Below are 57,671 nucleotides of genomic sequence, written 5' to 3'. Positions count from 1 at the left end.
TCACTGACGATGATCGGCTTTTTTCAGTATATCTCGCCGACGCTGACATTGATTCTCGGCGTGACGCTTTATAAGGAGTCGTTCTCGCAGGCTCAGCTGATTTCATTTTCCTTCATCTGGCTCGGACTCCTTGTTTTTTCCGTGTCGCCGTTCATGAAGCGTCGGTTATCGCCTGGGCGCCGTCCTTTTGGAACTCATCAGCATGAATGACAAAAAAACAGCAGGAGTGCAATAAAGGGACATGCTCGCCATGAGCAATGTCCCTTTATTCTTGATCCTAAATCCGGCTGACGGTCAGAACTTATTCAGTGTGTAAAAGTAAAGGAACCAGACGGCATGCTGCTGCTCGTCTTTCGCAATCCGGTAATAAATCGATCGTACTTGCGGATTCTGCGCTTTGTCCCCTGACTCAAGATAAAAGTCCACCGTGTTTTGTTCGTCTTCAATCGCATGGCGCAGCCCCTCGGGATACGTGTTCGGGCACATTTCCGTCTGATGCACCGTATACGCCTGCCCGGTCAGCTGAAGATACAGAGATGAGAAAATTCGGTAATGGCGGATCTCATCGTTCCGGATTTCCGCTATCTGCCTTTTTTCCCGCTCGCTTTTCGCTTCATTCATCAAGATTTCGTAACAATGAACGGCCTGATACTCACCGCTGATTGAGCGGGCGATCCGTTCAATCTGCGTTCCGTCCGCACCTTGTTCCGCCGTCTGCCTGAATTCCCCTTGATCGAAATTCATCATATTCTGAGCCTCCCAAGACTTTCTGGCTTTAGCAGTCTATTCTGGCTCGCCGAGAATCGTGTCTCGTCAGGCAGATGATGCAGAGAGATATCGGAGCATGCAGGCTCAGGATAAATCCGGTGCCTTGCGGTTTCTGGTCGCCTGTTCATAGCTGTAGGCCAGCTCGATCAGTTTCGGTTCATCGAAAGCCATCCCCGTAAAGGTGATTCCGACCGGTTCGCCTGCATCGGTATAACCGGCCGGAACGGTTATGGACGGATAACCTGCTTTAGCTGCGATATCGCTGCCTGTCGCATTAGCGAAAATCAAGGCATCGAGATGATAATTCTTCATGACCGCATCAATGCCCTCTTTTCGCGACAGCCGAATGTCGTCCGCTCGATCGATCAGATAGCGCTGTTCGCCAAGATCGCCGCTCATGCGCTCGGACTTTTCCAGCACGGTTTGTCCGTATTTTAAGGCGGCTTCGGCGTGCGCCTCGTTATAGGCAATGACGTCTTGGAGGCTGTGGACCGGGACATCGGCAGGCAGCTGTTCAAGGTAGCGGTTAAGATCCCATTTGAATTCCTGGTACATGACACAGGACTGCCTGTTCTCCAGTGCATCGGAAGAAGGAATGGCCACGGGATCGATCACGGCGGCACCCCTGGTTTTCATTGTCTCAAGTGCCCGGTTGATTATTTTCACCTTTTCGTCACTCAGCGATGCCGTATAGTGCCGGTCAATGCCGATGCGCGCGCCTTTAAGGCCGCCGCGCTTCAGAAAAACCGAGTAATCCTGCGGGATGTCGCCCCGGCTCCAGACCGTTTCTTCATCCTCTTCATCGACGCCGGTCATCGCATTCAGCAGCAGAACCGCGTCGCGGACCGTCCTGGCCATCGGCCCCGCTGTATCCTGGCTGTGAGCGATCGGAATGATCCCGCCGCGGCTGACGACGCCGATCGTCGGCTTGATCCCGACAAGCGAATTGGAAGAAGCCGGGCTGAGAATGGAACCCGAAGTCTCCGTCCCGACTGCCGCCGCCGCGAAGTTTGCGGCAATCGCCGCGCCCGGACCGGAGCTTGAACCGCCGACATCGAACGAAGCGCCGTAAGGATTCAGGACTTGTCCGCCGAGCGAGCTGTAACCGTTCGGCATGTTTTCCGCCATAAAATTAGCAAACTCCGTTAGATTGGCCTTTCCAAGAATAATCGCCCCTGCTTCCCGCAGCCGTTTCACGACAAAAGCATCTTCTTCGGCGATATAGTCGGCCAGGGCGACCGAACCGGCAGTTGTGTGCATCTTGCCCGCCGTACTCAGATTATCTTTTACAATTACAGGGATGCCGAAAAGGGGGCCGACGTTCGGCGTGACCGTTCGTTTCACATCGCACGCCTCGGCGTCGTGCAGCGCATCCGGATTCAATTCAAGCATCGCATTCAGCTTCGGCCCTTTCCTGTCAAAATGTTCAATCCGGTCCAGATAGATCTGGACCAGATCTGTGGAAGTTATTTGCCCGAGTTTCAGTGCTCTCTGCATGGCACTGATCGTGGCTTCTTCGATCGCAAACGGTCTCCGTTTAACCACCTCTCTGCGGACGAACATGCCTGCGGTCAGTACGGCCGCCGTCGCGCCCGTCAAAGCAGCGGCGAGTGCAAATTGTTTCTTTTTGGACATCGTGTTTCACTCCATTAATCAAAAAGTCTCAACTCTTATACTGATAAATTTACAATCAGTCCATAAAATTTACTACAATTTTACAATTATCCCTGGAAACATGCAAATATCATTTTTGATCCGGGGATTTTTTGAAAACTGATCATATACACGATCAGAAAAAAGAACTCAAGGAAATCCCCCTCGAGCTTCTGAAAAGTATATTTTGGCAACGGTACGTCATAGGTATCGGTTCTGAATTTAAGTGAAAACCTTGATTTTACAAAGGCTTTATAATCTGATTTCAGCCGACCCGGATCTGCGCGATCCCGGCACTGCCTATCTTCCGTCCTGATCGGGCAGATCACCGTCAAAGACAGGTCTGTCAAAAAGATTGAAAGAAAAATACTCCGGCGATTTCAATTATTCAACAGTGTACCGCATCATCCTTTTCCACTTTGAACGCCGGACGGTTTCCTTGAACCCCGCCGTTTCAAATGACGAGGGAATGCCGGTCCAGAGGAAGGCGGCGGGCACCTCCCGACTGTAGGGCACGGCGGGATAGGCTTCGATGCACGTCGCACCGTTCAGTTTGCAAAAACTTACGGCGGCCCGGATCAGTTCGACGGCCAATCCTTTTCGCCGGTTCGCCTTTGCTAGAAAAAGGCAGCTGACGGACCACACCGGCTCCTGATCGATTCTTTTAAAAACGCGGGAGTATTTGAGCCTTAGATAATTTTCTCTCGGTGCAGCGGCACACCATCCGATCGGCGCGGCGCCGAGGTACATCAGCACGCCGAGAGGAGCATGCTGTTCAGCCAGCCGCCTCATCGCCGCTTTATTGCTTTCTCCTTTTCCTGCTTCGAAATCTGCTTTCTTTAATCTCCAGGACATACACCAGCAACCGCCGCATGCCCCGTTACGGCCGAAGAGAGCCGTAAAATCATCCCAGCGATCTTTGTCAAGCGAAAAAGCCGTCAGTCCCTTTTCCGTGTTTTCATAAACGAGCAACCTTTCTCTTCCCTTCCTTGTTAGCGGTTTTCCTAATTACTATGATAATCGCAATGACCGGCCGTTTAAAAGCGAACGGGACACAGAATGAAAAAACGGAGACCGGAAGCCGGTTCCCGGCAGGAATAGCGCCCTGCTTCGAATATATACCGTTTGAAATAAATACATAAAGAACAGGGGTCCCTTTTCCGGAAATGGGACCGATCATTTATAATTTTGAAGAAATAAACATTCCCGTTACAGATTCCGATCTTTCATGTAGAATGAAGATGGATACGTTTTTCAGGGCACTGGAATCGGCGAAGGACGGCTCCCTGCATGTATAAAAAGATAGCGGCGGGCGCAGTCTGAACCTTGAAAAGGTCCGCAGGCGGCCTGTGCAGGCTGTTCTTCATCATGCTCGGACGATTATCCAGAAGGGATGATGAAAATATGGAAATCAAAGAAGGTAAAAACAGATTTTATGTAACGGATGCGGTTGGACATGAGATCGGCGAAGTCACTTACTCTGCTGTCAGGGATTCGGTGCTGAGTATTGATCATACTGTTGTTGATCCGCAATATCGCGGCCGGCAAATTGCCCAGCAGCTCATTAAAGCGGTTGTCGACAAGGCCGTCGGCGATCACAAACAAATCATTCCGGCCTGTTCATATGCCAAAGCCCAGTTCGCCAGGGTCAAGGATTATCAGCAGATTGAATTTAAAGGCTGAGGATCTGTCCGTCATCCGGAAACAACAGGCAGGGCGGATTTACATCCGGAGTGTTCGCCGGCCGAACTGGAGCATTTAGAGGCCCGAATTGAATGCCTGCATTTTATCCTGCCGAAATCAGGATACGGACCGGATGGCGGCGCACTCTGCCTTTTTTAATCTGTGAGAATAGGCCCTCCCCTCGCGTATTCTAGTGTGTTGACGAACCGGGCGGAGGAGATGTTTTATCCAATAAAAAAACCGGCTGCTTCGTCGGTTTTTTAACTGCGTTTTCACATGAAAAACGGTGTCTTAACGCCAGCCAAAGAGCCGCGACACCAACCCCTTTTTATTTCTTCCCCCGGCATTTTCCCGCACTTCTCTCAGGCGGCTGACTAATTCTTTATCTCTCAGTTCAATTCTGCGTTCCATACTTCTGTCGTATTTCTCAACGACCTTGCTGGCCGTTTTTTCCGCCGTTGTCGCGGCAACCTGTTCCACCATCAGGCGCAGCTGGTCGGCCGTGATCTGCATCCTGACGTCCCGGCTCACCTGAACACTTGTACTTGTCGGCTGCTTCCGGACACTGTCCGTGCCGGCAGATTCCTCTGCTGTGCGGAGACTGAGTTCTCCGCACACCTCCCCCGCTGCATCCTCAATCTTCCGTCCGTCTCTCATTTTTTTCAATAATCGATCAATAGCTTCAATGTCTTTGTCAAAATAGATGCGCTGCTCTCTGTCGTTTCGCGTCATCACGTAGCCGTGCTTCTCCAGGGCTGTTGTCAATCGTCTGAGTTTGCTCCGGGTCACATCCAGTTTTTCCGAGACGCTCTGCGTAAAAAAGCCGATTTCTCCGTTTTCCGGCGCCATGCGATCACGCTCCGTTCAGATAGTGTACTATTAATATTAGACACTAAGTGTCCCAAATCCTACCTGACTGAGCTTGAAGAATATTAAATTGTACCGACAGATCCTGCTTCTTTTAAATGAAACCTTGTCCCGAAAGTGCCGATTGAAAAATTTTTATCGGCAGCCTGACGTCCGCTAAGGAAGACAACGCGTGTCTCCGCCGGATTTTTAACCGCGTATGCCGGCTTTTTTATTCTGCCTTCACCCTCCCCTTTTTTCCGTTTCTTCTTTTTCTTTAAGCAGCTTTTTAATTACCGCCACTTCCCTTTCGAGACGATGCAGGTGTCCCTGCATGTCGTCAATTTCCTGACCGGATTTATAATTGATCGCAAAATCAATGATCGATTCATGTTTGTCTCTCGCCGCAGACCGGTTCTGGCTCATCATGATGAACGGTGCCTGAAAAGCGGCGATGAACGACAGACACAGGTTGAGCAGGATGAACGGCGGCTTATCAAATCGCAGGCCGCTTGTCAGAAGCACGGTATTCCAGACAATCCATACCGTCAAAAAGGAGGCGAACATAATGATAAAGCTCCAGCTTCCGCCGAACCGGGCGATAAAATCGGCAATGCGGTCGCTGCGCTTCGTCTTTTTCACATATTCTGAATTCAGCTGTTTGACGATTTCCGATTCATAGCGGTCTACAAGGCGGTCGATCCGTTTTAAATTTTCATTATCCAGATCGATGTCAAACCCTTGAATCATTTTCTCCTGATCGTCATTCTTCATTTTATCGTTATCCTTAGGTTTCCAAATCATGACGCCGCCTCCTGAACGTTCTCAAAGTCAAATATTTAGTGAACGATTCTATTTTAACGTAATCGGACGCAGAAAACCCGACAGATCATTGAAAAAAATCGTCGCGGCGAATTCTGCGTCATTATTATTTGATAACCAAGCGGCTTTCTTTAGGGAAGGATCTCCTGAAGGAGGCGGACACCGTGCAGAAAAATTCCGCAATCCCCGGATCTGGAAAAATCATTTCAATGGGAATCATTCTTTACATATCCTTTGATTGGATTTTACATTGGCTAAAACAAAATTGAAAATTTCTTATATAAAATAAAAGTGTCGAAAAAAATATTTTCAATACAGGGGCGGCGGATAGTGTTGACAAAATTACTGACTGAGCTGGGCCGGACACTGCTTCAAAGGATTGACCGGTTTGATGACTCATTGTGAACGGGCGCCATTTTAATAATCGGAGGGACTTCCATGAGAATTGCTATTTTTACAGACACCTTTACACCCCAGGTTAATGGCGTAGCGAAAACCCTGGAACGTCTGACCCGGTACCTGAACAAAAAAGGAATCAGGTATACTTTATTCGCCCCGCAGAATGTAAGAGAAGAACACAAACGTACCAATATTCAAAAAGTTAAAAGCATTCCTTTCGCGGTTTATCCGGAATGCCGCTTTGCCGTACCGAATCCCTATTTTGTACGGAGAAAGCTGCTTCAATTTCAACCCGATCTGATCCACGTGGCCACACCTTTCAATATGGGACTGTTGGGAAGATATTATGCCAGGAAATTGGATATCCCTTTGGTCGGATCGTATCATACGGATTTCGACGCTTATCTGGCCTATTATAAAATGGAACTGATCTCCCCTATCCTCTGGAATTACCTGCGATGGTTTCACAATTCCCTGCAGAAGACATTCGTCCCGTCACCGGCTACATTTGTACAACTGAAAGATAAAGGATTTCACAGTCTGGCGATCTGGGGCCGGGGCGTCGACTGCGGGCTGTTTCATCCCGACAATGCGGAAAACGCAATCCGGCGGGAATACGGCATCGCGGCCGAACACATTCTCTCCTTCGCCGGCCGTCTCGCGCCGGAGAAAGACATCGCGACATTGCAGAAAGTGATGAAAAACATAAATGGAAAAATGAAAAACCATGTGCATTGGCTGATCGCCGGCGCCGGACCGCTTTATTCGGAATTCAAGGCAAAATTCAGCGAACATGTCACATTTACCGGTTATTTACCCGCACAAAAACTGGCACAGGTGTTTGCCGCTTCGGATCTCATGGTGTTTCCTTCTGCAACGGAAACCTTCGGCAATGTCGTCCTCGAATCGCTGGCATGCGGAACGCCGGTGATCGGCGCAAATGCAGGAGGCGTCAAAAACATTCTTGTCAATCATAAAACGGGGATACTCTGTACGCCGCAGCGCGTGAATGAATTTACTTCGGCTGTTTCTTTGCTGCTTGGGGATCATTTGAAACGGCGGGAAATGAGCCAAGCCGCCCGCCGCTATGCACTGACGCAAAGCTGGGATCAGATATTTGAAAAATTGCTTGACGATTACGCGGATGTAGTGGGCCATTCGGCCGGAAGTTTCATGAGCGACGGCTTGACCTCATAAACAGCGATGGAAAAATTGTTAATGATCAACAGACCGGTGCGGCCAATTTCTGATGTTTTGGGGCTTTTTATGGTAAAATACTGTCATGCAGGCATTTATCATGAGAAAAGCAAAGAAACGGACGGATTATTTACGGCAAAACAAGGCGTGCAGCGGTTTCTGCGCAGGCAGCAAATCCATACAATATGTTGTCCGGCATGCTTGGTCCCGTACGGAATATCCGTCGGCCGAAGCTGCTCCGTCCGTCTTCTTCGAAGATTTCCCAGAGGATTTCCCGATGGATTTGAAGAAATTTCATTATATAATATAATGGTTGTGCCGGTTATAATTTGATCATTGAGGTGCAAGTATGTTATCTAAATCATTAGATGAACTCTATGAGATTGAATGCCGTATTTTCAAACGAATTAATAATAGTTATGAAAAAAGAATGCTGAACTGGTATTTCCGCTGGATCACCAATGTAGGGGGAGCAGTCGCTGAAATTTTAGCGGTGCTCATCCTTCTCCTTCGCGCTCACGGCCGCCTGCATCAGACAGCGGTTGCCAGTGCGATCTCGCTGACCATCAGCCACGTCATTGTTCAGCTGCTTAAGCGATATATTCCGAGACAGCGGCCCTATCTGACCCTGGAAGGGACTAAATTTCCGGAAAACCCGATTGCTGACCAATCTTTCCCGTCCGGTCATTCGACGGCCGTCTTTTCAGTGATTGTTCCGTTCATTTTATATCGGCCATCCCTCGCTATTCTGCTGATTCCGATCGGATTGAGTGTCGCGGTGTCCCGAATTTTTCTCGGGCTTCATTATCCAAGCGATGTACTCGCGGGGATCTGTCTGGGTTCATTGACCGGGTTGATTGTCTACGTTCAGCTGCTGTCTCCGTTCTGATGCCGGACTGTTCCCGTCGAAAGAGGCCGTCCCCTTTATCAAAACGGGGGGGAACGGTTATCTCAGAGGCGAACGGCGCAGTGAGAGAAAATTTCAGCCGCCTATAAGGCTCGGCCCGGGCCGAGCCGTCAATTTTTCAGAGCTCTGCTATGAATCGTTGAAAAGCTGTGGTCCGGCGGTTTGGCGGGGCTGCTTTATTTATCCCGCATGTTCGGTTCGATCAGTGCTGACGCAAAATACGGATTGTCCCCAACGCTTCGGGACAATCCGAATCAAGCTGGAACCGTGCCGCATTTTAGCAGTTGCGCCGAATGAGGCTGAGGTCGCACCGAAATTTTGCAGTCGCACCGAATGAGGCATGACTTGCACCAAATCGGGCCAAAGTCGCACCGAAATTTTGCAGTCGCACCGAATGAGGCATGACTCGCACCAAATCGGGTCAAAGTCGCACCGAAATTTTGCAGTCGCACCGAATGAGGCATGACTCGCGCCGAATCGGGCCAAAGTCGCACCGAATCAAGCTGAGGTCGCACCGAAATTTTGCAGTTGCGCCGAATGAGGCATGACTCGCGCCGAATCGGGCCAAAGTCGCGCCGAATCGGGCCAAAGTCGCACCGAATCAGGCTGAGGTCGCACCAAATCGGGTCAAAGTCGCACCGAATCAAGCTGAGGTCGCACCGAAATTTTGCAGTCGCACCGAATGAGGCATGACTCGCACCAAATCGGGTCAAAGTCGCACCGTATTTTTGCCGCAGGAGATTGTGCAGAATCAAAGCAGCTCCCCTTTGCGACCGATATCTATCTCAGCGGGCACCGCCGTACAATTTTTCCGCGATACGTCCGTCGATCGTAAGCCCTGTGATTGAACGGCGGCGTATCGCCGAATTGCATCAAGCTGCGCCGCATTTTGCCGGTTTCCTGCATGCCGTTCCGGTCGGGCAATACGCGCCATCAGCTAAAATGACTGCTCGCGGAGCCGTTGGATCTCTTTCCTGGTATCCTCGGGCAATACGTGCAATCGGATAAAATGACAGCGCAGTGATTTGCCGTGTATATTATTTTTTTGTACTGTCCGTGTCGTTATCGGTGAATGATCGTTTAAAGAACAGGTTATTCAGGAAAAAATTGCTTTGCTCTATCGGCACCTTATACATTTTTCCCCATCTCTTAGCTACTTCTTCAGGGCTGCTGTCCATCAGGCTCTTTTTCTCATGTTCGCTCAGCCGGTCGATGATTTCTCTGAATTCATTTTTCCTATCCATTCTTTATCATCATCCTTATTGAGAATTCGCAAGGCAATGGGAAGTGAATGCCGTAACATCAGGCCTTCAGTAAAACAGAATTCTCTGTTTCATCTGATCCGGACTTTTCGGCCAGGCCTGTCATGCTTCTGTTCTAATGTAACTATATCACGTAACCGCCTTCAATTGTAGCTTGCCGCCGCTTAATCGCCCAGCGATAAAATGACGGTTCGCCGTTCTTCAATTTTGAACCCGGGCCCTTAAATGAGTTCATTCCCTGATCTGAACCTGCCCGCCCCTTTCAGATTTCAAACCGCCCAGTGAAAATGCACATTCTTTGCAGATTCCGTCTTCGTCCGCTAGACTTAGAATCAATCAGAATCCGAAAGAAGGGTGAACGATGTTCATCTATAATTTTTCTTTTCCGAAGTTAACAGGCAGTGGCAGTCTTTCTCTTGCCGATTATCATAATCAGGTGCTGCTGATTGTCAATACCGCCAGCAAATGCGGATTCACGCCTCAATATGAAGGATTGGAGAAGCTCTATGAAAGTTATCGGGATCGGGGTTTCTCAGTGCTCGGCTTTCCAAGCGACAGTTTTCTGAACCAGGAATTTGCCGACGCCGAAAAAACGGCTGAATTCTGCAAGTTGAATTACGGCGTCACTTTCCCGCTCTTCAGGAAATCGAAGATGAAGGGAAACGACATCAACCCGCTCTTCCGATACTTGCTGAACGAGACAGGCGCCAAAAAGATTACCTGGAATTTCAACAAATTCCTGATCAATCGCGACGGGAAAGCAATCCGTTACTACGGATCGCGGACAAAACCCGAGGAAATCGAAAGCGACATTCAGGCACTGCTAAAGGATGAAACAAACGCGTGACGTTCCGCGGCGGATCACTCGATTATTTTTTTGAAAATTGATCCGTGATCCGTCTATTCATATAAAAAATTGATCCGTTCGGCCAATAAACCTGTGATCCGGGCCAATCATCTGTCTCGCCGTATCCGGTTTAACACTCTATGCTTGTTAGCCGATGATGTGAACAGTCATAAGCTGTGCCGTCAGCCGGTCTTTGCTGTTCATATTAAGATATGGGATGTCTGTTCTTTTTTCCTGCGGAGAAGAACATGTTTATCTTACCTTTAATTTTTTGGAATCGGTGTGCGCTGCTTGAACATTTCATGTGAATACTTAATTTTTTTCCCACAGATCGGGGCTCATCTGTTTATCCAGCTGAATCAGCCGGTTCCAATAATCCTTCTGCAGTTCGTCCAGCTTCTTGAAATAATCTCTTCTCACCCGTTCGTAATATCTCCCGATCGCATCCGCCTGGGCGATCAGGTCTTCGGGCACCGGCAGCCGTCCGAGATTCTTTGCGGTCAGAACCGGCAGGACGGTTCCGGACAGGCTGTCCGCCAGATAGTGTTCGCCCAGCGGACTTTCGAGATAGGCCTTGATGAAATAGGGATGAATCGTTTTCGGCCGGAGTGCCATCAGGTTGATTGAAAGATAAACGGGCTCGTCACTTTCAAAGACGGCAATTTTTTGTTTAGTGCCCTTGGCGACGAGGATGACATCGCCCTTTTGCAGCTTATGGCGGCTCAGGTTTCCGTCTACGGAAAATCCGGCGATTGACGGCAAATGGATGCGCCCTTCCGAATCAATGTCGTTCAGCCGCAGGATTTTTATGCCATCCTCCGCCTCCGCATTCTTCGCTGAAAGATTGTAGCCTTTAATCAACGTGCATAGATCCTGTACGGGTACGGTTTTAATCAATCGAAGCTTCTCAGGGTTCCAGCGGATGGCCCCGAAATGTTTCGATTGGAAAATGGGTTCTGTGATGTATTTTTCGACATTCCAGGAATCGCCGTTTTCTTTCATTTCCTCATGCGTGACGATCCGGCTGAAGCCATCTTCGTTTTTTGGCGACCGCAGCACCGACAGGATTTTCTGAATGCCGTTCTCGGACAGTTTCTTGTCGCGCAGCCGGCCCTCACTGAACCGGCCGGCGTCGATCATCAGAACCCGGTCGTTCTTCTTTTGCCGGTCGAACAGCAGCAGATGGGTTCTGGCTGACGACGCCGCGTAAAGTCCGGCCGGGAGCCGGATGACTGCCGTCAGCTGTGAGAGGAGATAACGGCGCACTTTCTGCTCTGAAGCAACCGACCGGATCAGCGGTCCGCTTCCGGACACGATCGCCGTTTTCCCCCGGCTTCGTTCTACGGCACTGAGCATGAAATAAAAATCGAGCCGGCCCATTTTTCTGTCCAGCGGCGAAAAGCGGCCGTGTGCCGCTTCTTTCGGATCCCGGGCCGTTTTCAGGCCGATCGGCGGATCGATGACGACGCAGTCGAATTTTTTCAGCGCCGTCCCTTCAAAGAAAGCCGGCTCGAGCAAAGCGTCGCCCAATGCCATCCGGTGACGGACACGGCGCAGCGTCAGGAACAGATCGGCCAGTGCAACCGATTCCGGATTGATGTCCTGACCGTAAAAAACGGCATCGGTATTCTTTCCGGCCAGGCCGAGCAGCGATCCGCCGAACCCGCACGTCCCGTCATAGACGGCCGCGGCATGTTCCAGATCCAGCGCGGCAGCGATTAGCCGATTGATTTCGGGAGGTGTGATCGAGAGATGCTTCATCCTGCCGGCCTGTCTGTAAAAAGCGCCGGTCAGTTCGTCGGCGGTCAGCGCGGCAAGATCCAGTTTCCGGATCAGCGGAGCCAGCTTTTCGAACGGATCGGCCTGCCCTTTTCTTTCAAAAAAAGCGGCCCATTTGTCCGTATCCGGAGTCATCTTCCCAAAACCTTTTTGGGGAGAAATATCGTGTATATCGATTCCGTGCTGCTGAACGGCGATGGCACAGACTCCCAGGTAAAGGGTCACTGTAAACAGTCCTTTTTCCGGTGCAAATAGGCCGCTTAAAACGTCGATGCCCCTCTCAAGCGTCTCATCGAGTTTCATTTAAGCGATCACCTCTTGAATAGTTTCTTTTAACTATTCATGTTATACCTCTTCGCCGGCCGATTGTAAATAGTTTTATATAACTATTTAATCAGCCCTGCTTAATCTATACGTATATATGTTCCTTTTGATTTCAAATGTACGGCCGGCCCCAATGCATTCAGAATGAGCGGGGCAATCTGCCCATAATATCTCCATGTCCCGGTGCAGGAGATCCCGCGTTACCGTTCAAGTGCCCGGTCCACCGCAGCCCCGTAACCTTCTCCAAACATGTTTAAATGACAGAGCAGATAGTAAAGCTGATACCAGGGAACGCGTTTCTTCCCATCCGGGATCGAGCGGATAGGCGGCGTTATAGGCGCGGTAAAAGCTGTCGCCGAAACCGCCGAACAGCCTGGTCATCGCGAGGTCCATTTCCCGGTTGCCGTAAAAGACACTGGGATCGATCAGCACCGGCTCACCGTTTTCGGCGTACATGACGTTGCCTCCCCAAAGATCGCCGTGCAGCAGACCGGGTACGACATCGAGCTCCCGGTAAGTCCGGGCGAAGCGCTCCGCCAGTTTTTCATAGTTTTCCTGTCTGCGCGAATTCCAGCGGCCGCGTTTTTTGGCTATCTCAATTTGCGGGGCGAGCCGCCATTTCAGGTAAAACGTCGTCCAATCCTGTTCGCGATGATTATATTGCGGCAGCTGGCCGGCATAATTATTGAAATCGAATCTGAACGAAGAAGACGTTTGTCTGTGCACATGAGCCAGATCTTCTCCCAGTTTTCGTTCATTATGAAAATGCCCGGCCGGAATCCATTCAAGAAGCAGAAAATCATCGGCAGCGATTTCCCCGAAATCGATCACATGAGGCGTACGGGCGGATCGGGCGATTAATTTCAGTCCTGCTGCCTCGGGAACGAAAAAATTGTCCGGCACGTGCGTATGAACTTTTAAAAAATAGTGCCGCTTTCCGGATTCAATGGCGTAGGCGTCATTGATATCTCCTCCGGAAAGCGGCACAATCCTGTCGATCGGCGAAAGAGGCAGCGATTGGAGCCATGTTTCAGAGAGCATGCCGAACCTTCCTTTCCGTGGATCAATCAGCCGCACAGGCTTTATCTACTATTATAATCTTTCTGCGGGCCGATGCCCGATCCAAGTCCGGCGGATCTGCTGCTGTCTTCATTGGTTTTTTGTTGATTGATCACCCTTCTCTACCCTGTGCCGGACTTTCCTTTTGCTTGTTTGTGCAGATCTGCAATTGGCAAAAACCGGAAAATACAAAAGTTCCGGGACGGCTGAATAACCGTCCCGGAATTTTAATGGGCGTCCGTCTTAAATGGGAACAACTCCGTCGTTTTGTATGAACTGGACGGTGTCCATTCCACGGCCTGAATGCTGTTCAAATATGGATATTAGAGCGATTCAAAAAACAGCACGTATTAAAAAATAAATGATTTCTGATTTCTGAAAAATATCCATCTGCGCTTGTTTTCACTGAGTCCCTTACAAACTGGCTTTGGGATAAGGGCCGTATACATTCTCTTTGTCCTGGCTGTCCGTGCAATCATAAACAAGCAGGACAATCCATCCAAGAATCGGAATCACTCCGATAAGTATCCACCATCCCGTCCGGCCGATATCGTGAAGCCGCCGTATGGATACCGCGAGAGAAGGCAGAAAAACGGCTAACGAGTACAAATAGTAGATTAACCTGCGGCTGCCAAGCAAATAATCGAGCAGCGTCGCAATCAATAACACAATGGCATTGATCAGTGCAAACACCCAGAATTCCGTCCGGGTCGCCCTGCCGCTAAAACCGACATAATTCTTGATCACATCAAGATACCAGTGCATAGAAGAATGGCCTCCTTTAAAAAATTATGGCGCGATACACTATTCAGTCTATTATTCTCACAAAATTAATCAATCAATATTTAACAATTTTGTTAAAAAATAAATCGACATAATAACCTAAATTTCGCCGGTCACCGCCCCATAAAGGAATGGACGGAATTCTTCACAAGAGCAGGGCCTTCCGTAAAAAAAATGACGGCTGCTCTGCCGCTCCGCCGTCATTCATACCCTGTCTTTCAAATCAGAAAAGCCTGTTTTTCAGTTCAGCAATGTGCTCGATGGAAACGGCCACTTCATCGCCGGATTTTAACCATTCCTGTTTGGCTTCAGGGTAGCCGAGAATGACTCCGTCAGGCGTTCCGGTAAAAATGATGTCGCCTGGTTTCAGCGTTATCGTCTGCGAGATGTAGCTGATCAAGGCCGCACAGTCAAAGATCATATCCCGGGTATTCGCCTGCTGGCGAAGGTCCCCGTTCACTCTGCATTCGATCGTCAGATTTTGCGGATCAAGTTCATCACCTGTTGCAATATACGGACCCACAGGTGCAAAACCGTCCGGACTCTTTCCCAATAACCATTGCCCTGTCTTGAATTGCAGATCGCGGGCCGACAGATCATTGCCCGCAGTATAGCCGAAGACATAGGACAGCGCCTGTTCTTTGGACACTTTTTCCGCTGTTTTTCCGATAACGATGACGAGCTCCGCTTCATAATCGATCTTTTTTGCCATATCGGGAATTGGAATCATACCAACATGCGCCGCCAGTGTATTATTGAATTTACTGAAAAGGATCGGAGATGTCGGAATATCCATGTTCGCTTCTTTAGCATGATTCAGATAATTCAAACCGACGCAGATAATTTTTTCAGGATGAGCGACGGCGGGCGCGAATTCAATGCTTTCTTCCGGGATAAAAAAATCGTTTGTCTCTTTCCGATTGATACGGCTTACGAAATCACGAAGTTTTTCTATTCCGTTTTCACCCTGTGAGAAGAGTTGATCAAGACTGACAGGCACATCACTTCCGAGATGGTCCGCGGCTTTTCTCACATTCAGAATTCCCGGTTCTGTTTTTACCCCTAACAGGATCTGATTTTGTTCGACAAATTGGAGAAGTTTCATGATGGCAGCACTTCTTTCAGAATGATTTTTTAAAACGATCCGCATTGTACTTTTTCCGGTGACAGCGATGCGGCAGCGGCGGCCTTCTAAGGCAGAATGACAGGGTTGAGCGTTCCTATAAAATTCGATCCAATTCATCAAGCTGCTGGATTTGATAAGTCGGAACAAAGGCCGTGAGATTGGATTTCATTTCCGGGTTGAACCAACAGGTGTCCAGTCCGGCAAGCTGCCCGCCTTTAATGTCCGAGCTGATCGAATCCCCGATCATCAGCCCCTGATCGGCCGAGAAACCGGGGATGCGCGCAAAAACGTAATCGAAGTACTGCCTCATCGGCTTTTGAAAGCCTGCGGCCTCTGAAGAAAAAATCTTCTTAAACAGCGGCAGTAAACCTGAATCGCGCAGACGTTTATTCTGAGTTTTGGAAACGCCGTTTGTGACAATATATAGATCGTAACGATTCCGCAGATGTGAAATCAGCTCCAGGGCTCCGGGTATACGCTGATGCCCTTCCTCCAGACAGCGGCGGTAATTCTTTTCCATCAAGGTCCCGTCAACCTTTTGGCCGTATGTACTCAGCAAACGCGAAAAGCGTGTGTTGACCACCTCGTCCCGGTCTATTTTCCCCTCTTCATAGGCCTTCCAGAGATTCCGATTTAGTTTTTGATAGTCGGCTTGGACTTGTGATGTAAATGGAATCTTTTGTTCTCTGAAAAACTTTTTCAGCGCCTGGTTTTCTGCTGCACGGAAATCCAGCAGGGTATCGTCGACATCGAAAAATAAAGTCCGGTATTTTTTCAAAAGTTATCTCCCCGTTTGATTGTTCTGCCTATGACACTGATCAGTGCCTCATCTTTATAGCAAAAGACCCCGCCGTTTTGTAAAAGGCAGGGTCCTCCGTCTGCTTGACTGATTCACGCCATCAGTTTGCAGATGTCATTTGTGAAAGCGACCGGGTCCTGAACCGGAAGCCCTTCGACAAGCAGCGCCTGATTATACAGCAGATTGGTGTACAGATTGAATTTTTCCTTGTCATCAAGCGTATATGCCGCTTTGAGCGCTTTGAAAACGTCGTGGTGCGTGTTGATTTCAAGAATCTTGTCCGCTTTGATATTTTCGTTGTTCGGCATCGCATTGAGCACTTTTTCCATCTCGATAGAGACCTCGCCTTCCGTGGCGAAGCAGACCGGATGAGTTTTCAGACGCTTCGATGCACGGACCTCTTTGACCTGGCTGGCCAGAACATCTTTCATTTTATCAAACAGCGCCTTGTCTTCCTTCTCCTCTGTCTGATCCTGCTTTTTGTCCGTGTCGTCTTCAATGCCGAGATCGCTGCTGGATACCGATTTGAACGATTTTTCTTTATATGCATTCAGCATTTTAATCGAGAATTCATCGACATCGTCGGTAAAGTAGAGAATCTCATAGCCCTTATCGGCAACGAGTTCCGTCTGCGGCAGTTTTCCGATTTTTTCATTCGATTCGCCGACGGCGTAGTAAATATACTTTTGTTCTTCGGGCATGCGCGATACGTATTCATCGAGCGTGACCATTTTCTTTTCCTTCGACGAATAGAACAGCAGCAGATCCTGGAGTTCGTCTTTATGGCTGCCGTAATCCATATAGACGCCGTATTTCAACTGGCGGCCGAATGATTTGTAGAAGGTCTCGTATTTTTCCCGATCTTCTTTCAGCAGCTTTTCCAGCTCTTTCTGAATTTTATGCTTAATATTTTTGGCAATCAGCTGAAGCTGTTTGTCCTGCTGAAGGATTTCTCTTGAAATGTTCAGCGACAGATCTTCCGAATCCACCAGCCCTTTGACGAAGCTGAAATAATCGGGCAGGAGATCGGCACACTTCTCCATGATCAGTACGCCGTTGGAATACAGCTCGAGCCCTTTCTCGTATTCTTTTGAGTAGTAGTCGAACGGAATATTTTCCGGAATATAGAGAATCGCATGATAACGGACGATGCCGTCAGCCTGGATGTTGATATACTTAAGCGGTTTGTCATAGCCGTAATGCTTTTCATTGTAGAAGTTCTCGTAATCTTCATCTTTTAACTCATTCTTGTTTTTGCGCCAGATCGGCACCATGCTGTTGATCGTCTGTACTTCTTTGACCTCTTCGGATTCCTTGTCGTTATCTTTTTTCGGCTTGCTTTCCGTGACTTCCATTTTGATCGGGTAACGGATAAAATCGGAATATTTCTTGATAATGGACTTCAGACGGTATTCTTCAAGAAACTCGTCATAGTTTTCATCTTCACTGTTTTCTTTCAGCTTTAAAATGATATCCGTTCCCACCGTCTCTTTTTCACAAGGTTCGATCGAATAGCCGTCCGCCCCCTTGGATTCCCATTTGTACGCCTGATCGCTGCCGAGCGCTTTGCTGACGACGGTGACGACATCGGCGACCATAAAGGCCGAATAGAATCCGACACCGAACTGGCCGATGATATCGTGTCCGTCCTTCGCCTTGTTATCGTTTTTAAAATTTAACGAACCGCTCTGCGCAATCGTTCCCAGGTTGTTCTCCAATTCTTCCTCTGTCATGCCGATCCCTGTATCGGAAATCGTCAGTATCCGCTTGTCCTTGTCCGGCGTGATCCGGATGTAATAATTGTCCTTCTCAAAGTTCAGCGAGTCATCGGTCAAAGCCTTGTAATAGATTTTGTCGATCGCATCGCTGGCGTTCGAAATGATTTCTCTTAAAAAGATTTCCTTCTGCGAGTAGATTGAATGGATCATCATATCAAGCAGTTTTTTTGATTCTGCTTTAAATTCCTTCGTTGCCAAGAAAATTTCCCCTTTCAGCCCTATCTTTTCTTTATGTAGCCCTTTCACAAATTCCAGACTAAGATTAGCACTCAGGTTGTACGAGTGCTAACAATATTTTTATAGCTCATTACGGCGGATTTGTCAAATCCATGAAGGCATCGCTTATTCATAACATGCTGCGTGCAGCCTCTCTTTGAAACGGTTACAGTTAAGAGGCACTGCTTTATTGAGCGGATTCTAAGTGCGGTTCGCTTCGCCGGTCTGTTTGTTCATGACCCGTGCACACCATGAAAAAGGCCCGGGTAAAAGCGTCATTTTTACTCGGGCCGATTTAATGTGTCTCTTGCGTTTAGTTGTCCGACAGATTTTCTACAAATCGGCGCATCCGCGTCATTGCTTCCTGAAGCTGTGCCATAGATGTGGCATAGGAACATCGAACATAGCCTTCACCGCCCGAACCGAAGGCATTCCCCGGAACAACGACGACTTTTTCAGCCTGCAGCAGTTTTTTCGCAAACTGTTCGGAGCTGAATCCGGTTGATTCGATGGAAGGAAAAGTATAAAAGGCCCCTTCCGGATTGTGGCAGGCAAGACCCATTTCGTTCAGGGAACGAACGATGAAATTACGGCGCTGCCTGTAGCTTTTCCTCATCTCGGCAACGTCTTTTCTGCCGTTTTTCAGCCCTTCGATGCCGGCATACTGCGCCATCGTCGAAGCACACATGATCGCGTACTGATGGATTTTCAGCATGCCTTCCATGATCTCCGCCGGCGCGCAGACAAAGCCGAGCCGCCATCCGGTCATCGCCAGGTCTTTGGAGAAACCGCTGACCAAGATCGTCTGTTCGCGCATGCCCTCGATGGCCGCAAAACTGGTATAAAGTTCGTCGTAAACCAGTTCGGCATAAATTTCGTCGGAAAGAATCAGTAAATCGTGTTTTTTAGCGACATCGGCAATCTGTTCCATTTCCGCTTTGCTCAGCATCGCTCCGGTCGGATTGTTCGGAGAGCAGATCATAATCGCTTTCGTTCGCTCCGTGACGGCTTTCTCCAGCTGCCAGGCGCGGACTTTAAAGTCATTCTCCTTCAGAGCCGGTACAATAACCGGGACGCCTCCGGCAAGCGTCACGAGCGGAGCATAGGAGACAAAGCACGGCTCGACAACCAGCACTTCGTCGCCGGGATCGAGAATCGCCCTGAGCGCTATGTCAATCGCTTCGCTTGCGCCGACGGTAACGGTAATCTCAGACTCCGGATTATAAGCCACACAGAAGTCTCTTTCCATATACTTCGCGATTTCTTCTCTCAATTCCGGCAGACCGGCGTTGGCCGTGTAAGACGTGTAACCGTCTTCAAGCGAAAGAATGGCTGCTTCTCTGACATTCCAGGGCGTTACAAAATCAGGCTCGCCAACGCCGAGTGAAATGACGCCGCTCATCCCTGCCGTGGCATCAAAAAATTTGCGGATACCGGAAGGCTTCAGCTCTCTTACATGCTGCGCAAGGTAAGTGGTCTTCAGTTCCATTACGGCGACACCACAATTCTTTTATCGTTATCGCTCTGATCATAGATTGTTCCGTCATGTTTGTATTTCTTCAGGACAAAATGTGTCGTGGTCGAAATGACACCGTCGATGGTCGAAAGCTTCTGAGTGACGAAATGAGCGACCTCATTAACCGATTGTCCTTCGACAACGACAGAAAGATCATAAGTTCCCGACATGAGATAGACCGATTTGACCTCTCTGTAGCGATAGATCCTTTCCGCAACATTGCTGAATCCGACATCCCGCTTGGGCGTCACCTTGACATCGATCATGGCGGTGACTCCCTGGTGCCCGTCGATTTTTGTCCAGTCTACAAGCGATACATAACGGACAATGACGTTTTCTTCCTCCAGTTTTTTTACGATGGCGCTGGTTTGATCTATACTCAGATTTGTCATTTTAGCCAGATCTTCATTGGTCAGACGAGCATCTTTTTCCAGAATTTCCGCAATCTCGACCTCGGTCGCAGTCAGTTTCATCGAATCTCCCCTCTCTCGCTTCACATCTTCAATTAACAGAAACGTTACAGCTATTATATAACTTCGGGCCTGCAGTGAAAACTGTCATCGGCGAAAATTAACCATTCGGATCACGTCCCAGGGGAATGGGAAAAATACGGTTTTCTCGTCTCGTTTTCTGCGGGGCGAATTCTTATCGGGCGTGACACCGATCATTGGAAATATTTTTTCAATAAAGTATACTAATTAAAGTAAAGTTTTTTTATTGATGAATGCGGCATTGCCGACATGCCGGCAGACATGTGCATGCGGAGGGATCACATGATGAAACTTGTCGTCGTCAGACATGGCGAAAGCGAATATAATGAATCCAATCTTTTCTCCGGCTGGGAAGACATCGCTTTGACGGAGAAAGGCATTGATGAAGCCAGGACGGCCGGACGGATCATTAAAAAAATGAATATTTCCTTTGATGTGGCCTATACGTCGGTTCTCAGGCGTTCAATTAAGACGCTTCAGTATATTCTGGACGAGATCGGCCGGGAATGGCTTCCTGTTCATAAAACATGGCGTCTTAATGAGCGCAGCTACGGAGCGCTGCAGCGGCTGAACAAAGCGGAGACGGCGGTCAAATACGGCAAAGAACGGGTGGACGGCTGGCGTAAAAGTTTCGCCATTCTTCCTCCTCTGCTCGATGCCGGCGATCCGCGCCATCCGTGTCACGACCCGCGATACCGCCATGTCGATCCGCATCTTCTTCCCGCGGGCGAGAGCCTGAAAACGACCCTTGAACGCGTGCTTCCCTGCTGGGCGGACCAGATTGCCCCGCATCTGATTGACGGTGAAAACGTCCTGATTGTCAGTCACAGAAACACTTTACGTGCACTCTTCAAGTATCTTGATCATCTGTCCGATGAAGCGATCGTTCATGTGGACGTTCCGACCGGGGTTCCGATTATCTATGAATTCGACCGTGAACTGACTGTTCTTTCCAAGCGGGAAGCGACTTTGGAACCGTCGGTCGATGATTGATCGAATCACTGCAACTCGTTTTTAGCAGAATTATTTTTTATGACCGAACGATGCCGATTTGAAAAAGCCGGATTCAAGTCCCGGCTTTTTTCCCTGTTCCTGCGGCGCGCTTTCTTATCGGCCCGCCGGAAGATTTCGCTGATTTTAATAGCCTTTTTTCGCTAGAATGAGTCCGCTGAGACCGCCGATCAACGCGAAAATGATCAAATAAGAAAAGCCGACGGTGAAGGAAATGCCGAGGATAAACGTTCCGACGGCCGAAATGATATTTTCCAGTCCGTTCAGCACGCCTGCGCCCGCTCCGACGCTTTTGCTTGGAAACATGCGCTGCAGCGCGCTCCAAACCGTCGGCAGAATGACACCGTTCATCGCGCTTGATATTGAAATCAGCGTCATTGCCAGCACAATGTTGCTGACGTGTGTCCCGATCAGAAGGCCCAGCCCGGCGATCAATGTTCCGATTCCCGCAAAAACGGCACGTTTCATGATCTTATCGCTTAAAAATGACGTAGCAATAATACAAACGGTCATCAGGATATAAGGCATCATATACCAGAATCCGGTCATGCTCACCGATACATGACGCACATTGATCAGATAGGAAGGCAGCCAGAACAGAATGCCGTAAAAAATGGTTGCCATGCCGGACCAGTTGATCAGCAGGAGCCAGAAATCCGACTTGCGGAACACCTGAGACATCTTCACCGTCTCAGCCGCTTCTTCCGCTTTATCCGACTGGATATAGATCAGTTCATTCTTGGATACAAACCTGCTTTGTTCCGGACGGTCTTTGGCAACGATCAGAATCAGCGGAATCATAACGATGAATCCGAGAAGCGCAAAAACAATAAAAGGTGTTCTCCACGTTCCCGAAGCGAGAATCATCCAGGTGACGAGCGGCCCTGTAATAATCGGCCCCATCGACAGCCCGAAATTCCAGAACATGTTGGCACGGGCATGTTCATGGGCCGGGAACCACGATTTGACCCATTTTGAATTGAGCGGCCAGTGCATCCCTTCACCCAGTCCGAGAAGAACGCGGGAAAATACAAGGGACAGCGAGCTCCAGACAAATCCGCAGAACAAAGTCATCAAAGACCACCAGGTCAATGCGACAATGGCAATTTTCTGCGGTCCGTATTTGTCGCCCAGATAGCCGCCGAAAATGTTGGACAGACCGTACATGAACAGAAACAGACTGTTTCCCAGCGCCAGTGCGGCTGCCGTCACGACCCCGTTGCTGACCATGAACGGACCGGCAATCGAAATATTCGTCCGGTCAATATAGGAGATCAGCAGCAGGATCCAGAGCGCAACCGCGAACCACCAACGAAAATTTGTTGAAGAAGCGATTGTTTTCGTGCGGCTGTCATAGACGGAGCCCGCTTTTTCAATCTTTGACACTCTTCATTCCCTCTTTCCATACAAAAGTAAGCGTTTGCATCAAAATACACAAAATGTTCACAAATAGTACTTCTTCATCTTAGAATAATTAAATTTAATGATCAATTTTTATGCAATGTTTTTTTGTTGATTTTTTCTTTTGCCAATTTTATAATTTATCGTACAAATCATGATGCAATCGCTTACTAAGCAAAAAGAGAGATGAAGGGCTATGTTGGATTATCTGATTGTCGGCGGCGGCATCGTCGGTCTTTCCACCGCCTATGCGCTCGGTACAAGCAATCCTCATGCCAGGATTGCAGTCCTTGAAAAAGAAAAGACGGTCGCTTACCATCAGACCGGCCACAACAGCGGGGTCATCCATTCGGGCATTTATTACCGGCCGGGCAGCCTGAAAGCCCGGTTTGCCCGAGAAGGCGGGGCGAAGCTTCGTGCCTTTTGCGACGCCCGGGACATTCCCTATGAAAACTGCGGTAAAGTCATTGTCGCGGTCGCACCGGAAGAATTGCCGCTTTTGGACGGTTTGTATCGCCGCGGTCTGGAAAACCGGCTCGATCTCGCTTGGCTGAATCCGGAACAGCTGCACGAGATTGAACCGCACGCTCGGGGTTTAAAAGCGATTCATGTGAAATCGACGGGCATCGTCGATTACAAGCAAGTCGCGAACGGCCTGGCGGATATCATCAGTCAACGCGGGGGCGAAATCCATCTGAACCATGAAGTACTCGGGATTCACGAGAATAAAGACGGCGTCACCGTCGAGTGTGCCCGGGACAGTTTCTCTTCTCGTTTTCTCGTAAACTGTGCGGGATTGTATTGTGATCGGTTGGCGATTAAAGAAGGCGCCCGGCCGGAAATGCGCATTGTTCCGTTCCGCGGAGAATACTACGAACTAAAGCCTGAAAAACGCTATCTCGTAAAAAATCTGATCTATCCTGTTCCCAATCCGAAATTTCCGTTTCTAGGCGTTCATTTTACAAGAATGATCGACGGGCGTGTGCTGGCCGGGCCCAATGCCGTTCTGGGCTTTAGAAGAGAAGGCTACCGCAAGCGCGATTTCAAACTCGGAGAATTCCTGAATGCCGTCTCTTACCCTGCCCTCTGGAAAATCGCGGCTAAAAATATGAGCTACGGAATCGGAGAAATGGCGCGTTCATTCAGTAAAAAAAGGTTTGTTGCCGGCATGAAGTTGATGATTCCGCAGATCGGCGAAGAGGACGTTTTCCGTGCTCAGGCGGGCGTCCGTGCCCAGGCCTTAACCCGTGACGGGGTGCTGGCCGACGATTTTATGATGATCCGCCACCGCCATGCCCTGCATGTTCTGAATGCCCCTTCTCCGGCCGCTACCGCCTCTCTGTCGATCGGAGAAGCCATCTGCAGGAAAGTAACGGAATCGGCACAATTTGTCTGAATCTGCAAACTCCGGATCGGGCTGCCCTTGCAATCGACCAGAGATAACCAGCAAATAAAGCCGCCGGACTGTCGGAATTGAGCAGTCCGGCGGCTTTCTGAGCCGTATGCGTTGCGCGAAAGATAAAGGTGCCGGACCGATTCATGTGGTGCCGGCCGGAGCAAGGAAAATGATCAAAGACGTATGAGAAAATTTTTTTCAAAACGTAAAACACTCGTTCCCTGTCCGATCTGCCTTCCGGTTTTATTTTGGAAAATAACCGATCATCCTTTTAACGAAGCGGTCAAGCCATTCGCGGTCTGCTTCCGTTCCGTGAAAATTGGTGCTGAACGTCATTGCTTTTCTGAATGTCGTGACTGCGATCTGAAAATAGGGAGCATATTTAATCGAGCCGGAGATAAATGCGTCTCTGACATGAAGGCCCTTAAAAGATAAAATTCTGTCGTCAATGATACCGATGTTGGTCATGCCATTGAATGGGATGCTGTAGATTTTCGGAAAGCGCTTCTTGGCTTCCGGCAGGGGCAGCGTCCGATAGACTTCTTCCAGATCCCAGTAGACTTTAAACGGTTCCAGGCTGCCCTTCTGCCGATCCATTACTTTTTTGACACTTGCTAAGGCTTCATCGAATGATTCACCGGCATGGCTCGGAACGGCACAGATGATATTTGAGGTTAGATTGCAGATGCCCGGCCGATAATCTTTTGGAAGATAGGCGCGGCTGTTGACCGGGCAATCAAGGACAATCAAATCGGTGCTCAGAGCTTCGGACAGCGCACAGACATAAGCGGCGAACAGTGCGTCGTTGACCGTAGCTCCTCTCCTTTTCGCATAATCTTTGATTGAGTCGAATTGCTCTGCCGGGACCTGATGTGTGATCACAAAAGGATGATGCTCGTCTCCTGTCAGCGGCAGATGGTCCCTTTCAGACTGGACATAAGGCGAGAGCTGCGCTTGGCGGATTCGGTCCTTCTGCTCCCGGCTCATGCCGCTGAAAACCTGATTAATGCTGCGCAATTCCGGATCCGGCATATCCGGCATCGGATGATCCGGGCCGGCTGCCAATACGGAGTAGCATTGGCTGAGCAGATACAGATAGTCTTTCATTCCCCCGCCGTCACAAATCATATGATTCATGATGAACGCAAGCGTATCCGCATTTTTTTCCCTGACGACTGTGATACGCAGCTGCGGACCCGCCTTTTCGTCCGGTTTGATTACAAGGTGTGCCTGAACATCCTTTTCACGGTCCGTCGATTCAATCAGAGAGACCATCTCGCGGGCGGTCCAGCCGGCCTCTTCCCAGAAAGCCTTCTCACCGCTTTCAACAAACCGGCATGTCAGCAGAGGAACGGCTCTAAATGTTGCCTGAACTGCGTTTCTCAGCAGATCGACGTCAACGGTTCGATCGAATCGGATGACGGCGTGCAGATAATGATCGTTCCGTTTCTTTTCTCCTGAAATAAAATGTTTGATATCCGCACTTTCAGCCGGATAGCGATGCTTTTGACGTGTCGCCATTCCATCCATCTCCCTTATTTGGTCTGCCATATTCGCAGTCTGTTGCTTTAAGTTTACATAATGTATTTACCGTTTCTTTTTACAATTTTCGAAAAGCTCTTCGTTCGGCGTAATCCACACACTGAAGACAAACGTAGATGACTTCGCCTTTATCATTTTCGTATCTCCGCATGCCTGATTTCTTTTTATGGCAGAAATAACATCTTTTTGAAAACGGCCAATGAAATCTGCCGCCTGCCTTTTTCCCGGACCCACTCATTATGTGTCGCCGCCCTTGCCGGTAAGATTGTTTTTTATGTGTTCATTATAAGTGTTTCGAAAGCCTGCCGGCAAATGATTCATCCGCAGGACAGGCCCTGTCTGGAAAATTTGAGTCAGCCGCCTAAAATGATCGGCCGATGATTCCGTTTGCCCGCAGGCAGTGACCGCGATCCGTACTGCCATACACGGATAAGCCGGGCACGGAAAGGTGCCTCATCCTTTTAAAATTGAGAGAGATGTCCGAAGTGAGGGAAAACTGCCTTAAGACAGATAATAGCCATCGCCCTGCTGCTCTTTAGTGGGGAGATCGCTTCGGTTCGAAAAAATATTTTCCCGGATAATATCATTTTTTAGAAAATGGGTATTTCCTCAAGTCATGTATCCAGGAGATTCTTGCGAAAAGCGGTCGCTTGGCACGGCAGTCTGTCCTTTTGAATGTTCATGCGCATGGCGGTTGATATTCCGCTGGAAAAAGAGGACTGTCCTGTGCGGCCGGGCGTTGCATGGCGGAAACGCCCGGCCTTTTTCTTCGGCCCGCCGCGGATTCCCGTGAATCGTGGTTAAAATCACCGGGAGACGCCGGCGTATCAACAGTAAAAAGCAAAATATCGGCAGTAAACGGACTGGAATCAATAGGTGAGAATAATCAGAACAGAAAAATTATTCCTGATTGATGGCTCAACCGCGGCCGGGGTTTTCTCGGTTGTTATGCCTGTTTTATCGGCCGGCATGCTTGTTTTATCGGTCGTCGCAGCGAGTTTATCGATCGTTACGTCAGGGTTATCGACCGTTAGAAGCCGTTTATCGATCTGGCCCGAAACAGCCGGCCGCGCCGTGCTGCCGTGCTTGCCTCACTCGAGCTGCTGCCCGCGGACGCCTTTTAGAAATAAGCTCTTCTTTCATGACCCGGAATCCGGATGCGCTGCAGGAATCATGGGCTGCAAAAAAGCGGCAGGATGTCTTAAAAAAGACTTTCTGCCGCTCACAGGTCCGATGATTCTGAATGATCGCTTCCGGACTTTCACCGGGAATCATAGCTGCATTGCCGACACGGGCGCGGCCAGCTTCGCTTGCCCGCCCGCCGCCCATTCAATCACGCCCTGCTTCCGATGATGTTAAGTGTAATGGGGCAGGACATTTTTAAGGGACTCTCTGATCCGTTTTTTCATTAAGCGGATCAGAACGGGGTGATAGCCGAGGGGGCTGCACAGCACAAATGAGGTATCTGTTTTATTTCTGAGATCAACGGCCTTTTTAAGGGTTTTCATTAAAACGCCTGTAAACAGCAGGTAGGGGACGACAAATGTCTGCTCCCATCCTTTTTTTAATGCAAGGTCCAGCCCTTCCTCAAACGAGGGGCGGGCAGCTGCCATGTAACAGGATAAAACACGGTTTAGTCCCCTTTCATTCAGCAGGCGTCTGATCGAAGCGAAATCGTGTTTTGTTTCCGGGTCGCTCGAACCTCTGCCGACTAACACGATACCGGAGTTTTCGGGAATTATTTTCCGCTTTTCAAAGATTCTCTCGATTAAAATGTCAACAATCTTCGGGTCGACGCCCAGAGGACGGCCCACGATGAAAATAATGTCAGGATAAAGTGATCTTGCTTCATCGACTACTGCGGGAATATCGCGTTTGGCATGGCCGGCGGACAGCAGCAGCAGCGGCTGGATGAGGACGATCTGCGCTCCTTTTTCAATGCAGCGGCGGATTCCTTCCCGGATGTCCGGCTGTACACGCTCGAGGTAACAGATTTCTTGAATCGGCGCCGAAATGCCTTTCATGCATGAATAAAGAAATTGGTTTGCCTGCCTGACGCCGTCAATCAGCCGCGTTCCGTGGCCGATGTAAAGGACTGCGAGCATATCAGAATGCCTCCCGAACAATGTCGAACGGCTTTTCATCGCTTTCGAACCATTTCAGTTCTTTTCTCAGCCTTACAACCTCACCGACGATAATCATACACGGATTCTCAATGCGGTACTTTTCGGCTTCCCTGACAATGCTGCTGAGAACGGATGTGACCGTTCGCTGGCGGGCCGTTGTTCCCCATTCAATGAGCGCGACGGGCGTTGACGGAATACGGCCATGGCTGACGAGTTCGGATACAATGTGCGGCAGAGCGGCCACGCCCATATAGATAGCCAGAGTGTCGGCTCCCGTAGCCAGTTTATCCCAGTTGATTCTCTCACTGCCTTCCGATTTCGAATGTCCGGCGACCAATGCGATCGAGCTTGCATATTCACGATGCGTTGCCGGGATGCCCGCGTACGCCGGAGCGGCGATGCCCGCCGTGATGCCCGGAACAATTTCGAAAGCGATGCCTTCTTTGGCCAAAAAGGCAGCCTCTTCTCCTCCGCGTCCGAAGATAAAGGGATCTCCTCCCTTAAGACGGACGACGATCCGGCCTTTGCGTGCATGGGCCGCAAGCAGATGGTTGATGTTCTCCTGCTTCAGAGGATGTGCATGGGGCCATTTTCCGCAATAGATCAGATCGGCCGAATGTTTGGCCTCGTTCAGCAATGTCTCATTGACGAGACGATCATAGAGGATTGTATCGGCGGCGCGGATCAGACGGAGCCCTTTGACTGTAATCAGGTCGGGATCCCCGGGCCCCGCCCCTACAAGGTACACTTTTCCCATCGTACATCACCCTCATTCATACGTTTCACGCGGCCGGATTACAAAACCCGCTCCGCTTTTGCCTATTTTTTTCTTTTCCAGCAAAACGATGCTGTCAACTTTCAAACGTTTTAAAAAGGTGCGCTGCAGCTCCGAATCAACGACCCGGAAAGCTGCCTCCTCATTTTCTGCAACGGCTACAGCGACCGTTTCATTCTCGTTTGATGTGACGATAAAACGGAACAGCTCCATAATTCCACCTCATCCAACACTTTCAACGCGATGTTTCATGATATCATCCAGCACGTCCTGCAGCACATCGATTCCGACACGGCTCCTGAACGCAAAAAATGTCTCGCCTTTTTTCTTGTTCTCCTTAAAATACAATAAAAAAAATTTCAAAACTTCCGGTAAAATAAAGTCTGCAATTCTTCCTTTTAAGCGTTCATTAAAGTGGCCGCCGTCTGACAATGTTCCGCCGACGAAGATTTCGTAGGCATCAATCAATTGCTTGTCCCTGGTACGCAGTTTCAGTCCCTGAATGCCGATGTCGGCAATGTGGCGCTGCCCGCATGAATTGGTGCAGCCGACCATATTGATCCTCACAGGTACATCAATATCGACTTCTCGATCAAGGTAGGCGGCGATTTCTCTCATGCGGTCTTTTGTATTGGTGAGTGCGAGATTGCAAAATTCATTTCCCGTGCAGGCCATCGCATATCCCGTGAAATGAGACGGGCGGACCGGGTACTTTTTAAATAGGTCGTGCTCGAGCAGTTCCCCGATCCGATCCGTCGGAATATGCGGAATGATCAGATTCTGAGAATTGACCGTCCTCAGCTCGCCCGTTCCGTATCTTTTCGCGAGCCGTGCGAACGTCAGAAAATCGGAGGCATGAATCCGCCCGACGGGGACGCTGACCCCGACATAGCTCAAGCCGCGCAGTTTCTGCGGGTGAACTCCGTAGAAATAGCCGCCGTTCCAGCCGGACGTTTCATCGCGCCCTGCTGCCGGCAGCGGGCCGGTCAGCTCCAGCACCTTTTCCCGGAATTTTTCGATGCCCCAGTCCGCAACCAAGTATTTGAGCCGGGCTCTCGCACGGCTCTTCCGATAGCCGAAATCCCGGTACAGGGACGTCACGGCGGCGGCAACCGCTTTTGTCTGCTCCGGACGGATGAACAGGCCGAGCGGTTCCGCGAGATACGGTTTCGCCGCCAGACCGCCGCCCACCTTAACATGGAATCCCTTCACCCTTTCTCCATTGATGATCTTCGTCGCCGGGGTAAAAGCGAGGTCATTGATTTCGGCGTGGCCGGCATTATGAATATTGGCGTTGATTGAAATCTTGAATTTGCGCGGAAGGTTCGAAAAATCGGGATTATCCTGAAAGAAACGAAAGACTTCATCCACGATCGGACGCGTGTCGAACAATTCGTCCGGATCAATGCCGGCCAGCGGATTGCCCATGATATTTCTCGGTGCATCGCCTTCCGCTTCGCTCGTCGTCAGGCCCACCTGCTTCAGCCGCTCAAAAATTTCCGGCAGTTTCTCGAGCGGTATCCAGTGGTACTGGATCGCCTGCCGCGTTGTGATGTCGATGACATTCCGCGCATAAATTCTGCCGATGCCGGCCAGCGTCTCTGCCTGCTCGTTCGACATGATTCCGGACGGCACTTTCACCCGCATCATAAAAAGCCCTTTATCCTGCGGCTGCTGAACCGTCAATCCCGCATATTTAAAGTACATATACTGATCTTTCGGGATGGATTCAAATCCGCTTTCTGCATAGTTCGGAATGTCGGCAAAAATGGACAAGCCGTCTTTTGCCAGTTTATTAATTTCATTTTTATTAAGCCTTTCATTCTTTGCCCAGACTTTTTCATAAGCCATTTCCGCTCCATCCTCCCTTTTCTGAATCGTTGCGCTCGTTTTTTTATTTTAGAATAAAATCGTTCCCCTTTTTTCAAAAGCCGGGAAAAAGCCTGATAACGACGTCTTCGAAAGCGCCACTGAAATCCGCTGACCTGAACTTGAGTTTAAAGACCATTTTTTTGCCGGATTTCTGCGTTTAATCGGACTCGGTTTTCAATCACTCTGAATATTTTTTAATTTTGTAAAGTTCATTCTAGACTCATCTCAAAATATTGTCAATAATTCATATATGTATGATCGGATTTATGAGGGTGGCTTATCTTTTTCGGATTTCCGGATTAAGGAGCGGCTCACGAATGCCGGCCATAGAAATCTTTTCATATGATTGGAAAAACAGTCGCAGTTCGATGTTGTTGGATACCCGTTCCGCTTCGAATTTTTCGGGGCTGTTTAGCAAGCAGTAAACCGGATATTAATTTTATCATTTTGTCTTGCCTAAAACATACTAATATGGTAGGATTAACGCAACTTAATTGACTCTTATCAAGAGAGACGGAGGGAATTGGCCCGATGAAGTCCGGCAACCACTTTTTATAAAGTAAAGGTGCCAAGTCCAACAGGTTTTTCCTGAAAGATAAGGTTGACGGAGACATTCTTAATGTCGGTAGTCCCCATTCTTTCGGAATGGGGACTTTTTTGAGTAAAGGGGGTGATGCCGTGAGACAGAAAGAAATCTGCTGCACGATTTAAGCTGGTTCATTGTCTGATCGTCCGTTTCCGATAAGAGTCATTTACTTTTACTATCAAACCGGCACCGATTTCACCGTGAGAAGCAGCATGTTTTTATGAAGAGGAGGGATCACATTATGTCCGTTGATTTAACATCATCATCCGGTAATTCAGGATCGATACCAAAAACCGGCTGGCATGAGCTCATTCGAAAGGAAGATTGGTGGTCGGTCTGGATCGGCCTTTTTATCGTCTTACTGAGCATTTTATTCTGGCTATCCGGAAGTTCAATCAAGCTGCTGACCGCACAAATTCCTAAATGGAATCATTTTTCTTCTCTGGCAGGCGCGCTCTCGTCGCATGCGGGCTCAATCATTCTTTTATTCCTGACTTTTTTAATATTATTTTCATTAACAGCCTTCTTTCTGCACGAGAAAATCGGCCGGTTTGCCGCCGGCTTCACCCTGCTGTTCATCCTCAGCGTCCTGATCAATATTTTCAGTTCATGGAATTGGGCGCAGCAATACAATCTTGAAGCGCCGATCGTCGCACTTGTGCTCGGCCTGATCATCAGCAATTTGATCCCTGTGTCGGGATGGTTCTCGGCGGCGTTCAGAACCGAACTTTATGTCAAGGTCGGAATCGTCCTGCTTGGTGCGACGCTTCCCTTCACATTGATTTTCCAGGCAGGGCCTGTCGCCTTTATTCAGGCAACGATCATCGCTCTGGTCACTTTTTTCGTCATCTATTTTGTCGGGACAAAATGGCTCGGTCTGGATAAATATTTTGCCGCAACACTCGGCGTCGGGGGATCCGTGTGCGGCGTTTCCGCGGCCATCGCGGTCGGCGGAGCCATTAAGGCTAAAAAAGAACATGTGTCGATTTCCATCTCGCTTGTCGTGATCTGGGCCGTTGCGACTATTTTTCTGCTGACTCTGCTGGTTAAATGGCTGGGAATAGCTGCAGGGCCCGCAGGCGCCTGGATCGGCACATCGGAATTCGCCGATGCGGCCGGGATCACGGCTGCCAGTACATTCGGCGATCAGGCACTGACCTCGTTTACATTGATGAAAGTTATCGGCCGTGATATTTTTATCGGTATCTGGTGCTTCGTGCTTGCCTTCATTTCCGTCACTTACTGGGAACGAAAAAATTCCGGGACAAAAACCGACGCTTCGGAGATCTGGCGCCGTTTTCCGAAATTTGTGATCGGATTTTTTGCCGCTTCGGCCATTCTGACACTGATTATTGCAGGCGCCTCGCTTTCGGGGCGCAATGTGATCAATACGGATATCATCGCTCCGATTAAAGAATTCCGGACATGGGCCTTTACATTTACTTTCTTATCCATCGGCCTGACAACGCGCTTCAGAGAGCTGACCTCGTTTGGCTGGAAACCGTTTGCGGCCTTCAGTTCGGGCGCCGTTGTCAATATTGTACTCGGCTACGTCCTCTCTGTTCTGATTCTCAATTCGTATTGGTCGGCGTTATAATCTGTTCGAACGCGGACATAGATAGGCAATTTTTATCATGATCTTATTAATATTACGGCACAACCATTCGGGGAGATGTCTCCAATGAAGAAAAATCTGACATGCAAAGAAAGAGTCACCGTTATTTTCTATTATTTCCGGCGGCCGGAACCGAAAAATGTTGTCTCGCTGAATGGAAGGCGACATTTTTCCGGCGTAACCAGCGCCCGGCAAATAAGAGAACTGGCTGTCTTTCTGTCTCATCGCCTTGAAAAAATTGCCTGCATGACTGAACTTTTGCAGTCGGCGCATGATCAATGGCTCATTACCGCTAAAAAAGACAGAGTAATCATGGAGACGGAGTCATTTGAATCTCATCGGATTTCGGAATTATTGTCCGGACAGGGGTACAATGAGTCGGATTATGTTCTGAGGGTGGATTACGAAAGAAAATGGGGATTGCTGTGAAGTTTTCTTCTGCAGGCAGTCAATTGAAATAATTTTTTTACATGGAATCATAGTTAATTTTCAGCTCCCGGCCGAGCCGCCGGGAGCTGTTTTGCGAGCTGAAAACTTTACTTATCAGGCAATTTTTTGATTCACCTCATTCAAATTTCCGTTTTTAACTGCTCAGAGTTATTACTGGCTGCCGGGAAAAAACTGAGCTATACTTGAACTAATCTATCCGGACTGCACGGATGAAAGGGTTGCCGTTTTAAAGATCAGCGTTTTATAAAGGCTGTTAAACCAAGTTAACCGTGAGGAGAACTGATATTATGCCGATTAAAATACCTGAATTGCTTCCTGCCAGAGAAATTCTTGAAAAAGAAAATATTTTTGTCATGAATGAAGACCGGGCGGCACGTCAGGACATCCGTCCGCTAAACATATTGATTCTCAATCTGATGCCCGAGAAACAGAGAGAAGAGGCCCAGCTGCTTCGTCTGCTCGGCAATACACCGCTTCAAGTTAATATTTCTTTCATGCGGACGGCCACTCATGAATCGACGCACGCCAGTCATCTGCACATGGAACAATTTTATACGGTTTTCAGCAAAATCAGGAACAAAAAATACGACGGCTTGATTGTTACCGGAGCGCCGGTCGAGAAACTGTCCTTTGAAGCGGTTGATTATTGGCATGAGCTGGAGGAAATTATGGAATGGTCCAAGGCCTCCGTTACCTCAACTCTGTATATATGCTGGGGCGCCCAGGCGGCGCTTTATTACCATTTCGGTATCAATAAAGTACTTCTTCCGCATAAACTGTCCGGTGTATTCAGCCATACGCTGGCCGACCGGACGGAAAAACTGCTGCGCGGATTTGACGATGTTTATTTTGCGCCCCATTCCCGCTACACGGATATCGATCGCGCGGCACTTGCACGTCACCCGCAAGTTAAACTTCTTTCTTCTTCCGAAGAGGCCGGTCCCTTTATCATGCTGGCAAACGGCGGAAAACAGATTATGGTCACAGGCCATCTGGAGTATGACACGGGAACGCTGGCTTTGGAATATGAACGCGACACGAAGAAGAACATAAATCCGGATCTGCCTGAACATTACTTCCCCGGGGACGACCCTGCGCGACGGCCAGTGAACCGCTGGCGTTCACATGCCCATCTCCTCTTCTCAAACTGGCTGAATTATTATGTGTATCAGGAAACGCCCTATCGCTGGGAATGAAACCGGCGGGAATCTGCCCGGACATATTTCTTCGCAGACAGTTGTCCCAGCCGCCGGGAAAGTTCCTCTGAAAATATGATGGAGCAAGAAGCCGGGGCAAAGTCCGGATTGATCTCCACCGTTGAAATGAACAGAGCGCCCCCATCACCGGAAAACCCGGCCAGTGAGACGCCCTTTTTCATGTATACTTTCATTCGATATAGACTTTTTATTCAGGCCTTGCTGTTCAGCCATGCATGCCGGCTGTCGTTGATTGTTTCTCCGATGATCCTGACCACATGCTCCTCGACAACCGTTTTGGCCTGCTTGATCGCAGTGAACACCGCGTCGCTTTTGGCTGCGCCGTGTGCCTTGATAATCGGGGCGGCCAGGCCCATGAGCAGAGCACCTCCATAGGCGGAATAATCCATCCGCTTCTTAAGACCTTTCAGTTTTCCGTACATAAGCCCTGTCAGAATCTTTGAATAAAGCGAGCTTCCGAGTGTTTCTTTAAGAAGGGTCATGATCGACATGGCCGTTCCCTCAAGACTTTTCAGGACCAGGTTCCCGGAGAACCCGTCGGCAACGATCACATCGGCCGGCCCTTGAAGCAATTCGCGCGGTTCAACGTTGCCGATGAAGTTGATCGGCGCCTCACTCAGAAGCTGATAGGCTTTTTTTGTCAGTTCATTCCCTTTTCCCGGTTCTTCGCCGATATTCAGCAGACCGATACTCGGGTTAGAACGATGCAATACTTTTTCGGCATAGATTGAACCCATTGTGGCGTACTGAAGCATATTTTCAGGTTTTGTCTCTGCGTTTGCACCGACGTCGAGAAAGAGAAAGCCTTTATTTTCATGAATGGTAGGCAAAGTCGGAGCCAGTGCCGGACGATCAATGCCTTTAATTCGGCCGACACCGAAAAGGCCGGATGCCATCAGGGCACCTGTATTCCCCGCAGAGATAGCCGCTTCACAGCGTCCTTCCCGGACTTCCTGTACGGCAAGAACCATGGATGCCTGCTTCTTGCGGCGTACGGCCTGCACCGGCGCGTCCGTTCCTTCGATTTTTTCGGTTGTGTGCAGGATTTCTATCTGGCCTTGTTCACCGACAAGCGGTTCAAGCTTCTCTCTGTCACCAATGAGAACAAAATGCAAATCCGGGAATGCGTGCGCCGCTCTGATCACTCCTTCAACAATTGCTTCCGGTGCGTGATCTCCGCCCATTGCATCAATTGCTAATCTCATTTCTGTAGTCTCCTTTTCTAATGACGGACCAGCCGGTTGTGTCATCGAACCGTCCGGCCCCTTTTTACCGCGTGTCTTTCATACTCCTTGCAGACATACCCGACAATTTGTGCAGGCAAAGACATGACCGCCTTGCCTCAATACTTTAACACTAAATACGTTGACTGTCCAAGGAAGGTTTCAGAACTTTTTCAGATTGATCGTGCTTTCGGTCTGCTTTGCTCGGCGATCATGAAATATCGGACGGGCCGGCAGCGTAAAAAGCCGAGGCGGCCGTTCCTGTTTTGGGCCCGTCTTTTGATAAACAGTCATATTCTTACTGTGCCGGTCAAATTTTATTTGGACAGCGAGAACGCCTGCTTTATTTTTTTTACAATCGAACCGGACGTATAGGTAAGCACCGATCCTCTATAAAAGCGCAGGCTGAAAAGAAACAGGCAGATAATCGAAAAAGCGAGGATCAGAAGCGAAAGAAACGCTTGCCAGAGCCCCATATCCGTCGCGCCGATTCGCATCGGCATCAACATCGAAGACGTAAACGGTATATAGGAAAAAATCTGAACCAGCAGTGTATCCGGATTGTTCATTCCGCTGATCGCGACGAAGAAGCCGATCATCAGGATAAAGGTTACGGGCATCACCGACTGGCCGACATCCTGTACTTTGCTTACAAGAGATCCAAGGACTGCGCCGACCAGCGTGTACAGGATGCAGGCCAGTATAAAGAAAAGAAGCGAGAGAACAAGATAATAGGGAGAAATGGCTGAAAAGATATGAGTCATCATGTCCCAATATTTTCCACTATTTGAATAATAGGCTAAAATCAAGGCTGCCCCAATCAGAACCACAGTCTGGGTAAAGGCAAGGGCCAGGACTGCGGCAACCCTGGACAAGAGATGGATGGCCGGAGAAGCACTCGAAATGATGATTTCCATAATCCGCGAATCTTTCTCTGCTGCGATTTCTGAAGAAATAATTGACAGATACGATACGGCAAACAAATAAACAAGCAGGGCGATGCCGTAAGAAATAAATGAAGCCGTCGTTTTTTCCGAGCTTGTTTTTCCGCTGCTCCGGCTGTCAATAAGCTGTTGATTCAGGGTGACCTTTGCGGAAAGGATGCGCTGCGCCTGAGCCGTCGTCAGATGCATTTGCTGAATAATCAGTAGTTGATTGGCAGTCTGCACGTATTGTTCGAGCGTCTGCTGATCGTTCAGTTTCAGCGTGCTTTCCGAGCGGATCTGGGCGGCAAGCCGATCGTCTCCGCTTAAATTCAGCAGAAGAACGCCGTCCGCTTTCTGCTGCATCACTTCCTGATCGGCCTGTTTTACGCTGCCGGAAAAATGATTAAATTTAATGGTGCTTCCGCTTTGAAAAAGCGCTCCCGCATTCGCTCCGGTCTGATCGACGACGGTGATCTTCATCGGTTGACTGCCCGGAGAGAACCAGCTGCTGACGGTCGGCCACATGAAAATGGCGGCAAGTGCCAGAAGCATAATGATTGTCGTAATCAGAAAGGATTTAGCTTTCAGCTTGCTGGAATAGGACTGAAAAAAAAGGACGGAAAATTTAGACACGGACGCTGCCTACCTTTCGCTTAAAGATCTCTTCCAGGGACAGATAATCAAGGCTGAACCGTTCGATGAATCCGTTCTTTGTCACAAGCCGGAAGATCTCTTTCGCATTTTCTTCGTCTGACAGCAGCAGCCGGAAACAGTCTTTTTCCCGGATTACTGAGACGACGCCCGGCATCCCGGACAGTAATTGTTCGGAAAATGGGCCGCGCAAAGTCAGGTTAATTTTTCCAAACTGCGCCTTCAAGTCGCGGATTGCTCCGGTAAAAAGCGATTCTCCGCGTTTCAGAAGGCAGAGATGATCACAAAGCTCTTCCACATGATCCATACGATGGCTGGAAAAAATGATCGTTGCGCCCCGCTCCTTCAAGTCGATAATCGCTTCTTTCAGCAGGCCGGCATTGACCGGATCGAGACCGCTGAACGGCTCGTCCAGGATCAGGAGGGACGGCTTATGAATCAGGCTGGCAATCAGCTGTACCTTCTGCTGATTGCCCTTTGATAATGTTTCGGTCAGTACATTCCGCTTGTCGGCAAGCCCGAAACGTTCCAGCCAGGCCTCGGTTTCTTTCTTAAGTTCTGCCTTCCCTTTCCCGCGCAGTCTTCCGAAAAAAATTAACTGCTCTTCAACGGGCATTTTTGGATACATGCCGCGCTCTTCAGGAAGATAACCAATCATGTCTCTGTTCAGCGCATGGACCGGTTCTCCGTTCCACTTGATTTTTCCGCTTGTCGGGGCCAGCAGGTTCAGAATCATCCTGAAGGTCGTTGTTTTTCCGGCCCCATTCTGACCGATCAGCCCGAAAATTTCGCCGCTGTCCGCTACAAAACTGAGATCTTTTACTGCAGTGAAGTTCTGAAATTTCTTGGTCAGGCAATCCGCCTCAAGTGTCATCCTCTTCCCCCTTTTTTGATAATCTTATGTTTTTTGCTAAAGCAGGCGATTCCGGCTGTTAAAGTTTTCAATTGATCACTATTTAAATTTTAACACGAGTCTTTTCATGATTAAGTGAACGTTTGGTAAATAGACGATTTAAACGTAAAAAAAACCGGAGTGAAGAGCCGATCTCTCTTCACTCCGGCCTGCTTCCGTCCGGAAAAAATTATTTTGGGTATACCGGTGTGCAGGATTCCGCATACTTCGGATTCCGGCCCGTTGTAAGCCCGAAGAAAAGATCCTTGATCTGTTTACAAACTTCGCCTTCGTGCCCGGTTCCGATCGTTCTGTGATCGACTTCGACGATCGGAGTCACTTCCATCGCAGTGCCGCTGAAGAATACTTCGTCGGCGACATAGAGTTCGGATCTTGATATACTCCGCTCGACAACATCCAGGCCCAGATCTTCCCCGGCCAGCTTCATGACCAGTTCGCGGGTGATACCTTCAAGGATGTTATCTGACGGCGGCGGCGTGATCAGCTTGCCCTTCTTAAAGATAAAGATATTTTCACCGGATCCTTCACAGACCTTGTCGCCGTCCGTCAGGAAAACAGCTTCGTCAAATCCGGCACGCTTCGTTTCGAGTGCGGCGAGTGCGGAGTTCATATAAGCGGCAGTTGCTTTCGTGCGCGGCGGCAGCTGATTGTTCGACAGGCGTCTCCAGGAAGTGACGCCGACGCTCAGTTCGGGCCTGCCGGCATATTTATTGAGCGGCTGCGTATAAATAACAACCTTGACGTCACTGCTGTCCAGCGTCGGCCCGATGTCCTGAGCATCATTGTAGACAATCGGCCGGATATAGGTCGTCTGGCGGCAGTTGTTCTTCTTCAGCAGTTCCACTGTTCCGCGACAGAGATCATCGACTGTCAAATCGAAGTTCAGATTAACGGTCTTTGCCGATTGTTTGAGCCTTTCATAATGTTCTTTAAGCTTAAAACCGTAAAGCTGTTCTTTCTCTTCGTCCCAATAGGCCCGGATGCCTTCGAAAACGCCAAGGCCGTAATTGAACGCCTTGCTGCGGACGCTGATTTTCACATCGTCCTCTTTACTCAACTGACCCTGAAAATAAACATAGTTTTCTGACATGCAAACTCCTCCTCGTTTTCTGTTTATTGCAAAGAAGCCGGGCCGGCCTGAAAAAGAAAATGCCTTCGAGATAGTCACAGCCAATCCATCGTTTTGCGGTTATCATCCGTTTTTATGTAATTGACGAACCCGGCAACATCTGCTTCTTTTTTTTTGTAATTTCTATAATAGCACAAAATTACAGTTAATTTACATGAATTCATAAATTATAGAATGTTTTAATCGGCATACCGCGGCCGAGCCCCGTCAGAAGTCTTTTACGGGACCCTCTCTGCCGCCGTTTACTCGATCAGGCCGCCGGCTTTCATCGTCCCTCTGATACTCTGTACCGTGGCTTTCAGTTTAGCCAGTTCGTCTTCATCCAGCGGGACGGCCAGCCGTTTTTCGACGCCTTGACGTCCGACGACGCATGGCAGGCTCAGTGCCACGTCTTTCAATCCGTATTCTCCGTTCAAAGTTGTCGACACCGGAAAAATGCGGTGTTCATCAAGCATAACGGCCTTCGCAAGCGTGCATGCCGCCATGGCTACGCCTGAATTGGTCCACCCTTTCAGATGAAGAATGTCGAAACCGGTTTCAACAACCTTCTGCGCAATCTGCTCTTTCTCAAGCGGTGTATCGGGTGCAAAATAATCGTCCAGCCGGCCGGTGCCGATTCCTTCGATATTCAGCAGGCTCCAGGCGGGGAAAGCCGTGCTTCCGTGCTCGCCGAGCATATAGCCGTGAACGCTTTTCGGATCGACACCGTATTTATTGGCGATAATTTTTCTGAAACGTGCGGAATCCAGGCAGGTCCCGGTGCCGAAAATACGGTTTTTCGGATAGTCAAAAAAGTTCTGTGCCAGGTAAACCATTGAATCCAGCGGATTCGTGATAAAAATAATGATTGCATCTTTGGTATGGGCGCTGATCCCTGTCATAACTTCGCGAATGACGGCAACGTTTTTTCCGATCAGCGTGCCGCGGTCCTGATAGTTTGCATCCTTCTGCACGCTCGGCCCGGCCGCGACAATAATCACATCGGCATCTGTACACGTGTCATAGTCCGCTGCATACAATTCCGTATTCGGACAGTACGTGAATGGCGTAATATGGCTTCCGTCCAGCGCCTCCCCCTTCGCTTTTTCTTTGTCCTGATCAATAACGGCAATCTCAGCGAAGAGATTAAGCGCCAGCGCATCGGTGAGAACTTGTGAACCGACATGTCCGACACCGATAATGACTAATTTGTTATTCTTCATCCTTTTTCGCCTCTAATCTTTATTTTATTTTATAATAACACAAAAAATGGCATTTTTTCACACTAGTTCAGCAATTTGTTATTATCAAATATCCGGGACGGGCCCTTCTTAAGATCCTGCTCCCGCCGTTTTTCTTGTTTCCAATTTGTGATAAAATGATGAAATGATAGAACAGTTGAGTGAATCAAAGTTTGCATGGAAAGGATTTAACAACGATGCCAATTGATTATCGAACGGATTCCGGCACCCTTCCGACAGAAGAAATGAGACAGGCCATGTACAATGCCCGGCTGGGGGACGACTATTACGGAGAAGATCCGAGTGTCAATCTGCTTGAAAAGACAGCTGCGGAAATGCTGGGGAAAGAAGCGGCCATTCTGACTACGACAGCGACGCTGGGCAATCAGCTGGCCCTTCTGAGCCAGAGTCGCGAAGGGTCCGATATTTGGGTTGAAAAAATGTCGCATATTGCGACGCATGACTACACTGCGTTTCTGCTGCCGGACAGACGATTCCATACTTATGAAGCCCATAACGGCCGTTCGGTCAGGGATGACGATCTGGCTGCGGCAAAGAAGGGGACGCAGCCTTTATTTTGTATTGAAAATACGCACAATCGGCATGGCGGTACTATTCTGCCGCTTTCCGAAATGAAAAGGATCCATGATCAGATTGGACAGGCTGCGGGCTGCGTCCATCTTGACGGTTCACGGCTGTTCAATGCCTCCGTCGCAACCGGTGTTCCCATAAATGATTTTGCTGCCTGCGCCGATACGGTCGTCCTCTGTCTCTGCAAGGGACTCAGTGCTCCTGCAGGAGCAGTCCTGGCGGGTTCGCGTGAGACGATACGCCGGGCACGGAGATGGCGGGCTAAAATGGGGGCTGCCATGCCGCAGGCCGGGATCATTGCCGCACCTGCCTATGTCGCCCTGAAAAAAATGATTCTGCGGCTCGCCCAGGACCATCTGCTGGCAAAACAACTGGCTGCAGGGCTTGCCGAACTTCCGGGTTTGTTTGTCGATCTTTCCCTGGTTGAAACGAATATTGTTCTCGTCCATCCGGCGCACTCCTTAAAAACGGCCGGACAAATCCGTGATGAGCTCGGGCAGGCCGGGATTCTTGTCCTGCTGCTTGACGGCGAAACCATTCGTTTTGTGATCGACAGGAATATCGCTCCGCAGGATCTGCCGATCACGCTGGAAGTCATGCAGTCGATCTTGAAGTCCAACTAACCCTTTGTCACCCGGCCCGCCGCGAACAGCAGAAGGGCCGTTTTGTTACGTTCGGCTCCGTTTTGCGCAGGGAGCCGGTCAGCGATCTTTCCTTCCTGACAGGAAGCTGTAAGGCGGGAGCGCCGTGCCGCTTGCCAGCAAACTACCGACGAGCGGCTTTATTTTGCCCTCGCCGGTCTGATCGTCGAGCGCCTCCAGGTCGATCGTCTGCCGGGTCGGAGTTGCGTTGAAAATCATCACGGTGTAGGCCTCTTCCGAGCGGAAACGAATGAAGCCGAACAGCCCTCTGATTGAAAAAGGGAAATAGTCGCCCACTCGAAGATTCTCGTCACTCCTGCGGCACTGTATCGCTGAACGGAAGATATCCTGAATGTTTACGTTTTCTCTTCCCCATGGAAAAAAGCGCCGGTTTTCCGGATCCTTTCTCCCATAAAGGCCTGCTTCGTCTCCATAGTAAACACAGGGGACCCCGGGAAGGGTCATGAGCAGCTGAACCGCCAGCCGCAATTTGTTTTCATCGCCGCCCAGCACGGTGAGAATGCGTTCCGTATCATGGGTTCCGATATTGTTCATGTTGGCGTGAAAAGCCTCAGGCGGGTAATTCGACTTCAACGTCAGGCTGGCCCGGACCGCCTGCCCCGCCGTTGTCGATTGATTGAGGAGGCCGATAATGAGCAGACGGAACGGATAGTTCATGACTCCCTGCAGCATGCCTCCTTCCAGATAATGGCGCCTTTTTCCGTAAGCGATCTTATTCGAAGCATCTTCCCATACTTCGCCGATCAGAACTTTGCGCTCCGTTTTATTGGAGTGGCTGTCAAGCGCTTTGCGGATTCCGGCAATGAAATCGTCCGGCAGCTCATCGGCAACATCCAGCCGCCAGCCGCCGATGCCCGTTTGGGTCCAGCGATGAATGACACTCTGGTCGGATTGATAGATAAAGTTGCGGTACGACGTATTATTTTTATCCACGGCCGGCAGGTCTTTAATATTCCACCAGCAGTCATAGTCATCCGGGAAGTGGTAAAAAGTGAACCAGTCGAAGTAAGGCGAGCCGGTGTCATTATAGGCTCCCCCTTCTTCGTAGGTTTTGAAACGATTGAAGTAGATGCTGTCGGCACCGACGTGATTGAAAACGCCGTCGAGAATAATATGCATACCCAGGCCTTGTGCCTTTGCAATCAATTTCTGAAATGCTTCTTTGCTTCCGAACATCGGATCGATTTTCCCGTAGTCGGCCGTATCATATTTATGGTTGCTTCTCGCTTCAAAGATCGGGCTCAGATAAAGCACAGTGACCCCAAGCGCATGCAGATACGGGAGTTTATCCGTAATCCCTTTCAGATTCCCGCCGAAAAAATCCCACCGTGTAATGTTTCCTTCTTTGTCACGGATATAGTAAGGATCATCCTCCTCCGTTGCGTAAAGAAATGAATTCTTTTTGGGAGAGTAGACGGCATGATGACGGTTGCCGTTGTTGAAGCGGTCGACAAAAATCTGATAAACAACCCCGTGCAGATACCAGCAGGGGGCCGGATCCGGATGGTCGTAGCAAGTGATCTGGTATTGCTCGACTACGGCCGGATCATAAACGATCCGGCCCCGGCCGCCGAAATTATCGCCGGCCTTGCCGTAAAAAACCGTTTTTCTGCCGGAGCGGCCGTCATCACCGTCAATTTTAAAATGGTAGAAATAAAGGCCGCTTTTCTTTTCCGTCACAAATTTCAATTTATAAAGGCGGGCATCCTCGCCGCTTGGAAACATTTCAAGTTCCTGAAAAGAGTCGCCGTCCTTCTGAATGACCAGATCGACACGCCATATTTTTGCCAGATCGACGGCTATCGAAAAATAGACGCTTTTCCCAGCCTGAACGGCGCCAAAGGGTCGTCGGTACTTCTCAGACCAGGAATTGAAATAAATTGACGGCAGACTCATATCCACGTTCCTTCTTCCTCATTAGAAAGTGACTCAATTTCTCCCGGCAGGTCTTTTTTCTGCAGAGAGGCCCCTCTTCATCCGGAAAGCGGTGATCTGTCAGACCCGCCTTGCCTTCGCCGTGACATCCCAAATATCGTTTGCATATTGCAGCACCGTATAATCCGATGAAAAGACGCCGGCATCCGCGATATTAATCAGGGCCATTCTCTGCCATCTGAGCGGATCGCGGTAGAGACGGTCTATTTTCTCCTGTGCCAGAACATACGCGTCAAAATCTTTCAGAACGAAATATTCATCCCCATAGCGGACAAGAGAATCAAAGATGTCTTTTCCTTCTGCATCAATGCCGGGAATGGTTCCATCAATCAGTGCATCGAGCACGCGATGAAGGACAGGATTGTGATCATAATAGCTCTTTGAATGATAAGAGCCATTATGATAATATTCGTAAACTTCCTCTTCCTTCAGCCCGAAAATAATGATGTTATCCTCCCCTACGCGGTCGCGGATCTCCACATTGGCTCCGTCCAGAGTCGCCAGCGTGACGGCACCGTTCAGCATCAGTTTCATGTTGCTTGTTCCCGATGCTTCTTTGGAGGCCAGGGAAATCTGCTCGCTGACGTCTGCCGCCGGAATGATCCGCTCAGCAAGGGAAACCCCGTAGTTTTCTACGAAAACAATTTTCAGTTTATCCCGGACGTCGGGATCCTTGTTAATCAGAGAAGCGACGGAGTTGATTAATTTAATGATCTCTTTGGCATAGGTATAGCTCGGTGCCGCCTTCGCACCGAAGATGAACACCCGCGGATAAAAGTCTGCCGCCGGATTATCTTTCAGCTTAACGTAGAGGCTCAATATATGAAGCAGATTAAGCAGCTGTCTTTTATAAGCATGGAGCCGCTTGATCTGTACATCGAAAATGGCTCTCGGATTGACGGTCAGGCCCATGTTCTGCTCTACATAGGCCGCGAACCGTTCTTTATTGATTTGTTTGATGCTCGCCAGATCACGCAGCGTCGCCTCGTCATTGCGGAAAGCCTTGAGCATTTTCAGTTCGGTCGGCATCGTTTCCCAATCGCTGCCGATCTTGCTGTCGATCATCCGGCGCAGCGGCTCATTGGCAAGCATCAGCCAGCGGCGTTGTGTGATGCCGTTCGTTTTATTATTGAAACGCGACGGATACATCAGGAAAAAATCATGCAGCACCTTTTCTTTAAGAATGGCTGTATGCAGTTTGGCAACGCCGTTGATACTATGGCTCCCGATAATGGCAAGATGAGCCATTTTCACGTGTCCGCCTTCAATGATCCGCGTCCGCTCAATGATTTCTTTCTCATACAGCGCACTCATTTTCATGACATAACGGCGGTCGATTTCACAGATGATCTGATAAATTCTCGGGAGCAGCGTGCTGATCATGTCGATCGGCCATTTTTCCAGAGCCTCCGACATGATTGTATGATTGGTATAACTCATGACATTGACGGTCACATTCCACGCGTGTTCCCAGTCCATATGCTCTTCGTCCAGCAGAATCCGCATCAGTTCGGGAACGCACAGTGCCGGATGTGTGTCGTTGATATGAATGGAGACCTTCTCTGCCAGGCGGTTCATGTGCACATTCATTTTCCGGAAATAGCGGACAATACTCTGTACGCCGGCGGATACGAAAAAATACTCCTGTTTCAGACGAAGCAGACGTCCTTCAAAGTTGGAATCATCCGGATAAAGGACTTCCGATATGCTTTCGATCCGGTTTCTCTGCTGGATGTAAGACCAGTAATCGCCGCTTTCGTCCTGGGGAGGCATCTCGGCCGACCAAAGCCTTAATGTATTGACCGTTTCATTTTTATAACCGATGACAGGAGAATCGTATGGCACCGCCAGCACTTTACTTTCATTTTCATAGTGAGGGATAAGGTAGCCTTCCGGGCATTTTTCGAGCCAGACACGGCCGTAAAAATTGACCGTTACCGCCATATTCGTTCGGCGGATTTCCCATACATTCCCATTCTGAAGCCAATTTTCCGGCAGCTCGACTTGATAGCCGTTGACGAATTTTTGCTTGAAGAGACCGTACTTAAAACGGATGCCGTTGCCGTGGCCCGGTATTTCACAGGTCGCCATCGAATCAATAAAGCAGGCGGCGAGCCGGCCCAGACCGCCGTTGCCGAGTCCCGGATCCGATTCGAGTCCGGCGATCGTTTCCAGATCGATTCCCAGTTCTTTCAAGCCTGAACGCACCGTATCCAGAATGCCGAGATTCAGTAAATTGCTCTTCAGCATCCGGCCGAGCAGAAACTCCATCGAAAAATAATAGATCTGTTTTTGTTTTCGATTCAGATAATGCTGATTGGTCCGGCTCCAGTTTTTCGCCGAATAGGAGCGAACCAGATTTCCTAATGTGAAATATTGTTCGGCCGGATCCGAATGCGGAATATCCATCGAATAAAGTTCTGTAAGCATCCGCTTGAAATCTTCTTTGAATCTTCTTTTTGACAGTTCCATTCGTCTACCATCCTTAATTCTCAATTCCTTCCGATCAGGTAAAGTTTGCTGTGGGGAAACGGTGAATCGCCGGTACCGGCTCAGTCAGCCAGTTTCATAGAATCCAGTATGTCCGGAACTGTGAGGGATTATAAGCATTATTCACGGACAGGAATTAAACTTCCAGTTCGTTCCCGTGAAAATGGGAAACGCCCTTTAAAACCTGCTCACCTTCTTCAGAAATACGGCTGATCACCGAATTTTTCTCGATGACGATCGGCTTATCCTTCGTTCCGATCAGTTTCGTGTTCGGTTCGATTCTCACTTGCTTATCCAGAACCACATAGCGCAGTTCCGCATTGCTTCCGATGTAACTGCCTTGAAGGATGATCGAACTGTCCACCACCGCTTTTTGTTCGATCGTCACGTTTCGAAAAATAACAGAATGGGCTACTTCCCCCTTCATCATGCATCCGTTGGCGACGAGCGAATCGCTGACATGCGAGGTACGGGCATAAAAAGTCGGTGCCTCATTCTTCACTTTTGTATGAATATTTTGGTTTCCCTTCAGAAGAGCCGTCATATTTGCTTCCTGAAGCATGTCGATATTGGCATCGTAATAAGACTTTACGGAATTGATGCTTTTTAAATATCCCGTATATTCAAATCCGTTCGTCGGCAGTTTGATAATAGCCCGATGCAGGACGTCGTTTAAATTGCAGTGCTCATTCTCGGCGACGGCATTCCGGATCAGTCTGATTAATAGTGTGCTTTTCATCAGATAGATTTCCATATTGACCAGCGCCTTGTTTTCTTTCATTTGAAGAGAACAGGATTTCAGCCCCCTGACCAGCCCGTCATCCCCGATCGTCATGCAGGAAATCTGCTGATCGTCTTTGGACAGATGATCGACAGATTTATAGACGACCGTGATATCCGCTCCCTGCTCAATATGGCTTCGGAGAACGGCTTTCACATCGACATTGCAAAGCATCCTCGTGCCCATCACGACTGTATAGTCCGCTTCCGATTTCTCGATGAACTCGATGTTTTTAAAATAGTTGTAGATATCCCCTTCCGTCCCCAAACCGGTTCCGCGATCTTCGGAAGGCGCGGAGAAGAAGAAAAGGCCGCCGTGGACACTGTCAAGTCCCCACTCCCTTCCGCTGCGCACGTGATCATAGACGGAGCGCAGGCTGTTGTCCTTGAGAAATACGCCGACCGTTTCGACGCCCGCCGTCGACAGATTCGTCAGCGGAAAATCGATCAGACGGTATCTGCAGGCAAAGGGGAGCGCTGCTACGGGACGAAAAAGCGTCAGAGGATTGGTCGCCAGTCTGGATTCGGTTAAATTAAGAATACCGCAAATTTTATTTATCCTCATCATCATTCAGCCCCCCAACTACTTCGTTATAACCGACCACTTCAATCTCCCGGTCGCCGATAATCTGAGCATTATCCGCAAATACGGCCCGTTCGCCAACAATCGCCCGTTCAATCGTGACATTTTTGCCGATGATCGTGTTTGCCATCACAATGGAGTCTCTGACTACACTGTTCGCTCCGATTTTCACATTTTGCGAAATGACCGAATGGTCGACATCGCCGGCAATGTAGCATCCGTCAACGATCAGTGATTCTCTGACCGTCGCGTTGCCGGTGAGATAATGAGGGGGGGCAACCGGATTTTTCGAATAGATGCGCCATGATTTATCGCGGATCTGCAGCTCATGATCGGGATCGATGAAAGCCATGTTTGCTTCCCACAGGCTCTCAATCGTACCGACGTCTTTCCAGTAGCCGCCAAAAGCATAGGCGAAAACATTCTCTCCGTTTGCCAGAAAAGAAGGGATCACATTTTTTCCGAAGTCATCCATGTTTTGTCCGGTCGCGTGGCTTTCCGTCAGATAACGGCGGAGCACTTCCCAGGTAAAAATATAAATGCCCATCGAGGCCAGATTGCTTTTCGGTTCTGCCGGCTTTTCTTCAAAATCAATAATTCTGTCGGTATTATCCGTATTCATGATGCCGAAACGTGATGCCTCTTCATAAGGAACATGGATCACGGCGACAGTCGCCGTTGCCTTTTTCTTTTTATGGAAATCAAGCATATGTTCATAATCCATCTTGTATATATGATCGCCTGACAGAATCAGCAGATAAGTCGGATTATTGCTGTCAATGTAACTGATATTCTGATAAATTGCATGAGCGGTTCCCTCGAACCACTTTTCACCGTCAAGGCTCGAATGGGGCTGCAGAATGGTAACCCCGCCGTCTTTGTGGTCCAGGCCCCAATGTGAGCCATTGCCGATATGGCTGTTTAATTCGAGAGGCTGATACTGTGTTACCACGCCGACTGTGCGGATACCGGAATTTGAGCAATTGCTCAGGGAAAAATCAATGATCCGGTATTTTCCGCCGAACGGAACCGCCGGTTTTGCGATCGTCCGCGTCAGTTTGCCCAGCCGCGAACCCTGTCCTCCGGCCAAAATCATCGCGATTATCTCGTTTTTCATCATGCTTTGGAAAAAGAATGGAGGACCATCCCTTTCCATCCACCTCCTTTGCTTGTAGAAATTGCCTGATGGCCTGCAGCCGGCCGTGATGCCTGTCAATTTGTGAATCTCCAAGAAAGAAAAAGAAAGATAATGTGTTCTCATTGATGGATGTAAAGCGGAACAGCCTTTTAAAGGGTCACCGACAGTGAAAATCGTCGCTGAAGGAGCTGCGACTGAGAAAAATGTCTTATTATGGCATTTGAGAAACCGTTTTCAGCCGATTGTCACTCCCCCGCTTTTATTTCGAAAAAACCGCCGCAGGTCTGAATCCGGCGGTTCGGAACAGCCCCCCATAATCAATCGCTCATTTTGGGAAACATCGTTTTTATGAGCGATAATGCCACCCGTTTCGCCAGAAAAAGCGATCGGGATTTTATAAATTTGAGAATTGTTTTCCTTTCATGTTTATTATATAACAAATTATCTGTTTTTCGGATGTTTTCGAGGCCATGTTTCTGAAAATTAACAGATTAGAAATGAGCATTCTCATGATCTCAACTGAATCCTGAAAGCCGGTTAAATCAAGGAATGATACAGATCGCGATAAGCCGCTGCAGATGTTTCCCATCCGAAATTAAGCCGAAGCGCGCGGTCGGCCAGCTGCACCCATTTGTCGGGCTGTTCACGGTAAAAGTGTAAGGCCCTCTGGACTGTAAAAAGCATGTCGTGGGCATTATAATTCGTAAAACTGAATCCGTACCCTTCGCCGTTAAATTCGTTGTACGGAATGACTGTATCTTTCAGGCCGCCCGTTTCTCTGACGACCGGGAGGCTTCCATATCTGAGTGCGAGCAACTGGCTGATCCCGCACGGTTCAAACTTTGAAGGCATCAGAAAGAGATCGCTGGCGGCGTATATTTTTCTGGCAAGCCCGTCGTCAAAATAGATATTGGCCGAAACCTGTTCCGGAAAGCGGGCGGCTAATTCCCGGAACGCAGATTCATAGTGCTGCTCTCCCGTCCCGAGAAGGACGAACTGAATATTAAGGCCGATCAGTTCGTAGAAGACACGCAGAACAAGATCGATCCCTTTTTGTTCAGCGAGTCGCGTAATCATCGCAATCATCGGGACTTCTTCATTGCTGCGCAGGCCGAGCCGCTCCTGCAGGCAGCGTTTGTTTTTCCTTTTGCCGCCGGCCGTATGATATTGAAAGTAAAGCTGACGATCCGTCCCGGGATCATACAGTTTTCGATCAATGCCGTTGACGATGCCGCGGAGATCATGGCTTCTCCGTCTGAGAAATCCGTCCAGATGCTCACCGTAAAAAGGCAGCTGAATTTCTTCCGCATAGGTCCTGCTCACCGTTGTCAGGACATCCGCATACGCCAGCCCGGCTTTCATATAACTGACTTTGCCGTAGAATTCAAGACTGTCGGAATTAAAATAGCGGTCATCAAGATCAAGAAGATCGGAAAGAACGGATTTTGGGAAAATACCTTGATATTTTAAGTTATGAATGGTAAATACAGTGCGGATCTTCTGATAAAACGATCGGTCGCCGTAATGACTTTTCAGGAGGACGCCGATCAGTCCGGTCTGCCAGTCGTGACAGTGTATGATATCGGGCCGCTCAGCCAGAAAAGGAAGAACTTCGAGTACGGCTCTTGAGAAGAAGGCAAAGCGTTCGCCGTCGTCAAAGTAGCCGTAGCATCCATGCCTTTTAAAATAGTATTCATTATCGAGAAAATAATAACGGATTCCGTCTTCTTCAAAACTTTCAATGCCGCAGTACTGTTTTCTCCAGCCGACCGGGACAGTCATATGGCGGATACGGGTCAGCCTGTTTCGAAATTCAGCGGCGATATCTTCGTATTTTGGCAGAATAACGCTGACGTGAACACCTTCTGCTTTCAGTGCTTTCGGCAGAGCACCGACCACGTCTCCAAGTCCCCCGGTCTTGACAAAAGGAGCACATTCCGAGGCAGCGAACAGCACATTCATTTCTTTCTCCCCTTCCCCATTCCTTAACGGCTCTTTATCTTTCCAGGATCATTTCAAGCGGCGGACGGCCGCACTCCGTTTTTTCGTTTCTTTCATAAAAATGGTTATTCCTAAAGGCGGGACTGTGATTTCCGCACTGAATTTCTGATTATGATAAGGCTTCGGAACCGACTGAACCGCTTTTCCATTCAGCTGCCCGGATCCTCCGTACGGCTTCGCATCGCTGTTCAGCATTTCTAGATAGCTGCCTGCTGCGGGCATGCCGATTCGGAAACGGTGATAGACGACCGGTGTGAAATTGCAGACAATCACGCAATAATCCCCCTTTCTCTTTCCTTTCCTGATAAAACTGATAATACTTTGTTCCGCATCATCCGGATCGATCCATTCAAATCCTTCGCGCTCATGATCAAGACGCCAGAGGCAGGACGTGTTCAGATAGAAACGGTTAAGCTCGGAAGCATAGCGAAGAAATGCGCGGTGCGTGTCAAAACCAAGCAAATTCCAGTCCAGCTGTTCCAGGTCTTTCCACTCATCGAATTGTGCGAATTCCGAGCCCATGAAAAGGAGCTTCTTGCCCGGATGCGTTATAAAATAGCCGTAGAGCACTCGCAGATTGGCAAACCTCTGCCATTCGTCTCCGGGCATTTTATTCAGCAATGACCGTTTCCCGTATACGAGTTCGTCATGAGAAAAAGGCAGAACAAAGTTTTCAGAAAACGCATAGAGCATCGAAAAAGTGATCAGCCGGTGATGGCTGTGCCGCTCGGCAGGATCAAACTTCATATAGTTCAGGATGTCGTGTACCCACCCCATATTCCATTTATAATTAAACCCGAGGCCGCCGTCTTCCACAGGTGAAGATACGAGCGGAAAATCGGTGGCCTCTTCGGCGATCATCAGCGCCTTGGGAAACTTGTCGAAAACGGCCGTATTCAGCTTTTTCAAAAAGGCGATCGCCTCCAGATTTTCATCGCCGCCGTTCTTATTTTTCAACTCAAAAGGCAGATCGTGGTTGTGATTCAAATAAATCATTGACGAAACCGCATCAATCCGGAAACCTTCGACATGATAAACATCCATCCAGAAACGGGCGTTGGAAATCAGGAAACTGACGACTTCGTTTTTGCTGAAATCAAAATTGTATGTTCCCCATTGCGGCCGATCGGCCAGTTTCGGATCGGCGGGTTCATAGAGAGGTGTTCCATCGAAATGGCCGAGCCCGTGCGTGTCCCTGCAGAAGTGAGCCGGCGTCCAGTCAAGGATGACGCCGATGCCGTGCTCATGGCACGTATCGACAAAATACATAAAATCTTCCGGGCTGCCGAAGCGGCTGGTCGGCGCAAAATAGCCGGTGATCTGGTAGCCCCATGAACGATCGTAAGGATGCTCCATAATCGGCATTAATTCAATATGATTGAACCCGTTTTTTTTGATATACGGAATCAGTTCATCCGCCAGTTCGCGATATGTCGGGAGCCGGCCGCCCTGTTTCTTTTTCCAGGAGCCGAGATGGCATTCATAAATGATCATCGGACGATGGTAGCTGTCCTCTTTGTCCCGTTTTTTAATCCATTTGCCGTCCTGCCATTCATGCCGGTCCAGCCTGCAGGTCAGTGAAGCCGTCGACGGCCTTGTTTCTGCATAAAAGGCATAAGGATCGGCTTTTAATAGAGTCGAGCCGGCCGCTGTCCGAATCGCGTATTTATAGCGCTCCCCCTCAGTGATATCTGCGATAAAGGCTGTCCAGACGCCGGACCGGCCGACGCGGTCCAGCGGGTTTTTCCCCTCCTCCCAATTATTGAAGTCCCCGACGACAGACACATTCCCGGCATTAGGCGCCCAGACAGTGAAACGGAAACCTTTGCGATCTTCCAAAGTTTCAAAATGCGCACCGAACGTTTTGTATCCTTCATACAATGTGCCTTCGTGAAACAGATACAGATCAAGATCACTCGGATACTGCTGCGGAACATTTTCGATGGTTAGCATGGTTTCACGTCCTTTACACTTGTTAATTATTTAATTCTACGAAATCGACGCAATTCCTTCAGAATAATCAGTCAAAATATGTAAAATTTTAAATAATTTTTGGAGAAAAGTGTCTCCCGCTCCTTTCCGATCCTTTTTCATAAAATGCTGCGGGACCGTCTGATACATCGTCTTGCTCAAAGCGCTTCTCATTTTATTTTAAATCCTGTTCAAAACTTACTCAATAAAAAAAAGATTTCCAATTTCTATTCTAATAGGAAATCTTTTTTTCGACTTTTTTCTATCTGAAGGCGTCCCGGTTTTCTTTATCCGCCAATCAATTGCCCGACCTGATTTGCGAAGGCTCCGAAATTTGTTTTTCAATATTGCCAAGCACACTGTGCCGGTAGCCGTAGCTGAAATAAATGACCATCCCGATGGCAAACCAGATGAGAAATCCGATCCAGGTAATTTTAGACAGATTGATCATTAAATAACCGCAGGTAAGAACGGCAAGTGCCGGAATAACCGGAACAAACGGTACCCTGAAATTCCGTTTGATATCCGGACGGGTATGCCGCAAAACGATGACGCCGAGCGAGACAACGATAAAAGCGAACAAAGTTCCGATATTGGTCAGCTCTGCCAGCTGGTTGAGCGGAATAACGGCTGAAAACACGGTTGCCATCAGCCAGGTCAGGATAATGCTGCGCGTCGGCGTTTTCGCCTTATCCGTCAGTTTTGAGATTCCTTTCGGCAGCAGTCCGTCGCGGCTGATGGCAAAGAACAGGCGGGTCTGTCCATACATCATGACAAAGAGTACGGTTGTTATGCCCAAAATCGCCCCCAGGGAAACAAAACCCGCTGCCCAGTTCTGGTGGACAAAACGAAGAGCGAAGGCCACCGGATCGCCGACGTTCAGTTTTGTATAAGGAATCATACCGGTCAGAACGGCCGAGACGGCTATGTAAAGCACCATACAGACGGCCAGAGAAGAAAGAATGCCGATCGGCATATCGCGCTGCGGGTTTCTGACTTCTTCCGAGGCGGACGACACGGCGTCAAAACCGATATAGGCTAGAAAAGCGGTTGCCGCGCCCTGCACCACCCCGTTGAATCCGAACGGCATAAACGGGGACCAGTTCGACGGCCTGACATAAAAAACACCGACAACGATGAACAGCAGCACGACGGCGATTTTGATGATGACCATGATGTCGTTAATACGGCTGGATTCCTTGACGCCTGTCAGTAATACGGCGGAAAGCAGGAAGACAATGGCGACCGCCATTAGGTCGACGTAGGATCCCTTGGCAGGATTATAGGCACCGCTGAACAAAGCCGGAAGCTGAAGATCAAATCCTCTGAGCAGTTCCTGAAAATAGGCCGACCAGCCGCTGGCAACGACTGAGCAGGCGAGACCGTACTCCAGGATCAGATCCCAGCCGAGAATCCAGGCAATTAACTCTCCAAACGTTGTGTAGCTGTACGTATAAGCGCTTCCCGATGCCGGGATCATCGAGGCAAATTCCGAATAGCAAAGCGCAGCAAAAGCACAGGCAAGTCCTGAAAAAATAAAAGATAAAATAATAGCCGGGCCGGCGCTGTTTGCTGCAACAACGCCCGTGAGAACGAAAATGCCCGTTCCGATCACGGCTCCGATGCCGAGCATGGTTAAATCAAACGCTCCCAACGCTTTTTGGAGGCCTTTTTTGCCGTTTGCCTGCTGCATCATGTAATCCATAGACTTTTTTCTGAACAGTTCCATTTTAAAATCTCCTTCTGAATAAAAACACAATTAACCCATCCAAATGCGAGGAAGCCATCTATCACTGTTTGCTTTTTAAAGCAACAGTGAATTTTCTGATTTTAATTGCCGCACCTCATTTCGTTTTGATTGATTCGCTTCCCTGTGTTGTATTTGTCATTCTACATAAAACGACTTTTTTTGTAAAGAGAATATTAATTTTAAAACGCCTTTCGAATAGATTAAATAGATCAAGAGCGCCGGAACGCGGCAATTTCTTTCATTTTTTTGATTCCGAATATTTTTTTAAAACAGGGCCGAAAAACAATCGCAGATTTTTCAGATAATATATTGCCCGGCAGGCGGCAGCGCCGTTCAGAACGGTGCTGCCGCCAAAGACAAGTATTTCTATCCGCGCTGTTCCCCCGTTTTTTATTGCCGCTTTCCAGTTCAAAAAATCGGACATATTATCGTCGCATTGCAGTGCTCTGCCGTTATAGATAATTTACCCGGAAAAAATCGTACCTGTCCCCCCGCGGTCCGGAGAAGAAACGGTTTATTGGAGAACGGCATGAAATCCCCAGGTCAGTTCGTTCCGTCAAACAAATCTTCCTGCATTTCCCAATGACTGCGGACAAGATCGTGTCCGACCATCCTCATTCCCAGAATCCTGACTTTTTCAATAAAGGTTTTCGGCACGCCGTGATAGGCTGCCTCGTCTATTGAAAAAAGGAGCGGAGCGCCGCATTGAATTTCCGCCAGTTTTCGTGACAGATGAAAATTATGAAGATCCGCGGCTATCTTTTTCTTCTGGCCGGCCGGAAGCAGATCAAGATGATCAAGCAGTGCATCCATACTGCCGAACTGTCTGATTAATTTCAATGCCGTTTTCTCGCCGATGCCGCGGACGCCGGGATATCCGTCGCTCGGGTCCCCCATCAGCGCTTTCACGTCAACAAACTGATGCGGCGAGATTCCGAATTTTTCGAAGAACAAACGTTCCGAATAACTGCGATAATGGCCGTAGCCTTTTTGCAGGAGATGGACATCGATATGGCGGTCCAGCAGTTGCAGAAGGTCGCGGTCGCCGGTAAGGATTGAAACGTCGGCATCGGCCTGCACGCTCTTGGCAATCGTACCGATACAGTCGTCCGCCTCAAAACCTTCCAGACCGACATTCGGAATTTTGAAAGCTCCGGTCATCTCCCTGGCCAGATCGAACTGCGGGACCATTTCGGCAGGCGGTGCCGTCCTGTTGGCCTTATATCCGGCAAAAAGATCATGCCTGAATGTTTTTTTCCCCATGTCCCAGCAGACGGCTACATGTGTCGGTTTCCAGCTCTCAAGCGCGAGAAGCAAATGGCGCAGAAAACCCTGCACGCCGTTTGTCGGGACCCCTTTCTCATTGATCATCAATTGGCCGCTCGGCGCTGTCGCATAATATGCTCTGAAAAGCAGTGCCATTCCGTCGACAAGCAACAATTTTGCTCTTTGCGTCAAACAATCTCCCCATTTCTTTTCGCTCTTTCGTTATTATAGCACGATCGTGAGTGAAAAGCGGGAAGCCGTCAAGCCCGCTGAATGTCAGGCGGGAGTGCGCGGAATCCGGCGAAACGAAGCTGCCTGTTCCGCGGCACCTGCCGGCTATTTTCCTCTTTTTTAAGTTGCGGTTTTTGGTCCAAAGATGCCGCATACTTCCGGGGAACGGCTCGGTTCTTCAACTTTTCAGCGGCGCTGCGCTGCTACCGTTTATTTATCTTTCTGCGGTTTCAAAACGGCCTTAAAAGCGTTATGATGAATTCGTATGCCGGCCTTTCTCACAATGTGTCCGCCATTTTTCCTCTTGGATTCAAAAAAGAGGGCCGTTTCGTTCTGCCCGCTGAACGGCAGGCATCGACCGGAACTGCGCATCTGTGTCCGGCAGATAATACTGCCTAAGCGGCTTTATAGAGAAATAGAGAAAAGGGGAATCCGATGAACGACCGAGAATTATTCCATATCCATCAATTGCACTACAAAGATGTTCTGAAGATTGACGATCTGTCGATCCCGTCCGCTGTTATTACCTGCATCGTCGGAGAGAGCGGAAGCGGGAAAACGACGCTGCTCAAATTGCTGAACCATCTGATCAGCCCGGATTCCGGTGAGATTATAATAGAGGGCCGGCCGGTTTTTGAATGGAATCCGCTTGAACTTCGCCGTGAGATTGTCATGATGGCCCAGACGCCGGTCATGTTCGGAGGGACAGTAAGGGATGATCTTCTGGTCGGGCTGCGTTTCTCGGAGAAGCCCGGCGTTGCGGATGCCCGTTTGAAAAAGATCCTTCATGATGTGCATCTGGACAAAGCGCTGGATGCGGAAAGCGATTCACTCTCCGGCGGCGAAAAGCAGCGCCTTTCTCTCGCAAGAATCCTGCTTCTGGATCCGCCGGTTCTCCTCCTGGACGAACCGTCATCCGCCCTGGACGAAGAAACCACGCGGTTCATCATGAAAAAGCTGGCCGGATTTGTGAAAAGCAACAAAAAAACACTGGTCATGATCACACATTCTACAGCCGTTGTCAGGGAGTTTGCCGATCACGTCATCGAAATAAATAACGGACAGGTTGTCAGGGAGAGTGAGCCTATTGAGCAGCGGTGATCTCACACTTGGGCAGCTTGTTTCCGCTTATATTTTTATTCTGATTTTATTAATCATTGTCAAGGTCAAAGGGATTCAGCGAGAAAGGGAAATATTGATCTCTTCGATCCGCATGACGGTTCAGCTGATGATTGTCGGTTACGTCCTGGCCTACATCTTCGGCAATGCCCGTCCTGTTTTCACGATCCTGATTCTTGCTTTTATGCTTGTTTTTTCTATTTACAACATTTATCAACGGGCCAAGCTGCCGCTCAGCAGCGGACTGAAGAAGAAAATCGCCCTATCGATGGCTGTCGGAGTCATCGCGACCCTGACCTATTTTATTCTCGTCACCCTGAACGTGAAACCTTGGTTTAACCCAAGATATGTCATTCCGATCGCCGGCATGATTATCGGAAACACGATGACCGGGGTCTCGCTCGGAGTCAATACGCTGCTCGACGGGATGCATACCAAAAAACAGATGGTAGAATCGGCGCTCATGCTCGGGGCCAGACCAAGCGAAGCCTCGCGTCCGATCATCAATCAGGCTTTCGACAGTGCGATGCTGCCGACGATCAACTCGATGGTCGGCATGGGGATTGTGTTTCTTCCGGGGATGATGACCGGCCAGATCATCGGCGGTGCGTCGCCGCTTCAGGCCATACGTTATCAGATTGCCGTCATGCTCGGCATTGTCGGCGGTGCGTCGCTCACCGTTCTGTTGTTCGTCCAGATCGGCTATAAGGCCTTTTTCAACAATCGGAGCCAGCTTCGCGAGCGTGAGCCATAACCCCCTTTTATAATCGAAAGAGGCTGTCTCAAAAGGTCAGTCTGTAGTGAAAAACGAGAGGGACATTTTTTCCCTCTCGTTTTTCGCTCATC

At 49.1% G+C, this 57,671-nt stretch carries 46 protein-coding genes, 1 pseudogene and 1 riboswitch (1 of these 48 running past the window's edge); of the genes and pseudogenes, 13 read left to right on the top strand and 34 right to left on the bottom strand.

The window, feature by feature from the left end; genetic code table 11:
• Nucleotides 1–210: the 3' end of an EamA family transporter RarD gene (gene rarD / locus Q6A92_RS08265; RefSeq protein WP_332237676.1), read on the top strand. The gene continues 762 nt to the left of window position 1, outside the view; only the last 210 of its 972 coding nucleotides appear in the window; its start codon lies beyond the left edge, outside the window; it ends in the stop codon at nt 208–210.
• A gap of 84 nt (nt 211–294) precedes the next feature.
• Here the strand turns inward: rarD and Q6A92_RS08260 are convergent, their stop codons facing one another.
• From Q6A92_RS08260 to Q6A92_RS08250, 3 genes are all read right to left on the bottom strand, one after another.
• Nucleotides 295–747, bottom strand: a complete 453-nt coding sequence (locus tag Q6A92_RS08260; protein ID WP_274399475.1) for a ferritin-like domain-containing protein — start codon at nt 745–747, stop codon at nt 295–297.
• 105 nt (nt 748–852) lie between these two features.
• Nucleotides 853–2,403 carry an amidase family protein gene (locus Q6A92_RS08255; RefSeq protein ID WP_332237673.1) on the bottom strand — a complete coding sequence of 517 codons (1,551 nt, stop codon included), beginning with the start codon at nt 2,401–2,403 and terminating at the stop codon, nt 853–855.
• A gap of 402 nt (nt 2,404–2,805) precedes the next feature.
• The gene (locus tag Q6A92_RS08250) at nt 2,806–3,393 is read right to left on the bottom strand and encodes a GNAT family N-acetyltransferase (RefSeq protein ID WP_332237672.1); all 588 of its coding nucleotides are present in this window, start codon (nt 3,391–3,393) and stop codon (nt 2,806–2,808) included.
• A 432-nt stretch (nt 3,394–3,825) separates the two neighbouring features.
• Here Q6A92_RS08250 and Q6A92_RS08245 point away from each other — a divergent pair, with 432 nt between their 5' ends.
• Complete coding sequence (locus tag Q6A92_RS08245; RefSeq protein WP_332237670.1) at nt 3,826–4,104, top strand: GNAT family N-acetyltransferase; 279 nt, start codon at nt 3,826–3,828, stop codon at nt 4,102–4,104.
• Between the two features lie 291 nt (nt 4,105–4,395).
• Here Q6A92_RS08245 and Q6A92_RS08240 read toward each other — a convergent pair whose 3' ends face one another.
• Nucleotides 4,396–4,953, bottom strand: a complete 558-nt coding sequence (locus tag Q6A92_RS08240) for a hypothetical protein (protein ID WP_274399471.1) — start codon at nt 4,951–4,953, stop codon at nt 4,396–4,398.
• Between the two features lie 240 nt (nt 4,954–5,193).
• On the bottom strand, nt 5,194–5,754 hold the full coding sequence (locus Q6A92_RS08235) for a DUF1003 domain-containing protein (protein ID WP_274399470.1): 561 nt from the start codon (nt 5,752–5,754) through the stop codon (nt 5,194–5,196).
• A gap of 456 nt (nt 5,755–6,210) precedes the next feature.
• Here Q6A92_RS08235 and Q6A92_RS08230 point away from each other — a divergent pair, with 456 nt between their 5' ends.
• Entirely contained in the window at nt 6,211–7,368 is a 1,158-nt protein-coding gene (locus Q6A92_RS08230; RefSeq protein WP_332237669.1) for a glycosyltransferase family 4 protein, read from the top strand.
• Between the two features lie 349 nt (nt 7,369–7,717).
• The gene (locus Q6A92_RS08225; protein WP_274399467.1) at nt 7,718–8,257 is read left to right on the top strand and encodes a phosphatase PAP2 family protein; all 540 of its coding nucleotides are present in this window, start codon (nt 7,718–7,720) and stop codon (nt 8,255–8,257) included.
• A 1,055-nt stretch (nt 8,258–9,312) separates the two neighbouring features.
• On the opposite strand, the gene Q6A92_RS08220 is transcribed toward Q6A92_RS08225, so the two are convergent.
• Nucleotides 9,313–9,519 (bottom strand): hypothetical protein, encoded by a 207-nt coding sequence (locus tag Q6A92_RS08220; protein ID WP_332237667.1) that lies wholly within the window; start codon nt 9,517–9,519, stop codon nt 9,313–9,315.
• Between the two features lie 379 nt (nt 9,520–9,898).
• Between Q6A92_RS08220 and Q6A92_RS08215 the strand changes: the two genes are divergently transcribed.
• Nucleotides 9,899–10,384, top strand: a complete 486-nt coding sequence (locus Q6A92_RS08215; protein ID WP_332237665.1) for a glutathione peroxidase — start codon at nt 9,899–9,901, stop codon at nt 10,382–10,384.
• 312 nt (nt 10,385–10,696) lie between these two features.
• Here Q6A92_RS08215 and Q6A92_RS08210 read toward each other — a convergent pair whose 3' ends face one another.
• The 9 genes and pseudogenes from Q6A92_RS08210 to Q6A92_RS08175 all read right to left on the bottom strand — a co-directional run bounded on the left by Q6A92_RS08210 (nt 10,697) and on the right by Q6A92_RS08175 (nt 20,237).
• Nucleotides 10,697–12,466, bottom strand: coding sequence for a type I restriction-modification system subunit M/S (locus tag Q6A92_RS08210; protein WP_274399463.1), 1,770 nt, complete (start codon nt 12,464–12,466; stop codon nt 10,697–10,699).
• 221 nt (nt 12,467–12,687) lie between these two features.
• A complete protein-coding gene (locus Q6A92_RS20275; RefSeq protein WP_443029706.1) occupies nt 12,688–12,756 on the bottom strand; it encodes a hypothetical protein in 69 nt (22 codons plus the stop codon).
• A 34-nt stretch (nt 12,757–12,790) separates the two neighbouring features.
• Nucleotides 12,791–13,528: pseudogene (locus Q6A92_RS08205) on the bottom strand (fructosamine kinase family protein); the annotation flags it as partial.
• A 432-nt stretch (nt 13,529–13,960) separates the two neighbouring features.
• Nucleotides 13,961–14,311, bottom strand: a complete 351-nt coding sequence (locus Q6A92_RS08200) for a DUF805 domain-containing protein (RefSeq protein ID WP_274399459.1) — start codon at nt 14,309–14,311, stop codon at nt 13,961–13,963.
• Nucleotides 14,312–14,552: 241 nt separating this feature from the next.
• Complete coding sequence (locus Q6A92_RS08195; RefSeq protein ID WP_332237661.1) at nt 14,553–15,434, bottom strand: fumarylacetoacetate hydrolase family protein; 882 nt, start codon at nt 15,432–15,434, stop codon at nt 14,553–14,555.
• A gap of 115 nt (nt 15,435–15,549) precedes the next feature.
• Nucleotides 15,550–16,233 (bottom strand): YjjG family noncanonical pyrimidine nucleotidase, encoded by a 684-nt coding sequence (locus Q6A92_RS08190; RefSeq protein ID WP_274399456.1) that lies wholly within the window; start codon nt 16,231–16,233, stop codon nt 15,550–15,552.
• A gap of 113 nt (nt 16,234–16,346) precedes the next feature.
• Nucleotides 16,347–18,230 carry a molecular chaperone HtpG gene (gene htpG / locus Q6A92_RS08185; protein ID WP_274399454.1) on the bottom strand — a complete coding sequence of 628 codons (1,884 nt, stop codon included), beginning with the start codon at nt 18,228–18,230 and terminating at the stop codon, nt 16,347–16,349.
• A gap of 331 nt (nt 18,231–18,561) precedes the next feature.
• Nucleotides 18,562–19,737, bottom strand: a complete 1,176-nt coding sequence (locus Q6A92_RS08180) for an aminotransferase (protein WP_274399452.1) — start codon at nt 19,735–19,737, stop codon at nt 18,562–18,564.
• Entirely contained in the window at nt 19,737–20,237 is a 501-nt protein-coding gene (locus tag Q6A92_RS08175; RefSeq protein ID WP_274399450.1) for an Lrp/AsnC family transcriptional regulator, read from the bottom strand. The genes Q6A92_RS08180 and Q6A92_RS08175 overlap by 1 nt, the downstream gene beginning before the upstream one ends.
• A 303-nt stretch (nt 20,238–20,540) precedes the next feature.
• Between Q6A92_RS08175 and gpmA the strand changes: the two genes are divergently transcribed.
• A complete protein-coding gene (gpmA, locus tag Q6A92_RS08170) occupies nt 20,541–21,248 on the top strand; it encodes a 2,3-diphosphoglycerate-dependent phosphoglycerate mutase (RefSeq protein ID WP_274399641.1) in 708 nt (235 codons plus the stop codon).
• Nucleotides 21,249–21,392: 144 nt separating this feature from the next.
• On the opposite strand, the gene Q6A92_RS08165 is transcribed toward gpmA, so the two are convergent.
• Nucleotides 21,393–22,652: an MFS transporter gene (locus tag Q6A92_RS08165; protein WP_274399448.1), complete on the bottom strand. Its 1,260-nt coding sequence runs from the start codon at nt 22,650–22,652 to the stop codon at nt 21,393–21,395.
• A 211-nt stretch (nt 22,653–22,863) separates the two neighbouring features.
• On the opposite strand from Q6A92_RS08165, the gene lhgO reads away from it, so the two are divergent.
• Nucleotides 22,864–24,063 (top strand): L-2-hydroxyglutarate oxidase, encoded by a 1,200-nt coding sequence (lhgO, locus tag Q6A92_RS08160; RefSeq protein ID WP_332237657.1) that lies wholly within the window; start codon nt 22,864–22,866, stop codon nt 24,061–24,063.
• A gap of 243 nt (nt 24,064–24,306) precedes the next feature.
• Here the strand turns inward: lhgO and Q6A92_RS08155 are convergent, their stop codons facing one another.
• The 5 genes from Q6A92_RS08155 to Q6A92_RS08135 all read right to left on the bottom strand — a co-directional run bounded on the left by Q6A92_RS08155 (nt 24,307) and on the right by Q6A92_RS08135 (nt 30,357).
• Nucleotides 24,307–25,584, bottom strand: coding sequence for a condensation domain-containing protein (locus tag Q6A92_RS08155; RefSeq protein WP_332237656.1), 1,278 nt, complete (start codon nt 25,582–25,584; stop codon nt 24,307–24,309).
• Between the two features lie 1,376 nt (nt 25,585–26,960).
• Nucleotides 26,961–27,710, bottom strand: coding sequence for a sirohydrochlorin chelatase (locus Q6A92_RS08150; RefSeq protein WP_332237655.1), 750 nt, complete (start codon nt 27,708–27,710; stop codon nt 26,961–26,963).
• Between the two features lies 1 nt (nt 27,711).
• The gene (cobA, locus tag Q6A92_RS08145; RefSeq protein WP_332237654.1) at nt 27,712–28,488 is read right to left on the bottom strand and encodes a uroporphyrinogen-III C-methyltransferase; all 777 of its coding nucleotides are present in this window, start codon (nt 28,486–28,488) and stop codon (nt 27,712–27,714) included.
• Between the two features lie 12 nt (nt 28,489–28,500).
• The gene (locus tag Q6A92_RS08140; protein WP_274399440.1) at nt 28,501–28,719 is read right to left on the bottom strand and encodes a DUF3906 family protein; all 219 of its coding nucleotides are present in this window, start codon (nt 28,717–28,719) and stop codon (nt 28,501–28,503) included.
• Between the two features lie 9 nt (nt 28,720–28,728).
• Nucleotides 28,729–30,357 (bottom strand): nitrite/sulfite reductase, encoded by a 1,629-nt coding sequence (locus tag Q6A92_RS08135; protein WP_332237652.1) that lies wholly within the window; start codon nt 30,355–30,357, stop codon nt 28,729–28,731.
• A gap of 519 nt (nt 30,358–30,876) precedes the next feature.
• Nucleotides 30,877–30,980: riboswitch (SAM riboswitch) on the top strand.
• Nucleotides 30,981–31,205: 225 nt separating this feature from the next.
• On the opposite strand from Q6A92_RS08135, the gene Q6A92_RS08130 reads away from it, so the two are divergent.
• The 3 genes from Q6A92_RS08130 to metA all read left to right on the top strand — a co-directional run bounded on the left by Q6A92_RS08130 (nt 31,206) and on the right by metA (nt 34,225).
• Nucleotides 31,206–32,561 carry a YeiH family protein gene (locus tag Q6A92_RS08130; protein WP_274399437.1) on the top strand — a complete coding sequence of 452 codons (1,356 nt, stop codon included), beginning with the start codon at nt 31,206–31,208 and terminating at the stop codon, nt 32,559–32,561.
• A gap of 84 nt (nt 32,562–32,645) precedes the next feature.
• On the top strand, nt 32,646–33,008 hold the full coding sequence (locus Q6A92_RS08125; protein ID WP_274399436.1) for a hypothetical protein: 363 nt from the start codon (nt 32,646–32,648) through the stop codon (nt 33,006–33,008).
• A 308-nt stretch (nt 33,009–33,316) separates the two neighbouring features.
• Nucleotides 33,317–34,225: a homoserine O-acetyltransferase MetA gene (gene metA, locus Q6A92_RS08120; RefSeq protein WP_332237650.1), complete on the top strand. Its 909-nt coding sequence runs from the start codon at nt 33,317–33,319 to the stop codon at nt 34,223–34,225.
• 212 nt (nt 34,226–34,437) lie between these two features.
• Here the strand turns inward: metA and plsX are convergent, their stop codons facing one another.
• From plsX to Q6A92_RS08095, 5 genes are all read right to left on the bottom strand, one after another.
• Nucleotides 34,438–35,451 (bottom strand): phosphate acyltransferase PlsX, encoded by a 1,014-nt coding sequence (gene plsX / locus Q6A92_RS08115; RefSeq protein ID WP_274399433.1) that lies wholly within the window; start codon nt 35,449–35,451, stop codon nt 34,438–34,440.
• A gap of 335 nt (nt 35,452–35,786) precedes the next feature.
• Nucleotides 35,787–37,028: an ABC transporter permease gene (locus tag Q6A92_RS08110; protein ID WP_274399432.1), complete on the bottom strand. Its 1,242-nt coding sequence runs from the start codon at nt 37,026–37,028 to the stop codon at nt 35,787–35,789.
• Entirely contained in the window at nt 37,021–37,920 is a 900-nt protein-coding gene (locus tag Q6A92_RS08105; RefSeq protein WP_274399431.1) for an ABC transporter ATP-binding protein, read from the bottom strand. Before Q6A92_RS08105 ends, Q6A92_RS08110 begins: the two co-directional genes overlap by 8 nt.
• A gap of 208 nt (nt 37,921–38,128) precedes the next feature.
• Complete coding sequence (locus Q6A92_RS08100; RefSeq protein WP_274399429.1) at nt 38,129–39,049, bottom strand: branched-chain amino acid transaminase; 921 nt, start codon at nt 39,047–39,049, stop codon at nt 38,129–38,131.
• Nucleotides 39,050–39,330: 281 nt separating this feature from the next.
• On the bottom strand, nt 39,331–40,290 hold the full coding sequence (locus Q6A92_RS08095; protein ID WP_332237648.1) for an L-lactate dehydrogenase: 960 nt from the start codon (nt 40,288–40,290) through the stop codon (nt 39,331–39,333).
• 215 nt (nt 40,291–40,505) lie between these two features.
• Between Q6A92_RS08095 and Q6A92_RS08090 the strand changes: the two genes are divergently transcribed.
• Nucleotides 40,506–41,522 carry a GntG family PLP-dependent aldolase gene (locus Q6A92_RS08090; protein ID WP_332237646.1) on the top strand — a complete coding sequence of 339 codons (1,017 nt, stop codon included), beginning with the start codon at nt 40,506–40,508 and terminating at the stop codon, nt 41,520–41,522.
• A gap of 78 nt (nt 41,523–41,600) precedes the next feature.
• Here the strand turns inward: Q6A92_RS08090 and Q6A92_RS08085 are convergent, their stop codons facing one another.
• The 8 genes from Q6A92_RS08085 to Q6A92_RS08050 all read right to left on the bottom strand — a co-directional run bounded on the left by Q6A92_RS08085 (nt 41,601) and on the right by Q6A92_RS08050 (nt 55,667).
• Nucleotides 41,601–43,457 (bottom strand): glycoside hydrolase family 13 protein, encoded by a 1,857-nt coding sequence (locus Q6A92_RS08085; RefSeq protein WP_332237645.1) that lies wholly within the window; start codon nt 43,455–43,457, stop codon nt 41,601–41,603.
• A gap of 99 nt (nt 43,458–43,556) precedes the next feature.
• Nucleotides 43,557–45,968, bottom strand: coding sequence for a glycogen/starch/alpha-glucan phosphorylase (locus Q6A92_RS08080; protein WP_332237644.1), 2,412 nt, complete (start codon nt 45,966–45,968; stop codon nt 43,557–43,559).
• A gap of 154 nt (nt 45,969–46,122) precedes the next feature.
• Nucleotides 46,123–47,334 (bottom strand): glucose-1-phosphate adenylyltransferase subunit GlgD, encoded by a 1,212-nt coding sequence (glgD, locus tag Q6A92_RS08075; RefSeq protein WP_274399420.1) that lies wholly within the window; start codon nt 47,332–47,334, stop codon nt 46,123–46,125.
• Nucleotides 47,318–48,466, bottom strand: a complete 1,149-nt coding sequence (locus Q6A92_RS08070) for a glucose-1-phosphate adenylyltransferase (RefSeq protein ID WP_332237692.1) — start codon at nt 48,464–48,466, stop codon at nt 47,318–47,320. The genes glgD and Q6A92_RS08070 overlap by 17 nt, the downstream gene beginning before the upstream one ends.
• A gap of 558 nt (nt 48,467–49,024) precedes the next feature.
• Nucleotides 49,025–50,449, bottom strand: a complete 1,425-nt coding sequence (gene glgA, locus Q6A92_RS08065) for a glycogen synthase GlgA (protein WP_274399417.1) — start codon at nt 50,447–50,449, stop codon at nt 49,025–49,027.
• 48 nt (nt 50,450–50,497) lie between these two features.
• Complete coding sequence (gene glgB, locus Q6A92_RS08060) at nt 50,498–52,441, bottom strand: 1,4-alpha-glucan branching protein GlgB (RefSeq protein WP_274399416.1); 1,944 nt, start codon at nt 52,439–52,441, stop codon at nt 50,498–50,500.
• A gap of 316 nt (nt 52,442–52,757) precedes the next feature.
• Nucleotides 52,758–54,188 (bottom strand): amino acid permease, encoded by a 1,431-nt coding sequence (locus Q6A92_RS08055; RefSeq protein WP_332237641.1) that lies wholly within the window; start codon nt 54,186–54,188, stop codon nt 52,758–52,760.
• Between the two features lie 564 nt (nt 54,189–54,752).
• Nucleotides 54,753–55,667, bottom strand: coding sequence for a 5'-3' exonuclease (locus tag Q6A92_RS08050; protein WP_274399414.1), 915 nt, complete (start codon nt 55,665–55,667; stop codon nt 54,753–54,755).
• 474 nt (nt 55,668–56,141) lie between these two features.
• On the opposite strand from Q6A92_RS08050, the gene Q6A92_RS08045 reads away from it, so the two are divergent.
• On the top strand, nt 56,142–56,807 hold the full coding sequence (locus Q6A92_RS08045; protein ID WP_332237640.1) for an ABC transporter ATP-binding protein: 666 nt from the start codon (nt 56,142–56,144) through the stop codon (nt 56,805–56,807).
• Nucleotides 56,794–57,579 (top strand): ABC transporter permease, encoded by a 786-nt coding sequence (locus Q6A92_RS08040; protein ID WP_332237639.1) that lies wholly within the window; start codon nt 56,794–56,796, stop codon nt 57,577–57,579. Before Q6A92_RS08045 ends, Q6A92_RS08040 begins: the two co-directional genes overlap by 14 nt.
• Nucleotides 57,580–57,671 lie beyond the last annotated feature (92 nt).

The organism is Sporolactobacillus sp. KGMB 08714, assembly GCF_036598985.1.
Classification (GTDB): domain Bacteria; phylum Bacillota; class Bacilli; order Bacillales; family Sporolactobacillaceae; genus Sporolactobacillus.
This window is presented reverse-complemented; position numbering and strand designations above follow the sequence as displayed.

What these genes read in the sequence shown, in the direction of transcription:
- Q6A92_RS08260 (WP_274399475.1), bottom strand. Translation starts at nt 747, where the DNA reads ATGATGAATTTCGATCAAGGGGAATTCAGGCAGACGGCGGAACAAGGT.
- Q6A92_RS08255 (WP_332237673.1), bottom strand. Translation starts at nt 2,403, where the DNA reads ATGTCCAAAAAGAAACAATTTGCACTCGCCGCTGCTTTGACGGGCGCG.
- Q6A92_RS08245 (WP_332237670.1), top strand. Translation starts at nt 3,826, where the DNA reads ATGGAAATCAAAGAAGGTAAAAACAGATTTTATGTAACGGATGCGGTT.
- Q6A92_RS08240 (WP_274399471.1), bottom strand. Translation starts at nt 4,953, where the DNA reads ATGGCGCCGGAAAACGGAGAAATCGGCTTTTTTACGCAGAGCGTCTCG.
- Q6A92_RS08235 (WP_274399470.1), bottom strand. Translation starts at nt 5,754, where the DNA reads ATGATTTGGAAACCTAAGGATAACGATAAAATGAAGAATGACGATCAG.
- Q6A92_RS08230 (WP_332237669.1), top strand. Translation starts at nt 6,211, where the DNA reads ATGAGAATTGCTATTTTTACAGACACCTTTACACCCCAGGTTAATGGC.
- Q6A92_RS08225 (WP_274399467.1), top strand. Translation starts at nt 7,718, where the DNA reads ATGTTATCTAAATCATTAGATGAACTCTATGAGATTGAATGCCGTATT.
- Q6A92_RS08220 (WP_332237667.1), bottom strand. Translation starts at nt 9,519, where the DNA reads ATGGATAGGAAAAATGAATTCAGAGAAATCATCGACCGGCTGAGCGAA.
- Q6A92_RS08215 (WP_332237665.1), top strand. Translation starts at nt 9,899, where the DNA reads ATGTTCATCTATAATTTTTCTTTTCCGAAGTTAACAGGCAGTGGCAGT.
- Q6A92_RS08210 (WP_274399463.1), bottom strand. Translation starts at nt 12,466, where the DNA reads ATGAAACTCGATGAGACGCTTGAGAGGGGCATCGACGTTTTAAGCGGC.
- Q6A92_RS08200 (WP_274399459.1), bottom strand. Translation starts at nt 14,311, where the DNA reads ATGCACTGGTATCTTGATGTGATCAAGAATTATGTCGGTTTTAGCGGC.
- Q6A92_RS08195 (WP_332237661.1), bottom strand. Translation starts at nt 15,434, where the DNA reads ATGAAACTTCTCCAATTTGTCGAACAAAATCAGATCCTGTTAGGGGTA.
- Q6A92_RS08180 (WP_274399452.1), bottom strand. Translation starts at nt 19,737, where the DNA reads ATGGAACTGAAGACCACTTACCTTGCGCAGCATGTAAGAGAGCTGAAG.
- Q6A92_RS08175 (WP_274399450.1), bottom strand. Translation starts at nt 20,237, where the DNA reads ATGAAACTGACTGCGACCGAGGTCGAGATTGCGGAAATTCTGGAAAAA.
- gpmA (WP_274399641.1), top strand. Translation starts at nt 20,541, where the DNA reads ATGAAACTTGTCGTCGTCAGACATGGCGAAAGCGAATATAATGAATCC.
- lhgO (WP_332237657.1), top strand. Translation starts at nt 22,864, where the DNA reads ATGTTGGATTATCTGATTGTCGGCGGCGGCATCGTCGGTCTTTCCACC.
- Q6A92_RS08155 (WP_332237656.1), bottom strand. Translation starts at nt 25,584, where the DNA reads ATGGCGACACGTCAAAAGCATCGCTATCCGGCTGAAAGTGCGGATATC.
- Q6A92_RS08150 (WP_332237655.1), bottom strand. Translation starts at nt 27,710, where the DNA reads ATGCTCGCAGTCCTTTACATCGGCCACGGAACGCGGCTGATTGACGGC.
- cobA (WP_332237654.1), bottom strand. Translation starts at nt 28,488, where the DNA reads ATGGGAAAAGTGTACCTTGTAGGGGCGGGGCCCGGGGATCCCGACCTG.
- Q6A92_RS08140 (WP_274399440.1), bottom strand. Translation starts at nt 28,719, where the DNA reads ATGGAGCTGTTCCGTTTTATCGTCACATCAAACGAGAATGAAACGGTC.
- Q6A92_RS08135 (WP_332237652.1), bottom strand. Translation starts at nt 30,357, where the DNA reads ATGGCTTATGAAAAAGTCTGGGCAAAGAATGAAAGGCTTAATAAAAAT.
- Q6A92_RS08130 (WP_274399437.1), top strand. Translation starts at nt 31,206, where the DNA reads ATGTCCGTTGATTTAACATCATCATCCGGTAATTCAGGATCGATACCA.
- Q6A92_RS08125 (WP_274399436.1), top strand. Translation starts at nt 32,646, where the DNA reads ATGAAGAAAAATCTGACATGCAAAGAAAGAGTCACCGTTATTTTCTAT.
- metA (WP_332237650.1), top strand. Translation starts at nt 33,317, where the DNA reads ATGCCGATTAAAATACCTGAATTGCTTCCTGCCAGAGAAATTCTTGAA.
- plsX (WP_274399433.1), bottom strand. Translation starts at nt 35,451, where the DNA reads ATGAGATTAGCAATTGATGCAATGGGCGGAGATCACGCACCGGAAGCA.
- Q6A92_RS08105 (WP_274399431.1), bottom strand. Translation starts at nt 37,920, where the DNA reads ATGACACTTGAGGCGGATTGCCTGACCAAGAAATTTCAGAACTTCACT.
- Q6A92_RS08100 (WP_274399429.1), bottom strand. Translation starts at nt 39,049, where the DNA reads ATGTCAGAAAACTATGTTTATTTTCAGGGTCAGTTGAGTAAAGAGGAC.
- Q6A92_RS08095 (WP_332237648.1), bottom strand. Translation starts at nt 40,290, where the DNA reads ATGAAGAATAACAAATTAGTCATTATCGGTGTCGGACATGTCGGTTCA.
- Q6A92_RS08090 (WP_332237646.1), top strand. Translation starts at nt 40,506, where the DNA reads ATGCCAATTGATTATCGAACGGATTCCGGCACCCTTCCGACAGAAGAA.
- Q6A92_RS08085 (WP_332237645.1), bottom strand. Translation starts at nt 43,457, where the DNA reads ATGAGTCTGCCGTCAATTTATTTCAATTCCTGGTCTGAGAAGTACCGA.
- Q6A92_RS08080 (WP_332237644.1), bottom strand. Translation starts at nt 45,968, where the DNA reads ATGGAACTGTCAAAAAGAAGATTCAAAGAAGATTTCAAGCGGATGCTT.
- glgD (WP_274399420.1), bottom strand. Translation starts at nt 47,334, where the DNA reads ATGATGAGGATAAATAAAATTTGCGGTATTCTTAATTTAACCGAATCC.
- Q6A92_RS08070 (WP_332237692.1), bottom strand. Translation starts at nt 48,466, where the DNA reads ATGAAAAACGAGATAATCGCGATGATTTTGGCCGGAGGACAGGGTTCG.
- glgA (WP_274399417.1), bottom strand. Translation starts at nt 50,449, where the DNA reads ATGAATGTGCTGTTCGCTGCCTCGGAATGTGCTCCTTTTGTCAAGACC.
- glgB (WP_274399416.1), bottom strand. Translation starts at nt 52,441, where the DNA reads ATGCTAACCATCGAAAATGTTCCGCAGCAGTATCCGAGTGATCTTGAT.
- Q6A92_RS08055 (WP_332237641.1), bottom strand. Translation starts at nt 54,188, where the DNA reads ATGGAACTGTTCAGAAAAAAGTCTATGGATTACATGATGCAGCAGGCA.
- Q6A92_RS08045 (WP_332237640.1), top strand. Translation starts at nt 56,142, where the DNA reads ATGAACGACCGAGAATTATTCCATATCCATCAATTGCACTACAAAGAT.